We start from the raw sequence: 55,975 nt of genomic DNA on the forward strand, positions 1-55,975 counted from the left end.
GGCCCTGGAACAGGGCGGTCAGGACCGCGCGCGGCGCACGCCGACCCATTTACTGTGCCCCCGGCGCACGGCGAAGCCGCGCTGAGTTGCTGTCGGGGATCTTGGAGCTTCCCGGTGCGGCAGCATGGTCAACGGGCATGCTCGGGTAATTCCGCCGACCGACGCAGTTGTCGAGGTGCCCGTTGTCCCTTCGCTCCCGTTCCGGTGAGCAAGTCCCGCCTCTGACTGCGCACGTTGAACTACCTCGACCAGCGCGAGTTACCCCGGCTGAAGTCCTGGCGAACCCTGGGCAGCTGACCTCAGCATTTCCAAGATCCCCGACAGAGTCGCTCATTAGTTCGAGTTGACGCGCAAGGTCCTCGACGCCACCGGCATCGAGCCGGACGACGCCCCGGCCGCCTGCCGGTGGGCCGCCCTGCGCAACCAAGCCCACGGACTCGACATCGTCGCCACCGTCATCCACCGGGACGGCTGCTGGGCCCAGCTGCACAACGACGCGTACTTCGCGCGCTCCACCTGCGCTGACTCCGCCTACGACCGGGGCCTCGAGGAGCCGCAGTGACCAGGCGTCTACCACCCATCTACGGCCGGGCCAAATCGCGGATTCCGCGGATCCTCTCTCCCCGACGGCCCGACCACCCGGCTCCCGTTCACCACTCCCCTTCGAGGTAGACGCCGTGATCGCCCACCTGCAGCGTGCCAGCCATACCGCCGGCCTCCTTGAGTACCTGTACGGGCCAGGCGAGCGCGGCAACCACACCAACCCCCGCCTGATCGCGGGGGATGGCCACGGTGCCCCGATCGAGATGCTCGCCCAGACCGACGCGCCGACGTACCTGGCCCACGCCCTCGACGCACCCGTCGAGCGCCTCGGGACCCGAGCTCCCGAGCGGCCGGTGTGGGTCTGCTCGGTCCGCTCCGATCCCCGGCGCCCCGACCCGACCGACGCGCAGTGGGCCGAGGTGGCCCGCCGGATCGTGGCGGCCACCTGCATCGCGCCGGAGGGCGATCCGGACGCCTGCCGGTGGATCGCCGTGCGCAACCAAGCACGGCAAGTGCACGTCGTGGCCACCCTCGCCCGCGAGGACGGCAGCCTCCACAACACCTACCGCGACGCCTTCCGTCTCCAGACCGAGTGCTACCGCATCGCCAGCGAACTCGGCCACCTGCCCCCGGCCCCGCACCCGACACCCCGCGCCCAGGAGAACCACGTGCCTGCCCCCTACATCACCATCAGCGCAGAGCCCAGCGGCAGCGTCTCGGCGAAGGGCGCCAGCGACGACCTGTCCGCCACCCTCCTCAAGCACGCCGGTTTCCAGCAGATCGAGGACTGGTACGGCCGCCGCCACCGCCTGGCGACCACCACCCCGCAGGCTGAGCGCGTCGCCATCGCCTCCCACGCAGCCGAGATGCTCCGCGCCGCCCGGTACAGCGTCGATCTGGACCCCGACCTCGACACGAGTCGGTTGACCAGCCCGGCCAACCCTCTCGGGCTCTACACCGCCGGAGCCGAAGTCCTGCGGCTGACCGACCAGATCAGGGCTGCCGAGAACGGTGCCGACCTTGCCCAGGCGGTCGGTCACCTCCTTCATCCCGAGCACGGAGTCCTGGAACGCCTCCGGGAAGCTCTGGAGACGGCAGGCGAACAGATCACCGACCTCGACGACGAGGCGTACGCGCTCGCCGACCGGTTCGGCTTCGCTGCGGAGTTCGTCAGCGCGGCGCAATCTGAACTCGTCGGAGCGGGACGCGAACTGCACCGTGTCAGCGGCTCGCGGCAGGACCACGCCGGGGCGCGGACACGGTCCCCAGCCCCGCCCGACGCACGAAGCGCGGCTCTCGCCACGTCGCCCGCGGCGGACAGGGCCAAGGCGTCTTCGGCGCTTGGAACTCCGTCGCCGGAGGTCGGTACAGCCGTAGGTGCGCCGCAGGTCACAAGCCCTCGGACCCGTTAGACCGGCCAAGGTCCGAGGGGTCTGTCCAACCCACCCGGCACCGACCCACGCACCGCGCCCAAGGAGGAACAGTGCCCGAGTTCTATCCGAGCATCGGCGACGCCGTAGGCGTCGCGATGCAGCACAACATCCGGCTTGCCTACGGCCACAAGGCGTCCGGCCCCGACGCGTCCCTGCAGGCGCGACGCCTGCCCCACCCGTCGGCCGATCCGTACCCCGTCCCTGGGATGACAGCCCGGCTCACGGAGACAGCGACTCCCCATGAGGTCGCCCGAATCATCGAGGAGGTCAACGGAGCGCTCGGGGCCCTCCCCCAGCTGACCGAACTCGTGGCCGCAGCGGCCGACTGGACCCGAGCCCGGCTGACCTTCGAGAACCCGCACGACAATCCGACCTTCGAGACGTGGACCCGGCTGGTCGCCGCCACCCGCATGCTGCGGGACGTCCGGGAGGAGCTGGAGGTCGCCGGGGACAAGATCGCCGCGTGCCCTGTGCAACTCAGCGACCCCAAGTACCGCGACGAGGTGGCCGCACTGCGGACCAGGGAGCCGCTCAGCGATGTCCTCGGCAACGACGCGGTCGCGGACAACGAGCTGCCCGCCACCCAGAACCCGGAAGCGGACCGATGCCGAGCCGCCGGCGCCTCCTCCCCGCACGCCGGCACTCAGCGGACCGCGCCCTCCGTCGGCGCGACGTCCGAACCATCTGCCAGCGCCCCGCCACCCCGGTTGCCGCGATCCCGATGACCTCGGCCTGACTCGGCTGTCGCCCCCATCCCTGAACAGGAGCTGCCCGATGACCACCAGAAGAGCGCCGCGCGCCCCGCCTCGCCCTGTCCGCTCTCCCTCCTTGGACCCGCCATGTCCGCACCACGTACCAGCGCGCCCTCGACCACCACCGGCTCCGACGCGCTCATCTACCTCCTGTTCGGCGTCCTCGGCGTCGGCATCGCCTTCGGTTCCCTCGCCTGGCTGACCGGCAACCTCACCAACTCTCTCGTCGGCACCGGCCCCTGGGCGCCGTTCGAGGCCACCAACGCGCTGTTGCACCCCGCCGTGCTGTGGCCGCATCTGAGCCCCGCCGCTCTGCTGGTCGGCGCGCGGCTCGTCCCCGGGCTGCTCTCCGTCTGCCTCACCGTCACCGGTCTGCTGGTGTGGCTGCGGCTGCGCGGCGGTGCGAGGAACGGCCTCGCCCGCAGGCGGGATCTCGCCCCTCTGATGAACAAGGAGATCGCCGCCAAGGCGAAGAGCCTGCGGCCGAGCCTGTCCGGCCTCAAACCGAAGGACGTCGCTCCTGCGGACCGCGGGATCCTCCTCGGCACACACTCCCCGGGCCGGGCCGAGGTCCGCGCCTCCTGGGAGGACGTGATCGTCGCGATCATGGCCCCGCGCTCCGGCAAGACGTCCGGGCTGGCGATCCCCGCGATCCTCGCCGCTCCCGGCCCGGTACTGCTGACCTCGAACAAAGCGGCGAACGACGCCTTCACCGCGACAGTGGACGCCCGCGCCGAGGTCGGCACGATCTGGACGCTCGACCCGCAGCAGATCGCCCACCACCCGCGCGAGATGTGGTGGGACATCCTGGCCGACGCCCGCGACCTGGCCGGGGCGAAACGTTTGGCCCGGCACTTCGTCGCCGCCAGCGTCGACGAGTCCAGCGGTGCCGACTTCTGGTCCACCGCCGCGAGCAACACGCTGGGCGCGCTGTTCCTGGCCGCCGCGAGCCATCGGCGCCCGATCACCGACGTCCTGGCCTGGCTCGCCTCCCCCGCCGACCGCACGCCGGTGGACCTGCTCACCGACGCCGGCCACGAGGCGGTCGCCGCCCAGCTCCAGGGCACCGTCAGCGGGGCCACGGAAACGCGGGACGGCATCTACGAGACAGCGCGGCAGTACGCGAGCTGCCTGCTCGACCCGGACATCGCCGCCTGGGTCACCCCCGACAAGCGCCTTCCCGAGTTCAAGCCCTCCGCGTTCGCCACTTCCCGCGACACGTTGTACCTGCTCAGCAAGGACGGCGGCGGCTCGGCATCGGCGATCATCGCGGCGGCGGCCGACGCGGTGATGCGCGCGGCCGTGGTCGTCGCCGAGCGCTCCGGCGGGCGGCTCGACCCGCCTGCCCTGTGCGTCCTCGACGAGGCCGCTAACGTGTGCAAGATCTCCGATCTCCCCGACCTGTACAGCCACTTGGGCTCGCGGGGCGTGATCCCGATGACCATCCTGCAGTCCTACCGGCAGGGCCAGCGGTGCTGGGGCGAGGCCGGCATGGACGCACTGTGGAGCGCCGCCACGGTCAAGATCGTCGGCTCCGGCATCGACGACATCGACTTCGCCGACAAGTTGAGCCGCGCGATCGGGGAGCACGAGGTACGGACCGTCTCCGTCTCCCACTCCGACAGCGGCAAGTCGACGTCCGTGTCCATGCGCACCGAGCGGATCCTCGCCCCCGACGCGATCCGTGCGCTGCCCAAGGGCAAGGCACTCCTCCTGGCCACCGGCCTGCGCATCGCGCTGCTCGACCTCAAGCCCTGGTACAAGGAGCCGTCGGCGAAGACCATCGCGCCTGCCGCCGCCGCCGCCACGGCCACCATCACCGACCGCGCACTCGCGAAGGCGAACAACTCCGGCTTCGGGCGTGCGGCATGAGCGGGGTCTGGGACGTCCCCGCCGCCGAACGCGTCGCCGCCCTGCGGCGTGAAGCAGCCCACCACCCCGAGTCCGGAGCGCGGGAACTGTCGGATCTGGAACTCCTCAACCGGGCCTACGAGTCCGTCGTCCGCGACCGGATCGACACCCACGACGCCTACATGCGCCTGCTCACCGATCTACGCCACCACGACGACCAGGTCCGCGCCGGGGCCGTGGCCGGCTTCCGCCCCCAGATCGACCGCATCGCCCGCCACGTCGTCAACGAACACCTCAAGCCGTACTGGCAGTTGGTACACCGCGTCGAGCACCTGCCGGAACGGCTTTCCGCCGGGGACATCGAATCGCTGCGGTCCCAGGCGGCGTCGGTGCGGCACTGGCTACGCCAGGACGGGCCCGCCGAGGACCGGCTCGACCCCGGCGACGCCCGGGAACACCTCAGCGCCCTGCGCACCGTCCTCGCCGCGCTCAAGGGACGCCGGGACGTCTCCACGGACGACGCGCTGCGGCTCATGGACGCGGCTCTCAACGACGGACCGCTGCTCGACCTGTTCGAGGTCGGCACACCCGAACCGCTGCCCGAGCCCGCCCCACCCGCCTTCGCCGGACCCGGCTGGACAGTCCACGCCCACATGTGGACCTACCAGCCGGCACCCGACGACGGCTTCGTCACCGCCGTCCGGCTCGGCGACGAATGGCGCATCGACCTGTGGTCCCCCGCCGGCCCCCTCCTCGCAAGCGGCACCGCACCCGAGAACGACGTCGCCGCCCTCGCCGAAGCCCTCATCGCCCGAGCCCCGGCCTGGACCGCGGACCGCTCCGACTACGCCTGGCGCCGCTTCACCGACACCGCCGACGCCCTCCGGCACACCGACGACACCTCCCCACGAGTCCGGGCCGCAACCACACGCACCACGACACCCCACCGCCCCGCACCGCACACCCCACCGCCCACCGCGTCGTCCCTCCCGGCGTCCGCGCAGACGGCCCTCGACCGCGGCCGTCGCTGCTGACGGAGGGCACGCCGCTGCTCGGCCAGGCGTATCCGCATCGCAGTCGCCGGCCTCTGGACCGGGCACCGATCGACCGGGTCACCGCCCACGCGTGGTCTGAATGTCAGGGCGACATCTTCGACGCGCTCGCGGACGCCGAACCGGAGAACGGCCATCCGAACGGCTTCCCGCCTGGTCCTTCCGCTCCGGCACCCCCGTCCGGGCCGACGTCGACCTCACGGCCTGTCCCTCCCCTCTACCTGCTCAGGAGTCCCCTCGTGTCCTCGCGCACTCCGTCCCCTCATCCGACGCGTTCCGAACGCCTCGCCCAGTCACCGGTCGTCCGACGCGGTGGCCAGTGGTGGCTCGTCACCGGTTCCGAATCGATCCTCGCCACAGACCCGACGTTCACCAGCGAGCTGGACCGCTTCGCCGACGCGATGACCGTCGCCGACCAGGCCGTCGCCGATCTCCACTCGCAGCAGGACGACCCGCCGACTCCCCGCCCCGGGCGGCGGCGATGAACCCGCTGCTGAGCGCCGAGCAGGCGGTGCTCGGCGCGGTGCTGCTCGACCCCGGCCAGCTCGCGCACCTGGACTGGCTCGCGCCCGATCACTTCTACCGGCCCATCCACCAGGCGCTGTTCGCCGCCTTGCGCAAGCTCCGGACCGAGAACCATCCCGCCGTGGCGACCGGAGGACGCGTGCCGCTGTCCTGGGTGACGGGCGCCGTCGCGGAGGCCGGCAACCATGTCCGGGGGCTGACCGTGGTGTATCCCCACACCCTGATCTCGGCCTGCCCGCGGCCCGAGCACGCCCCGGTGTACGGCCGGATGGTGCTGGAGGGAGCTATCCACCGCAGCGTGACCGCGCACGCGATCCGCCTTCACCAGGCAGCCCGCGCCGACGCCCTCCAAGGTGAGGTGGAAGGAGCGCTGCACCATGCAGACGTCCTGGCCGGGGTGCTCGAAGACCTAGCGCGCCGCTGGGGGTCCGAACCGCGCCCGGCCGCCCCGGCGACACCGCCGCCCACAGCTCCCGTCGCGCCGCCGTCGGTACGAGCGGAACAGGTCGCCGAGGACGAGCAGATCCTGCTGGCGGTCCTGGCCGAGCGGCCGAAGGCGATGGACGAAGTCGTCGACTGGCTGCGACCCGGCGACTTCGCCGACCCCGCCCACGGCCAGCTCTACCGCTGCCTGGGAGCGCTGCACCACCGCGGCGAACCCATCGACCGGATCACCGTGCTGTGGGAAGCCCAGCGGCGCGGTCTGCTCGCCGACGGCACGCTGACCACCGAACAGCTCACCGCCATCTACGACGGCGTCGGCCCCGGCAGCGCCGAGTGGCTCGGCGAGCAGATCATGCGTTCCTCCGTCGCCCGTACGGCCGCCGCCTCCGCCCGCGCCATCCGCGCCCTGGCCGAGAACGAGACCCTGGCCCCTGGACGGCTCATCAGCCACGCCCTGCACGCGCTCGGGCCGCTCGACGAAGTGCGTGCCCGCTGGCAAGCCGCGAACGGCCACCCCGCTCCGGCGCCACCGACCGACGGGCCCCCGACCGCGCAGGTCCACGCCGCTCTCGCCCGCAGTACAGCGCGACCGGCCGCACGGCCCTCGGAATGCCCAGGCCCTGCCTCCACATCATCAGCCGCACGACCGCCCTCGCGTACCCACGGCTGAGCCGTCCTCCGCCCCCACCCGCTCACCAACCAACCCAGCCCATCCGACCGTCCCCACCTTGGAACGCCCCGTGGACAACACCCCACTCTCCGACGCCCTGGCCCTGCGCGCCACGGCCTCCGCCTTCGACGCCCAGCGCTGCAAGCTGCCGGGAGACCCCCACCGCTCACCCGACGTCGTCGCCGTCGCACGTCAGATCTCCGAACTAGGAAAGCTGGTCACCGATCTGGGCGACGAGGTCCTCTTCCGCGCCGCCGACCAAAACCAGGCGCCCCACACCGCTCGCGTGATCACCAACTTCGCCGCCGCCGTAGAGCCCGCAGGCGAAGCGGCTTCCGCCCTGGGAGCGGTGGCCCACCAACTCGCCTTCCTGGACCAGACCGAGAGTCTGCGCGACCAGCCCGACGCCAGGGATGCCCAGGAGGCAGCAGTACGGGTGATGGACGAAGCACTCGCCACCGCCGGCGCGGCACTGCACGACGGGGCCAATTCCCTGTACGCCGCATCGGCAACGGTCTCTCCCCCGCCCGCGCGGCTCCAGGCTGCCCGCAGCCGGTCCGCGACCACCGCGCGTTCTCCGGGTTCGCCGCCGCCCAACTTCACCACGGCCCCGGCGGCCCCCTCGGACCGAGTCGCACGTGGCCGGTGACATGGAACCCACCACCGCGCGAATGCCGTTGATCGGCTCGCTCTGCTCGGGTTACGGCGGTCTGGACCTCGGGGTCCAGACCGCGCTCGGCGGCTCCGTGGCCTGGCATGCCGAGATCAACCCCGACGCCGCGCGCATCCTGGCCCGGCACTGGCCCGGCGTGCCCAATCTGCAGGACATCACCGCCGTCAACTGGGCCGATGTGCCTCGGGTGTGTGTCCTGACGGCTGGCTTCCCTTGTCAAAGACGTCTCCGTCGCCGGCCGCCGGGCCGGACTCAACCCCCACACCCGCTCGGGGCTGTGGCTGCACGTCGCCCGTGCGGTCGAGGCCCTCCGCCCCTGCTTGGTGGTGATCGAGAATGTCCGAGGTCTCCTCACCTCGCCCGCCGGTTCCCCTGGCGACGTGGAATTCTGCCCGTGGTGTCTGGGAGACGACCCAACCCAGCCTCCTGTGCGGGCACTTGGTGCCGTACTCGGCTCCCTGGCCGATATCCGGTACGACGCGAGGTGGCTCGTGCTTCGTGCCTCCGACGTCGGAGCCCCCCATCGTCGCGAGCGCACCTTCCTCGCCGCTTGGCCCGCCGAGCACCCTGCTCAAGACCCCGACGAGCAACATCGGCAAGAACGGCGGCTCCCAGCATCCCTCGAAGAGGAAGAGCGGCGGCCACGGCCCGAACCTGGCCGACGAGGTGGAGTGGCTGCTGCCCACGCCGAAGGCGTCGGACGGGACCAAGGGCTCGCCGAACCAGCGGCACGGCAACGGGGACATGACGCTGCCGAGCGCGGCAGCATCGCTGCTGCCCACCCCGAGGGCGAGCGACACCGGCACCCCGGGCCGCCGTCCGGGCAAGGGCTGGCGCCCGCCCCTACCGGCGGTGGTCCTGCCGCTGTGGGCGGAGGCGGCCCCGGAGGCGGAGGGACCGACGGGCGATGGGGAGCGTACGCCTCCGCCATCGCCCGATGGGAGAACCTCACCCGCCCCGCGCCACCGCCCACCGACGCCGCCGGACGCCTGCGCGCCGACTTCGTGGAGTGGATGCAGGGCCTGGCCCCCGGCTGGGTGACCGCCACCCTAGGACTCGGCCGACCAGCTCAGCTCACCGCACTCGGCAACGGCGTGGTCCCCCAACAGGCCACCCGAGCCGTGCAGTTGCTGGCACCTCCCTTCCCGGGCTGTCCCCACTGCACCGCCCCGTAGCGCCCCCTTACCCGGTTTCCCCGGCCGCGCCAAATCGCGGAATCTCCGCATCCTGCTACCCATGCCGACCTGCGAAGGGAGCACCACCGTGACCTCCAGAAGAGCGCGCCGCACCTCGCCCCCGCCCTGCTCGCTCACTCCCTTGGATCCGCCATGTCCGACCCCAGCAAGGCCACCCCCGAGCCCGAGCCGTTCCGCGTTCCCGACGGCGACCTCGACGATCTCGCCAGCACCCTCGCCAAGACCATGGCGGAGGTACGCCAACACGGCGTCATCCTGGACCGCCTCGGCTCCGAGCCCGTCTCCACCCCTCAGCCCACCGCGGACACCTCCGCGGCAGGCGCTGCCGGCGCCGACAAGGCCGACGCCCCGGCCTCGGTGTTCATCCTCGCCCTGGGCGGCGAGGCGTACGCCGTCGAGCTGGCCGCGCTCAGCGACTGGGTGAACTACCTGTTCCTGCCCGTCTACGGACGGGAGATCAGCACCACCCGGCCGTGGTGCGACCGGTGGCACGAGCACCCCGAGGCCGTTGCCCGGCTGCACGCGCTCTGGCTCGCGTGGCAGCAGCTCACCGACGCCGAGGCCGGCCTTTCCGGTCCCTCGACGTGGCACCGCGACCACCTCGACCAGGCCCTGGTTCATCTCCGTGCCCCTGACGGCCCCTTCGCCGCATGCAAGACGAGCCCGACCCGGCCCAACCACCGCGTGCTGGCCACCCCGGCGCCCGAGCTGAGGGGAGCCACCCGGTGATAGCCGAACCCGACTTCCGCCTCTCCGACTTCGAGCCTGCTGACGCCGCCTCCGAACTCGCCGAGAGCAGCGTCTGGGCCGGAGACCTGACCGTGCTGGCCGAGCACCACACCACGCCGGAGGGGACGCACAGCTACCTCGTCGCCCACGACAGGTCGATGACCTGGGGCGTCCCCGGTGATCCGGCGCTCGTTGCCATCAAGATCACGCGGGACCTACGCGAGCGCACGTTCACCTTCGAGGCCGCGAACCACGCCAGCCTGGCGTTCGCCCAGAACTGGCTGATCGAGCATGGCTGCCCGCCCGAGCGGATCGCCCAGGCCAAGGGGGACTTCCTGAAGCCCGCCGACGATCTCACCCTCTGGGTCGAACGGCAGATCCGGGAGTCAGGCTCTCGTTACAAGGTCCTCGACAGCTGGACCTCGGACTTCGCCCCGTCCGAGACGTGGACGTTGACCCGTGACTCCAGCGCCGCTCAGGCACCGATTCGTGTGTTCCTCGAAGAGGGGAACGCCGACGCCCACACGTACACGATGCGCGAGGGCGCCTTCGCCGACGAGGCCGCCGCCCGGCACTGGCTGGAAGACCGCAGCAGTCCGCTGCCTCAGCCGCCGGACTACCGCGGTGAGGCCGCCGCCCGGCTGACCCGCGCCGCCCTCACCCGGTCATCGGGTGCCTCCGCGGTCCCGAAAGCCGGCCTCGACACGGGCAACGCGCCGTCGGCCGGAACGGCCCAGCGCCCGAACCCTCGGAGGCCGATGTGAGCCGCGCCCGCTTCGCCTTCGCCGCCCACCCGGACGCCATCGCGGACCTGCGTCAACTCCCCGACGAAATCCGCGACCTGGCGCTGCTGGAACTGCAGAACCTGGTCCACGGCAGCGACGACTGCCTGCCGCTGACCGGCCGTCTCGCGGGCTTCCACAAGGTCTACGTCGACCCGGCCGTCTCCTACCGGATGGTCATCCAGTTCCGCCCGGCCCCGCCCGCCTCGACCCACAAGCGCGAGATCTACCTCGTCGCGGCCGGTGCCCGGGAGGACTACGCGGTCTACCGCACGGCCCAGCTCCGCACCAACCGCACCGGCCTCAACCGGCCCGCCGACACCGACGCGGCGGCCGAGGCACGAGTCCAGGCGGCCCGGTCCCGATCCCCCCACGCGATCGACCCGACCGCGTCCCTCCCGGCCACGGCACCGGCGGCAGCCAGCCCCGCAGCCCCGGCCGCCTCCCGAAAGGCCTCCATGCGATGACCGCCGACCGCGCGTCCCTCGACCGCACCGAACTGGCCGGGCTGCTCACCGACGCCGCGCGGAGCGTCTCGGAGGTCCTGACGACCGAGTACCCCACCTCCGCCGGCCGCTCCTACCTGCATCCCGTCCTCGGCGCGCTGTCCGCCGGTCCCCGGGTGGTCCGCGAACTGAACGACCGGCTCGAAGAGTTCGTCGTCGAGGAGCCGCTGCCTTCCACCCCAGCCGGTCTGTTCACCCTGGCGTCCTACGCTTCAGCGCTCGGCTGGCTCACCGAGTCCCTCGCCGAGCTGACCGCCTCCGTGGACCAGATCTGCACGCGCGTCGGCCTTCCTGCCGAGCCGCCGGACCCGGCCTTCGTCGCGCCCTCGCCGACGGACCAGGACGACGAGTTCGACTTCGCGTTCAGCGCGATGGAGTTGGCCGCCATCCGGACAGCCGCCGAGGCTGCCGACCTCAGCCCCGGCGACTACGTCGAGGTGCTCTCTCGTTCCCTGCTCGCCGCCTCCCGGATCACAGACGCCTGCATGGAGATCTCCAGCGGCCTGCTCGAAGACGCCGCGTACATGCTCGGCGAGGCAACCGATCACGTCTGGATCGGCGAGGGCCCCGACAGCCTGCCCACTCTGGTGCGCTCCCTGCTCGCCCGAACGGACGCTGCCGAATGAACCCCCATGACATTGCGAAGCGGCCCGGCGCGCACCTGGTCACCGAGGAGTTCTGCATCGAGGACCCCTGGGCGCTGAGCAACGACCAACCACCCCGCGACCCGTGTTCCCCCGCCGGCACGACCGCCAAGCCCTCCCGCTCCCGCAGAAATCCCCAGAAGGAAGACCCCCATGTCCACCGTGATCTACACCCGCCACCTGGTCGAGCACCGGTACGGCCGCCCGCTGGAGGACCTCCAGCGCCACAGCGCGCATGGCGGTTCGGGAGATCCCGTTCTGCCCATCGTGCTGCGGCGGCTCGACGGCCTGGCCACGACGAACGCCCATGCCCGTGCCGCCCGCCGCAATCTCGACGCGGCCTGGCAGCGCTGCCGCTCCGGCGAACACGCCCTCGACGACCTCGTGCTGCGGTACGCGGCCGAAGTCGTCAACCTCGAACGCCGGGAGCAGTCGGAAGCCGAGGCAGTCTGGGACCTGCTGGACGTCCGCCTCCTCCTGGACCAGCCCGCCGCCCGCCGGCCTTCGGCCGCCCGGCGAACCGGCCCCGCGCCGGGCGATGAGGACCTCATAGCCGTAGCCCGCCAGGTCGCCGCCCGTCTGCCCCGGCTCAACCGCGAAGCCCTGCGCCAAGGCCTGCGCGCCCGCGGCATCCACGTCAGCAACCGCCGCCTCGGCACGGTGCTCCACCGTCTCCGCGCCGAGCGCGACCTTCACTGATCCGCACCCGACCGTTCGATTCACGCTTCCTCATAACGGAGTTACCGCCATGTCCGCCCTCGCACAACCCGCAACCTCCCAGATCGGCTTCGTCGACGCCCAGCGCGTCGAGGACGCACTGTCCCTGATAGCGCCGAAGTGGACCACCTGGTCGGCACAGACCCTGGCCCAGCAGGGCGGCCCCATGCGTGTGCGTGATGTCGCCGCCCGCCTCCCCTTCGTCAGCGAGCAGCTCGTCGGCAAGCGGCTGGCCCAGATGCACGATGACGGGCTAGTGATCCGAGCCGGTGATCGCCACGGTGCCCCGTACCAGCTCAGTGGGTTCGGCAACGCATTGTCCGCAGTACACCGGGCACTGTCCGACTGGTCCCACGCGCACCTGCCGCTCGGCAAGGTGGCCGGTGCCGAGCGCGTCGAGGACGCCGTGCGCCGGCTGTACCTTCGCCACTCGACCGCCGTGATCCAGGTCCTCGACGCGGGTGGGGCCATGCGGTTCGTCCACATCGCCGAACAGGCAGGACTGGACAACGGCTTCACCCGGCAGCGCCTGAACCGGCTTCAGCTCGACGGCCTGGTCACCAGCACCGGCCCACGCCACGGCGATCCGTACGTCCTGACCGCAGCCGGACGGGCGCTCGGCCCGGTCTACGCCGCCGTCGAGCACTGGAGCAACCCGTCGCCGCACCACGTCCCGCCCCTGTCCGGGTCGCGGCGGCCACGCGCACCGACACGGGCATCCCGCCGCGGTCGGACGGCATCCATACCTCAGCGGCCCTGCGGCGGAGCACCGCCGCGCCCAGCTCCCTGTTCAGCCACGCCCCGCAGCCACAACCGCGGGCACCGGGGCCGTGGCCGCTCAGTCGGCCTCCTCCCGGGGCCGGTGATCCGGGTGGCGCTGAGAATCAGCCGCTTCACGCCGTTGCCACGGCGCCCCCGTGCGGTCCAGCCGTTCGTTCTTCCGCGCACGCGGGCGCGTTCCCCTTCTACACCTCGGAGTCTCGACCGTGAACACCCAGCCCTACGACCAGCATCCCTATCAAGAGGTACTGGTCAGCCCCATGTACCTGGCCGGCTCCAACGGGACCGGGGACGCTGGCTTCGCCCCTGTCAGTCACTGGCCGCACCACTATCTCGACGAGGGCCCCTGCCAGCTCCTCGTCACCTCGCCCGACCAGCGAATACGGATCGGCTGGTTCGGCGACGACTTCGAACTGTGGAAGATCACCGCCGCCGAGGACGCCGTCTCCGCACCCCGCTGGACGGCAACCTTCAACCACGTCACCCCGGCCGAGATCGTCGCCGGGCTCACCAGCGCTCTGGCCCGCGACTACGCCGAAGCCGAGGCCATCGAAGGCAACGGGCGCTTCTTGACGAGCCCGTCGTTGTACTGGGCCAATGCCGTCCGGCCGCTGACCGATGCCGGCTGGACCCGCGACGGGGCGGCCGAGCGCGGCACTGTCGAGATCATGGCCCCCGACGGACAAGCAGGCGTTCTGATCGACAACCGCTTCTCTGACTGGGACGACGAAACCGTCAGGCTGTGGGCTGGTCCTCCGGGTTGGGGCACGCGCGCGGAAGCGGTCTTCACAGCCCGCACCCCGACCCACCTGGTCGCGGCGACCGCAGCCGCCATGTCGGACTCAGCCCCGGCGATTCGTGAGCGGCACCAGATCAACCGCAAGGTGGAGCACCTGGTCACGCTGGCCCCGGTCGGCCAAGCCGCCGATCCTCAGATCTCTCGTGCTCCGACCCCACTCGACGTGCGCCGCACCGCTGTCGTCCAAGCCGTCCACCGCGCCGCACGCGCCCCGCAGACAGCAGCCGACCTCCGCGTGGTGGCCGCTCGCAGTCGCACCGCGACTTCGGCACAGAATCTGTCGGGCAACCTCGCACACGCGGCCGCGGCCAGGCCGCCGGCCAGCCCGTCGGCCCCACGGCACAGCCGCTGACTCCCGCCCCCAGCCCCTCCGAGACGTCGCCTCTGACCGAAGCAGCACCTCCGAATACCGGGAGTTCCGCCATGCCCGACGCCACCGCACTCGATCAGGCCACAGCCATGATCGAGAAAGCCTGGGCCGCCCCCATCGACGTGCTGGAGAACCTCGCGGTCCGCCGCCCCGTCGAGGACCCTCTCCTCCGCTCAGCAATGCATATCCGATCGAGCCTCGTCGTCTCGAACAACGCGGTCGCCGTCCACCAGGAGCGTCTGCACGCCCTCACCCGGCCCGGTCATGTGCCGGCCTTCCACGACCTGGAGCGGATCACCAGCTCGGTGGTGGACCTGCGCGTCGCGCAGGCCGAGAGCCGCATAGCCCTGCAGGCGATCAGCCACGTGATCGAGGCCCGCGAAGCCGTCGTGACCGCGGACCGGGCACCGTCGCTCAGCCTGGCCCAGGCCGCTGTCGCCCGCTCCGCGCACGCGCCGCGTGCCCTGGGCCAACCACCGGACCAGCCCGCCCCGTCGGCCGCTGTCCGCCCCACGGTGGCCACGACCGGGCCCGGACGGTAACCGGTCAGCGGGAGTCTTCGTCGCGATGGGCCGCGCCGAACCGGGAGTCCATCGCGCGGGCCAGCTCCACCAACGTCAGCTCGACGCGCCGCCCGTCCGCGCTCCGACGCTCCACCACGGCTTCCCCGTCACGCTGCCTCCGGGCCTGGGTGCCCACGGCCCACTGCCCGTCGGCCACCATCGCGATGTCGCCCACTGTCCACGGCCGTCCGGCGCCACGGATCTTGCGCTCCAGCCCGGCACCGTCCCAGTGTCTGCTCGACTCCGCCACGGCCTGCCCCTTCTGCTCTGTACGGCCCTGCGCCGCAACCCGGTTACGACAACCGGCCGCGCCGATCCATTCCCCGGCCCGCCGACTCCGCTCTCCTCGACGGCCAGTTCGCCCACGGCAGACCTCACCTTCCCGGAAACGACTACGTACTTCGGCACACCGCATGTCAACGTACGGACCTCGGGAAAACCCGCAGGTCAAAGAAGGGACGCCCACTCGTGAACGCCTCCAGCACCCTCCTGCCAGCCGTCGTCCGCCCCGCCGTGGAGGAACCCGCCTGGCTCTCCAGCGACCACTGCGCGAGCCCGGTACTCAAACTGCTCGGCGGGCTCGGCTGGGCGATAGTCGACACCCCGGAGGCCAACGTGCACTGCACCAGCCCGGACGGCCGCGTCTACGTCGGCTGGCTCCCCGAGGACACCACCGCCTGGAGGCGCGGCATCGTCTGGCAGGTCCGGGTCCTCCCCGCCGACGCCGAGCCCTGGATCCAGGAGTTCGGCCTCGACACCCCCTCCGAGGCCGTGGCCGGGTTCCTCACAGCGCTCATCGCCAGCCGCTGAATCACCCGGCAGCCCGTCTTGCACGACCAGCCCGGCCTCGAAGCCCGCTGACGCTCCATCACCACGCTGTCTCACCCGCCCACCTCGCTTCCGGAGGTTCCCCGTGCCCCACTGCCTGACCGTCGGCCACCTGCTCCGCCAACTTCAGAACATCGACCCCGACCTGCCGATCCGCCTGGCCGTCAACCCCGACTGGCCCTTCGCGCACTACCTCGACACCGACGTCGTCGTGGGCGACGGCATGGCGTTCATCGCCGAGGACGGCCAAGAGGGCTACCTCCCGGCATCGGTCCGCAACGCCCTCGCCTGGGCCTGACCCTCCGTACCGACCCGTCCAGGAGGCCCCCGATCTCACCGCGATCCCACCCTTCCACTACCCACCCGCTGCACGCCCTCGCCGTGCGGCCCATGCCGCCGGGAGTGCGCGGCGCACTGGTCCAGCGCGTCTCCGCCCTCCCGGAGGGACCGCTCGACATCTCCTGGCTCCCGGCAGGCACCCCCAGACTCCCGCTCGGCCGTATCCGCCTGCGCTGGGAGCCTGCCTCCCGAGCAGGCTGGGACGTCACCGCCCACCTCGGCCTGGCCACCACCGAGGTCCTCCTCGCCTCCTGGCCCGCCGCCCCCGACGACTGGCCGCGCCTGGTCCGCCCCACCCTCCACGAGGTGACCGGCCTGTGCGCCGCCCTCGCGGTCGCCACCTTCGCCCTGGACCTCTCCAACCGCCTCGCCGAGGTCTGACCGCAACCGCAGAAGGTCGGGGAGCCCGAGAGGATCTCGCCCTCGGGCTCCCCCGTCTTACGACTCTTGTCGTTCTGGTCACCTGACGGTCGGTTTCGCCCGGGCCCACATTCAGACTGCAAGTGAGCACAAAAATCCGGGAGTTGTCACTGTCGGGGGCGATGATGACTACTGACGTACTTCTTGTCCATGGGGGGCATGGTGCACCTGAGTCGTATCGCGGTGAGCGGGTTTCGGGCGAGCACGGAGGGCGAGATGGTCTGCCACTTGCCCGGCCGCTTCAGCGTGCTGATCGGAGCCAACGGCGCCGGAAAGACGACGCTCACGGATGCGCTCTACCTCGCTCATCCCAGTTCCCGCTTCCCGGTCCTACCGAGGTACGGATCTGCCACGCTCGCGCTCAAAGGCTCTAACCGCACCATCGATGTGGCGTACAAGCTGGCCGACAGTCTCGCCGAGGAAGGCCGCCTCGGACGTCAGCTGCACGGGGTCGGCCATCAACGGCTCGGTGAAGTCGCCCAGAAATGGGGTGTCACGCTGAGCCGCAGGCTCGGCAGTGTCGCCACGAAGATCGAGGCGGCGCACGGCAGGTCTCTGGACTTGGACCCGTACAAACTCATCTACCTGCCAGCCTGGCGCCATCCGCTGGACGAGCTGGCCCGCCGAGAGACACGGATCCTGGTGGAGCTGCTCCGTGCCGAACAGCAGCGCCAGAGCGGCACCCGGAACCTGGTGGGTCTCCGGGCGCGGGCCTCCCAACTGCTGGAGGAGCTGGCCAAGGAAAACATCATCGATGCTGTCGAGGCGCGGATTCGCGGCTACCTGACAGATCTGTCGGCTGGGGTGAATCCCCAGTGGCCGTACATACGAGGCCAGGTCATTGACGACACCTACCTCGCCCGCGTCTTGGAGCTCATGCTCGCCGTGATGGAAGGACGCGCCTTCGCCCGGCCTCTCGAAGTGTCTGGCCTGGGATACGTGAACCTGTTGCACATAGCTGTGACCCTGGCGGCGATACCTGACTCCACCGAGCTTCCGCAGGACGCTGCCCGGCCTCACTCGGATGTCGCCGATCGGCCGCCCCTCACGGTGGAGGACGAGATCCAGCAGGCGGTCCGGAACCTCGAACAGGCGCAGGCCGACGCCGAGTCGGAGGAGGATTCCTTCTTCGGTACGAAGCCCTTCCACGCAACGGTCGTCATCGAGGAGCCCGAGGCGCACCTCCATCCGCAGTTGCAGCACGCCCTTGTCCGGTACTTGCGCAGAACGGTCAAGCAACGGCCAGAACTGCAGGTCATCCTCTCCAGCCACGCGACGGACGTCATCACGTCCTGTGCCCCGGAAGAACTCGTCGTCGTGCGCCGGACGGCGCAAGGAAGGGTGTGCCGCACCGTCGCCGACGTCGTGCCGGCCGAGCACCGTGACATCACCCTGCGGAAGACCCGGCTCCATCTGGATGCGAGCCGGTCCGCCGCTCTCTTCGCGGATCGCCTCGTCCTCGTCGAGGGTGTCACCGACGCCGCTGTCCTCCGGGAGTTCGGCAGGACCTGGGCCGGTCGGGACACGCTCAAACACGCTTTCATCGACGCACTCAGCATCGTGCACATGGGATGGAAAGTCGGACAGTGGCCGGCGCATCTCCTGGCGACCCGAGGCAGCGAACTATGCACCAAGCTGGCGGTCCTCGTCGACAGCGACCTGCCCTTCGAGAGCGAGGAGCGCAAGAAACCCGGATGGCTCTCCGAACACGACCCCTCGGTCGTCGACGCCTTCGTCAGCCACCCGACCCTGGAACCGTCCATCACCAAGGGCAACGAGCGCTTGATCGCCGCAGCTCTGCGCGAGGTCGGCCTGGACGAGGAAAACGTGACGGCCCGCACCATGTACGAGCTGTTTCGCAGCGCGAAGAAGGGCACGAAGGAGGAGCCCGCGAACAAGGCCGGCCGAGGCTCCAGCAAGAAGGGCGAGTTCGCGCTGGCCTTCGCCTCTCTGCTTGCGGAGGCCAACGAGGCGGACTCTGAGGAAGTGCCCGACCCACCAACAGTCCCCGAGCACATGCAGCAGCTCTTCGACTTCCTGTACCCGTCCGATCCGGCAGCAGATGGCGCCGCGGCGGACGGCAGCGACCTTCTTGAAGCTCTCGACGAACCGGACTGGTTCATGAGGGCCAGCGAACGGGACACAGACGACGTCCCGACTGCCGACGTCGAGGGCCTTTTCTGGCCGGACGAGTTGGAGAGCCTGGAGTGGGCCGACGAGACGAGGTACGAACCCGATCCCGACGGACCAGAGGCAGAGGATCTGCCCTGGGAAAGTCTCCAACTTCAGCGTCGCAAACCAGGCGCCTGGCCCACGGCCGCCGTACAGCAGACGACGGGCGACCATGAGTAACTATGGGCCCGGCACCCGCATTCTCACACCCGAACAGGTCCTTGCCGCAGCGAGCCCGCACCGCCTTCTCTACGTAGAGGCTTTTCCTGGTTCGGGGAAGACGACCGTGTCGAACCAGCGTTTCGGCCTGCACCGCTACGCACGTACAACCGATCACCGGGCGGTCGTGGCGGTCAGTTTCACCCGCTCGGCCACCGAGGAGATACGCAGCCGCGTGTCCCGGCAGTGGGGCCCATCGGCACTGGCATGGCCTCACCGCATCGTCACGCTCGACACGATCCTGAACGATCTCCTCGCCCACCTCCTGCGCTCCGGGATCCTCCAGTGGCCCGGCGGCCACCAGGAACTCGAGGTGCTGGACACATGGCGGTCCCATCTGCCCACCACTTACACCCTTGACAAGCCAGTCCTCACGCTGAACGGCACGCGTATCGTCACCGACTCCGTACGGCAAGCGAGACGGGAAAGCTTCGTGAAACCGGCCTGCTTCGCCTCGGCCGTTGGTGCAGGGCGGTGTACGCACGACAACGTACGCGAAGTACTGCAGGTTGCTCTTCGCATCGAGGGCATCCGCGCCTGCGTGATGGCCTACTTCGCCACGACGATCCGATCCCTGCTCGTCGACGAGGTCTATGACGCAAACGACTTGGACCTAGGGGTCATCCACCTTGCGGCAGACGCGGGCCTCGTCATCACCCTGGTAGGAGACCCGTGGCAGGCTCTCTACGGCTTTCGCGGTGCACGCCCAGAGAACGTCCCCCGCCTCCTGAGCCGACTGGGCTTCCAGCGCAGTGAACTCCAGACCTCGTTCCGCTGGCGTGGCAGCGCAGCTCAGACATTGTTGGCACGCCAGCTGCGCGGCAAGGAGAGGGTAGTCCTTCCCGAAGGGGAGGCACGCGACGTCGATGTCGTCCTCGCACGGCAGTGGAGACTTTTGTGGGATGCCGACCCTCATATCCTTCCTCTGGCCGTCAGGACCAAGACAGGCCAGTTCCAGGAAGCCGTCTGCACCCTGCTCCTGAACGAACTCGCCCAGAGCACCTTCGGCCGGCCGGGCATCGACCTCGTCGATGCCCGGACCAGCCTGGGCATCATGGAGAGCGACACTCTCGCACAGCTGCGTCCGCATCTGCGTAATGCCCTTGAGCGCCTGGCAGGTCAGGGCAATCTCAGCGGAATCTGGACCGACTTGGCATCCACAATGGTCGCTATGACGCCCCTCGTGCCGTCGGAAGGCCAGAAACGGACACCCCGGGCCGCCCTCGCCAAGCTGCGCACGAGGCTCGAGGTCGCCCGTGAGGGGCTGGTCCCCGGCATGACCTGCCACCAGGCGAAGGGGCGGGAGTGGAACCGGGTCGGGGTGAGGCTGGAGGAGACCGACGAGGCCTCGCTCCTGAGAGGTCTCAACCCCACCAACGAAGCCCACCGCGCGCTCTACGTCGCGCTCACCAGGGCACGGCACCTCAGTCTCGCGGTGTAAGAGGTCTTGACAAGGACGTTGGACGTGTTCGTGGGTAATGAGGCAGGTCGCGAGATCGGTGGAGGCTTCACGGACGTCGTCGAGTCGTTCTTCTCTGTCTCTCGGCCTGAAGTTGGGCACGGGCACCGACGTGTGCCAGCTGGGCCTCGTACTTGTGGGCCCAGCCGCCGCGATACTCCATCCGCAGTCGGTCGGCCGTGGTCGCATCCCTGAGAGCACGGCCGATGCTCGACTGCCGGTGTCGCCCGATCAGGGCCGACGGCCGCCAGCAGGGTGGCCGGGCCAGCAGCGAGCACCAGTTACTCCAGGTACGTGCCGGCGAAGGCGCCGTCGAAGCCGAGTGCGATCAGGCCCTGCTCGACACTCGGGTACGTCGTCCCATCCGGGATGGCGATCATGGCGTCGAAGTCGGCGCGGCCGATCTCGGGCTCGAGCCACTGGTTGCCGCAGCGGCAGCGGACCCAGACGTTGCGGCCGTGGTTGATGAGCAGCCAGTCGCGCCGGGCCCGGCAGGCCGAGCACATCACGGGGATCCCGCGCAGGGACAGCTCCGGCGGGTGGCTGAGGCAGCGGGTTGCGCCGGGTCCGCTGGGCGACTGTGTCTCGTACTGGAGTTGCGGCAGCGGATCGTTTCCGGCGGGGGCGGCGGGCAGGACGGGGGTCGGCTCTACGTGGTGGTCGGTCGTTCTGAGCACGAGCGTCATCTCCCGGTCGAGGGCCTTCTCTTCATCCGTAACAGCCGGTGGAGCGCGTTGTCCAGGTGTTTCGCGCAGTCCGGCAGGACGGTGGCGGGACTCCCGGACTGCTGGTCAGCGGCGCGGCGGGCGGCTGCGCGGGTCCGGTGCGGCGGGCCTCGGCGAGGCCGGGGGCGCGGTCCGGACGCTGGCCGGGTTGGCGGGAGGCGTGGCGCGACCGGTGCCGACCTGCGGGCGTCGAGTGGCTTCGCCCGGGTGGGCGGGGAGCTGGGCGAGGCGGCGCAGTCGCCAGACCAGGACGTCGTTCACGTCCTCGGCCGTGTCGAGTTCGCGCATGGCGATGGCCTCCTGCAGGAGGGCCTTCGGGTCGTGGCCTGCCTGCTCGGCCTGAGCCAGGGTGGCGGCCAAGGCGTCGTTCTTCGTGCTCGTGCCGGGTCGGGTGCGGTTCTCGTGCAGGACGGTGCGGATGGTGGTCTCGTAGGCGCGGCGCTGGGCTTCGGGCAAGGCTCGGCCCTGGTCGCGCAGGGCCTGCATGGGTGCGGCAGCGGCCTGGCGGTAGGCGGCGCGAAGGTGCTCGGCGGCCTGCCGGGAGGCTTCGGCCTGCTGGGCGTGACCGCGCGCGGAGTGCCAGCGTGCTGCGGCCAGCGCCACCAGGACGAGGGTGGAGACGAGCATGGCGGTGGTGCCGCCGTCTTCTCCTCGGCCGAGCGCGCTGCCGGCCTGGATGATGCCCCGGGCCGCCGAGCGGATCGCCCGGGTATCGGCGCGTTCGGCCCGGACGTGGCTGCGGGTGGCGCGTTCGAAGGAGCGAGCGGCGGCGCCAAGTTCGGCGCGGGTGGCGGCCGGGGAGGTCTGGGCGACGGCGTCCAGGAGTTCGCCGACTCCGACGAGTTGGGCTGCGGCATCGTCGTCATCGCTGTCCAAGAGGATCGCGGCGCGCTCGGCGACCCCGGTCGCGGTGCGTCGCCCCCGTGCGGGCGGCGACCAGTCCGACCGGCCGCTGGCGGCTTCCGGCAGCGGGGCCTCATCGGGGGTTCCGTCGGCGAGGCGGCGCTGGATCTTGGGATAGGAGAGGTCGGGGGCCAGGGTCGAGCCCGCGAACCAGACCGGCTCGCGGTCGCGGTTGCGGTCTCCGGGCAGCGCGACCGTGTAGCCGAGGACGTCGCCGGAGGGGGCGTGCCGGAGCTTGACGCGCAGGCCGGCCTCGCGAAGGCGGGTGAAGAACTCGGCTTCGCTGGCGGCTCCGGCGACGGCTTGGCGGACGGCTTCGCGCAGCGTCTCGCGCGGTGTCTCGGGTCGGCCGACCCGCTCCGCTTTGAAGCGCTCGGCACTGGTGGGCGTCTTGGCTCCGGTGCCGTCGCCGGGCTTGAGCCGACGCAGGCCCATCTCCTGTTCGATGCGACGGCATTCGGCCTGGGCCTTCTTGAAGTCGTAGTTCATCCTCGGGCGGCGCAGGTCGCCTCGGACCATGGTGGCGAGGATGTGGATGTGGTCGTCGGCGTGGCGTACCGCGACCCAGCGGCAGCCGTCGGGATCGCCCTCGGGGGCGAGGTTGACGGCGTGAACCAGGCGGCGGGCGACGGTGTTCCACTCGTCGTCGATCAGGGTCCGGTCGCCGGGGTCGGTACGGACCGAGCAGTGCCAGACGTGCTGGGCCGGCGCCTTGTCGCCGGCCTGATTGACCCGCAGGTCCAGGGCGGCGGCGAGCCGGGCCAGGGTGACCTTGGGGTCGGGGTCGGGGCTCGTGTCGCGACCGGGGTCGGGGGCGAAGCCGTCCCAACTGCCGACGAGGTGGGGGTCGGTGTGCTCGTCGCGCTTGCCGGGGCCGTACAGGTAGACGAGCAGGCCGTGGGTGCGCGAGCCGCGTCGGATCTTGGGGACCATCAAAGGCGCTTCTTCACCAGCGTGTCGGCCGCGTCGTCTACACGGGCCAAGACGCGGGTCAAGGTCGTCAGGGCGTGGTCGAGTTCGCCCGGGCGGGGCTGCCCTCCGGCGTTGTAGACGAAGGCGATCTGGTTGATGTTGTTGCCGACACGGGAGACGGCGGTGCGCAGGGCGGCCAGTTCGTCGATGGCGGCGTCGAGTTGTTCATTGGTGTGCACGGTGGTCGAACCGCGGGCGACGGCGAGGCCGGCGACGGCGAGGAAACGGGCGACGGTGACGGCGCGCTGCTTGGCGGCGACGGTGATCTCGGCCTTCTCGGTGTCGGACAGGCGGGTGGTCGTCTTGTGGGCGCGCTGGCTCGGGTTGCGGGTCCGTCGGCGCGGCTTGCGGTCGGGGAACGCAGGTTGGCTCGGGCTCAGCTGCTTACGCGGGGCGCGGTCGTCTGCTTCTCCTCCCACGACCGGCGCCCCCTGGTGCCGCAAGTCCGGCTGGTCCCCGAGCGCCCTCGCTCGGGGACCAGCCGGACTTCCCCCGCCCTCCGGGGCGGGGGCAAGTGCGTACGTCGGGCCGTAGGACCGTCGTATGCGACAACTTGCTCCGCCAGGAGCCGTCGTGGGGTCACGGTGCTGTCCGGACGTGGTGGCTGCCAGGTCGTTGGCGGTCACTGGTTCGTCTCCGTGTCGTGCTGGTGGATGTCGCGGACGACTTCCTCGATCCAGTCCATGGCGAGGACCGGGTGGTGGAGGGTCCAGGGGCGGCTGTGTGGGCGTCGTTGCACGGTCCAGGTGCTGTTGGGGCCGGCTTCGGCGCGGTGCAGGTGACCGCGCCGGTGCAGGACCGTCAGCCAGGACTCGACCTCGGCCGGTGTGGCGGGGTTCATGCGCACAGGGTGTTCTCCGGTTCGCTTCGGAAAGGTGGGGCGCGTGTCCGAGGGGCGAGTGACCGGCCGGAGTGCCCGGCTCGGTCACCCGCCCCGTGGTGTCCGCTCAGTTCCGAGGGGAAGTGACCGGCTCTCCGTGCTGCTTGCGGAGCTGGACCATCAGGGTGGTCAGCGTGTCGCTGGACAGCGGGATCTGTTGACCGCGGATCGCCTGGGCGACCACCTTGCGGGTGAGCTTGTCCTCGGCCCTGACCGCTGACCGGGCTATCTCCAGTAGTTCCTCGGTGTCCGGGTCAGACCGCCGGTCACGGGTTGCCCGGGTGTCCCGATCACTGGCCGACGGCAGGGTGACCGGCCGGTCAGTGGTCGGCGGCTGGCTGTCCCGGTGGCCGGTGACCGGCTCGGTGCCAGCCAGCCGGTCAGTGACCTGGGGCGCGGTGTCCGGCTGTCCGGCCAGGTCAGCGACCTTGTGTGTCTGGTCGCGGTGACCGGTGTCCAGGCTGGTGCTGTCCGCCGGAGCGTTGTCCCCAGTCAGTGACCGGGGGCCCGGGGTCTGCTTGTCCAGGGACAGTCCTGGCCGGTCGGTCAGGGCAGTGACCGGCTGTCCGGCGGTGGCCTGACCGGTCTGCGGCTGTTGCTGACCGGGCCGGTCGGTCCGAGTGACCGGACTGCGTTCGGAGCGGTCGGCCTGACCGAGGTGACCAGGCTGACCGAGGTCGTCGCGGTCATCTCGGTCACTGTCCTTGACCGGTCCTCGGGCGATGATGATGTAGAGGTGGACCGCTCCGGCCAGTGCGAGCGGGGCGACGGTGGACAGCACCGCGACCACTGTGTCCCCGAGTCTCAGACCCGTGGCCGAGGTGGGTTCCTCGTTGAGCCTGACCGCGTGCAGCGCGTTGGCCCAGATGCTGGCGGCGGTGGCCGTGCCGAAGAGCATCCAGACGTAGAGCCGTGCGCGCAGGGGCGCGTCGCGCAGGACCAGCAGGGCCCGGATGCCGTAGGCGATGAACCCGTCGATCACCAGCGGGAAGAGGTAAGTCAGGAAACCGCGGACATGGATGGCGACCGCCATCTGCTGGAGAGCGTCGTAGCTCAGGGCACATCCCGCGCCACCGAGGGCGATGACCACCGCGCGGTCCCAGCCGGTGATGGGCGCCGTCCTGGACGCGCTCGCGGTGGTCACGCAGCCGTCCCGAAGTCGTCGCGGCCCAGGCGCTCGCCGTCGGTCTCGGGGAGCACCGTGGCTTTCCTGGCCTCCTCCAAGTCTCGGTTGCGAAGCGCTCGGCGGGTCTCGCGATACAGCTTCTGGGCGTGCTCCTCGGTGACCTTCAGGAGCCAGGCCAGGCGCTGCTCGGTGAGGCCGTTCCGGTAGGCGGCGTGGACGACCGCGCGGCGCTCGGACTTGGTGAGATGGACATCGCGCCCGGCGACGGTGGCGTAGACGCGGCTGTAGTCAAGGCGGCTGGCGAGCTTCTCGTGCAGCGGCGCCCGCTCCTCCTCCGTCATGCCTCCCCGGATGCCGTGGGTGTCGCCGCCTTCGAGAGCGGCGTCCAGGCAGGTGCGGCGAACCGGGCACTGGCCGCACAGCGATTTCGCGGCGGTGATCTTGGCGGTCTCGTCGGGCTCGGGGAAGAAGATCTCGGGGTCCACCAGGTTGCACTCGGTGCTTTGGCAGACAGCCTGGTCCTGCCAGGTGTGGTCGCCGAGCGACCGGTGGCGGGCAGGACTGATCGTCGTGGTGGTCATGTGGGTCGCTCCGATCGCTCTCCGCGCGCAGTGGCGTCGGCGGAGGGGTGCGCTGGGTCGGGAGGTTCATGGGGCGGCGCTGGAGGCACGGCCCGGCGTGATGGCCTGCGGCAGGCAGGTCAGGCTGTGGTGCGGTGCCGTCTGTGGTCGACCGGCTCGAACTCGACCCGGGTGGTCATCTGTGCGAGTCGGGACGTCACGCGGTCACCGAGGTAGGCCCGGAGGTCCTTGATCGCCAGGTTGGTGGTGATCAGCGTCGGGAGCATGTGGTTGTACCGGCGGTTGATCAGCCGGTACGTCACTTCCTCGACCCACTCGGACGCCTTGGCCGCGCCGAGGTCGTCGATGATCAGCAACGGGCATCGGCTGACGGCCGCCAGCTCCCGCTCGCTGTCGACGCCCGTCCTGGGGCGCAGGTCGGCGTACAGGTCGGCGGCGGTGGTCGCGCGCCAGCGCACGCCGATGCCGGTCTCCACCAGCCGTCGGACCGCGCCGTACGCCTGGTGTGTCTTGCCCGCACCGACGACGCCGGCCATCAGCAGGCTGGGCCCGGTGGTGACCTGTCGCCGGGCTCCCAGGTTGGGGGCAACGGCCGCCCTGACGACCTCCCGGGCCCAGGCCAGGACCTGTGGGTGGTCGGCGACCGCGCCCTGGTAGCGCGGGGGCATCCCGGCCGACAGGGCGTCCAGCGGGGAGAATGGCTCGGGCTCGTCGGCCGTCGCGGCGACGGTGGCCGGGTCGATGTTGCGGGCGGCCAGGATCCGGGCCATCCGGTCCAGGGCGCCCTCGCCGAGGGGCTGCGGGTCGCGGGTACGGGTACGCATCACAGCTCCTCGGCGTAGGCGGTGGCAGCGTTGACCGGGTTGGTCCACGCCTGGTGAGCGGGCACATTAGGCCGGGCTCCCGGCCGCGCCAAACCGGCGGAGCGTGAGTTCATGGCCTCGTTGACCATGCTGGTCAGCACGCTCGGGTGCTTGGGGTTGGCAGCGAAGTTACGCAGCCCGGCCCGGATGTGGTAGGGGGCGATCCCCTCGCCCAGGAGCTTCTTGGCGATCCGTCCCAGGTGTCCGATCACGTCGTTGGGCGGGCGCTCGTCGCAGGCAGCGATGTACTCGCCGACGAGCTGGTTGGCCGAGACGGTGGCTGCGGGCGCTGTGCGCCCCGTAGGGGAGGAAGATCCAGGATCCAAGATCCTAGATCCAGGCGCCGAGCCCTCTTCGAGGTTTCGGGGAGAGTTCGAGGAGTCCTCGACGAATACATCCTGACCTGCGGTTTCCTTGTCCGCGTGGCTAGGGATGTCGACCATGCCGTCGAGGGTGTCCTGTCGGGCGCTCGGAGCCCCGTTTCCGGGGGCGGGAGGCTTCGGAGCGGGCTGCGCGGGCAGATCGATGGCGCGGGGAGCGTTCGGCGAAGTCTCGGCGAGCGCTCGGGTAGGGGTGGGCGACTCCTCTGTCCGCCTGGTGCAGGCGCCCTTGCAGGGAGCGCACCGATCGGCCGCGTGATGCTGCGGGCACGAGGGCAGGCGGGACTGGCTCGGCTTGTCGATCTTCTGATGCTCGAACCAGGTCACGATGTGGAGGTAGCGGCGGCCGTCGCAGCCGGTGTACCGGCAGATCAGTCCCGCGTTCGCCAGCTGCTGGATGTCGTCCTCGACGTGTACCGAGGCGTGCTCGGCGCGCAGTGGCCAGAGCAGCCCGGCGATGATCGCGGCGTTGTCGCGGTGGCGGCCGTGGTCATCGGCCTGGGTCAGCAGGCCGAAGAAGGTCCGCTCGGCCTCGACGCTCACTTCGGCGAGCGACTCGGAGACGAACGCCTCCGGCTTGATGGTTCGGATCCGCGCCATGTCAGCGGCCCCGGTCGTCAGAGGAGAGGTCGCTGCGGATGAGGGTCGCGCTGGCGAGGTCGAAGGCGTGCGGCCGGGTCCAGTCAGCGTCCGGCCACACCCGCAGAATCCAGCGGGCTGCGATCTTTGCGGTCGTGCGGTTCAGGTCGATCGTCTTCCCGATCGGGTCCTTGGCAACGGCGTGCGGGTGGGGCCACGCGTGCTGGGGGTCGGTGAGGCTGACGTGGATGGTGACTGCGCCGGGGATCAGCTCGGCAAGCTGGGCCGCGAGGCGGTGCTGGCGGTCGGTATCCGGGCATGCCAGAGTTCCGCTCGACATGGCGAGCATGCGATACTCCGTTGTTCGTAGGAGCGCGGTGCGGCGGTCTCGTGCAAAAGGCCCGCTGCCCGCGAGAGATGTGAATCGGTGCCCTTCGGGGCGCCGGCCCGGCGTCCAGGAGTTGGTAGCTCCCGGGCGCCGGTCTCCTTCACCCCGTGTGGTGTCATGGCGCACGCAGGCGCATCACCCCTCCCTTCCTGGCCTGCCTGGCGGCTGGTGATCCGCTTACGCGGGGACCATCACCATATGGCGACCCATGACACAAGTCCATCCTGTTCACACCCGCTCCCACCAGCAGCGGAACACTGCACTTGATGAATCCCAAGGTCAACGTACACCGCAATCGCGATCGCAAGCCAACTACACTTGCCGAACAGACGCCCCTGTGGCGCGTGCGCCACACTGCAGTGGATAGAATCCCGGTTCGAGACGTAGGAGGTGAGGCTGTGACCGAACAGCGCGACGATTTCGCGGCGAGGCTGGACTGGCTCTTCAAGAGAGTCCACCCGGCTGGTCGCGGTCCGTACACCTACAAGGAGGTCGAGGAGGCGATCCGGGAAGCGGTGGGCCCCGGCGGCAAAGGGCTGACGGCCAGCGCCATCCAGCAACTACGCACGGGCGGCAACGCCAACCCGAAGCTCAGCACAGTCCAGCTGCTCGCGGACTTCTTCGGTGTCGCACCGGCCTACTTCTTCGACGACAAGGAAGCCGAGGCCACCCAGGCCCAGGTCGACGTGGTGGCCGCCTTGCGCGACGCCGACGTCAAATCGATCGCGCTACGCGCGTCCGGCCTGTCCAGCGAAGGACTGCGTCAGATCCGGGGCATCATCGAGCACGTCCGCCACCTTGAGGGCCTTCCGGACGACAACGCATCCCGCTGACCAGGTCACAGCCACCCGCTCCTGCCCGTGCAGCGGTTACGTTCCATCGACCGGTATGAGCACGATGAAGCGCAGAGCAAGGCTACGCATGGGAACAAACGCCATGATACGGACAGCGATCTCCTGGTTTTGATGGTAGGGCAGCCGCAGACCGCGAACGTCGCCATCCGGATGCTCGTACACGTCACCAGCGTCCCAGATCTCCCTGGCCTCGGCGTTGCCGGCAAGGATGTCGCGCAGTAACTGCTGCAGGGGCTCGTAATCCCGATGCCGCGCAACTGCGACCCGTAGTTGCCCCAGCAATGGGCGCGCCCAGCCGTCTCGCCAATTCACAAGCTGCTCCCTGGCCTCCGGATAGAGGAAGCACCACCGCATCAGGTTTGGTTCGCAGCAGACCCAGGGGAACCATTCGCTCTGCGCGCGATTGAGGCGAACAATGTTCCACGCTATGTCAGATACGTATGCCGGGTTCGACTGTTGGGCATCCAGCAGCTCCTGAAAGGCGTCATCGGCGGCCACGAACGCTTCCGGGGGCGGGCCGGGATTCGGGCCGGGAGGCGCGCCGGTAGCGTGCAGGAAAAGGGCGAGCCGCTCAGCCGAACTGAGGAGGAGAAGAGCGGATAGGCGATCCAGGATCTCGGCAGAAAAATTTGCCTGGCGGCCCCGTTCCAGCTCTCCGTACCACCGCTCGCTGACACCTATCAGACGCGCAACCTCCGCCTGTGACACGCCTCGTTGGCGCGTGCGTCCGGGGATGACCAAGCCGGGTATGCGCGCAGGGTCGAGGCGCTGCCGCCAGGTGCGGAGTAGCGCCGAGAGTGATTCCTGACCTGGGTTCTCGACCATGGCGGTTGTCCTCCCGCCTCTGCACAGCCCTTCCGTAGGCGCACTGCCATTGTCGGCGCAGTCAACTGCGGACGCATCTCATGGCTCAGGGCGGGTCCAGCGCCAGCAGAGGAAGAAACAGGAGACCAGGCCACTAAGGATGCTAGTAGTGTGTCGATGAACACAGACGGAACCCTTTGGCGAGACGTAGCAGGAAGTGCCACTTCCGGAAGTGCAACTTCCTTCTCCGATCTGGCATAGTGCGTCCGGAAATTCAACTGGCTCAAAATCCAGTGGTGTTCCCTCGCGGGAAGTTGGGCGCTGCCGCGCGACTCACCTACTACACGCTGCCGCCCCTATGCCCCTGGACAAGATGAAGAGCCCTGTTGCCCGCCCCATAGCGGGCAGGAGCACGAGTACGGCGGTGGTGATCGATGGGTTCCATGTGGTGGCGCGCAGTTCGCCCTATGAAGGTACAACTGCCGGAGATCCCGGATCCTTTCGACGTTCGCAAGATGTTCCAACGCATCAGCGAGCAGCGCGGTCGGCCCATTCATCTGCTTCCCAGGGAACTTCCTGCCGGTAGCCCGTGCGGCTTGTGGATTTCGACCAACTCAGCCGACTACGTGCTCTATGAGGAGGCAACGAGCCCTGCACACCAGGACCACATCCTGCTGCACGAGATGGGCCACCTGCTCTTCGACCACGGAGTCAGCCAGTCCCTGAGTACGGACGTGGTCCGCACTCTGGTACCCGGTCTGAATCCCAAGCTGGTACGCACCGTGCTGGGACGGACCCGCTATTCGGACGCGGAGGAGAAGCAAGTCGAAACGTTCGCCTCCCTGGTCCTCACCAAAGTCAGCCTCCGCGGCTCGGAGCGGGAACGCGCCGTCCCCCCGGAGGCGGCCGACGTCGTCCACCGACTCGAAAACACCCTTCAGGGGCCTACCCGCCGAAGGCCAATGCCATCATGAACCCCGAACAACTCTCCTACCCCGTCGGCGCCACCATCGGCGCCTCAGCCCTGGGCTACAAACTCCTGCACCTGCGCAAAGACCCGCACAACCCGGTCCTGCGCTCGCTGTGCGTCACCTTGGGCTTCGCATCATTCGCCTTTCTCGCGGCCATGCCTGCCATCTACGTGCCCGTCAGCAACGCTCTCGGGCTCGACAACCTGGGCAAGCTGATCGTCCACGGGTCGCTGATTGCCTTCAGCATCTGTGTCCAACGCATGCTGCTTGCTTGGCTCTACCCACCGGACGTCGCCAAGCCGAAAGCCCGACTCCGCGTCGTCATCGGCGCGGCGGTCTTGCTCGTCATGGTCGTGCTCCTGACTCTGGCACCCATCGACGGGAACGGCACGTCAGAGAATTTCGCCAAGGACTACGCCACTACTCCATACGTGGCCGAGTACCTGCTGGTGTATGTGACCGCCGTCGGAGCCGGCGTCGCTGAAATCGCCCGTCTCTGCTGGCGGTTCGCCAAGGTCGCGGGCCGTCCCTGGCTCGTGCGCGGCCTGCGCCTGACAGCCCTCGGCGCGGTAGTCAACCTGGGCTACAGCATCACCCGGGCCATGTACGTCATCGGCCGGAACACTGGCGTCCACTTGGATATCGCTTACGACCTGGCACCTGTCTTCGCAACGCTGGGCAGCGTCCTGGTCTTCATCGGACTCGCGCTTCCTGCCATGGGACCTCGGTTGTCCGCGGCCCACCGCTGGTTCACCCGTCTCCTCGCCTACCACAAGCTCTTCCCCCTGTGGCTCGCACTCTACGAAGCCGTCCCAGACGTTGCCCTGGATCCGCCGGCCCGCCCACGCCTGGCGCGTTGGCGTCCTGGAGGCCTGCACTACCGCGTCTACCGACTGGTCATCGAAATCCGCGATGCGCGTCAAGAACTGATCCAGCAACTCAACCCGGCTTTGATCACCGCGACGGCGACTTCTTCCGCATCCAGCCGTAAGCAGCTGGCGGCTGCCGAGGCCTCGGTGCTCCGTACAGCACTGAAAGCCCGGTCGTCCGGTCACGTTCGGCCAGCGCAGTCGGCTACAGCCGCCCCTGCCCCCGTGGGCGGCAGCGACCTGGACGAGGAACTGCTCTGGTTCATGGATGTCGCACAAGCCTTCGCCCAGTCGCGATCTCTGTCAGCGCCGTGATCAGCAACGCACGACTCGGGCTGGTGAGCCAGGTCGCGGCTCAGAGATCGAGCGGCATCCTGGTCCTCTCCTGAACACCGCGATCCTTCTTGGCCACTCGCCCGACTGCCCCGCTATTCATCCTCATGGAGAAGCCCGGATGACTCGAACCGCTCGCACCGTCACGGACGTTCTGCAGCCCCGCAACGTACTCCTGGCCGGCCTGGTCGGTCTGGGCTTCGCGGCTACGCACAGCCTGTCCGGTGCAACGTGGGGGCTGTTCGCTGCATTGTGCGCCGGAATCGTCCCGGCCTCCTACATCCAATGGGAACGCAGGCGGGGCACCTGGGGTGATCGGCACGTCGTCGACCGCCGCCAGCGGCCCCGGATCTTCGCGGTGATCCTGGCCTCCATCGGCCTCGGTTCCGCTGCGATGGTCCTCATGGATGCCCCAACCAGCATCCTGGCCGCGATGATCGCGTTGTGGCTGATGACGACAGTGCTGCTCGCCGTCAACACCGTATGGAAGATCAGTGTCGACTCCGCAGTGGCAGCAGCAGTCTCCTCGATGTTCGTAGTGCACTCGCCCGGATGGCTGCTGTCCTACACGCTGGTTGCCGCCGTGTGCTGGTCCCGCGTCGCCCTGAGCTACCACACGATCGCTCAGACGGTAGCCGGCGCGTCCCTAGGGGTAGCTACGGCGGGGGCGTTCGCGCTGCTGTAGCTACCCAGCGGACGAGCCCCGTCATGCCTCTTGACAGGATCCGCTCGATCTTCAGAAGAAGGCGGGCTGGTCCGGCGAGGCCTTCTCGTCGGAGTCGGCCGGTGCGGGGACGCGCCCAGTGCGCTCGTTCTGCAGATCCCACAGTTCGCGGAACAGGCCATCCTTCTGGGCCAGCAGTTCCTCGGGGGTGCCGAGCTGAATAACGCGGCCTTTGTCTCAGGACGACCCACCTTTGGTTAAGCACGGGTCGTAGGTATCAGAATCAGGAGTGAAGCACCGCAGAGAGTGACATGGAGGGGCAATGACGGCCACCATTACCTAGATCGCCACCGAGGTAGCGACCCGGACCGCGCGCGAGTACCTGCGCGTCAGCAAGGGCAAGGGCCGCACCGCGCGGTCCATCACCGACCAGCACACCGCCAACCTCGCCGCCGAGCTGGAGCACGGCCCCTGGACGTGGGGCGAGCCGTACAAGGACACCGGCAGCGCCAGCAAGTACGCGACCAAGGCCCGGGACGACTTCGAGCGGCTGCTGGCCGACCTCACCTCCGGCGCCTTCGGCGAACCGGGTGACGTGCTGGTGCTGTGGGTGATCTCCCGGCTCGCCCGCGAGACCGGCCGGGGCGTGGCCCTCATCGACGCATGCGAGGCGCGCGGCTACCTGGTCCACGTGACCTCCGAAGGCGAGTCCGGCCGCACCTACGACGCCCGCAACTACGCCGACCGGTACTCCCTCGTGACCGGCATCGCCGAGGCGGAGTAGGAGGCCCGGCGGCTGTCCGCCCGTACGCTGCGTGGCGTGAACTCCGCTGCCAGGGAGGGCCACCCCCACGGCCGGATTCCGTTCGGGTACGCCCGGGACTATGGGGTGATCGACGGCCGTCCCCGCTGAGTCCGGCAGTACCCGGACCCGGAGAACGGCCCCCTGATCAAGGAGCTGTTCGAGCGGGCCGCCAGGGACGACGAGACGCTGCCCGAGCCCGTCTACGCCATCGCTCAGGACTGGAAAGCGCGAGGCATCCGCACCCCAGCGGGCAAGCCGTTCCACGACGGCAACCTGCGGGAGATGCTGACCCGGCCCGCCTACGCGGGCCTGCGGAAGCACAACGAGCACCTCGCCCCCGAGCAGTGGGAGGGGTACGAACCGATCGTGTCCCGGGACCTGTTCGACCGCGTGCAGCGCCTCTTCGCCGACCCGTCCCGCCGTAGGTACCTCAACACCGGCGTGCAGCACATGCTCACGTCCACCCTGCGCTGCGACTCCTGCGGCGGCCCAATCACCGTCCGCTGCCGCAAGACGGGCGTGCCCGGCTACGAGTGCCTGAAGCAAGGGTGCTGCCGGGTGGACAAGGCGGAAGTCGACCGGATCATCATCGGTGACCTGGAGACCGGCGACCTGGGCGTCATCCTGGCGTACCTCTCAGCACCCCACCGGCACGCCCGGCTGAGCCGACCGGCCGCCGACGGCACCGGGAAGGAGGCCGCTGTCCGGGTTGAACTGGCGAACCTCAAAGGCGAGCTGGAGGAGCTGGAGGCCGCTCCCCGCCCCAAGACCGCCCGGGCCCGACTCGCCCGCACCACCGATATGGAGGAGCTGGAGACGGACATCGCCCGGCTGGAGGCCGAGCTGGACAAGCTCACCGCGCACGACCCGCTGACGGAGATCCTGCCCTCCGCCCCCGAGACCGACCTGATCGCCTGGTGGAAGGCGGCCGACGTCCAGCGCCAGCGCGCCGTGGCGGCGCTGCTGCTGACGCCCGGTCTCCTCGGCCAGGTGCGTATCAAGCCGTCCGAGGGATGGCGGGCCCCGGTGACCGAGCGGATCCGTTGGGCTCACGCCGACGGGGCGGACGTGTGAGCGCCAAGAGAGCCCTGGCATGGCAGGCCCCCCCACCAGAAGGTGAGGGGCCCGTGGTTCGTCTCGATCAGAGGCGGGAGTGCAGCCAGAGCAGGAACAGGCTGGCGGCCGTCGTGCTCGCGCCGTACGCGGCCCCGTAGAGGGCACGAAGGACGAATGCGCGGCGGTAGCGCTTCATCCACCCGGCCGCGCGACGAGCGAGGCTCTGCCTGGGCAGGCCACGGCCGGACTGGTTATGGTGCATGGGTCTCCTTCCACTTACGCACTGGTGGGGACACGCGCAGGGGAGCCCGCTTCCCGTCCTCGGTTTCCTAGGCCAACTGGGCGGTGGCCGGGCTCCCTTTGCGTGTGGATGGAGTCTAGGCGAGCGTGATCTGAGCGCGATTCGGCCGACTGCAAAAGGGGTGCACGGCAGACGGGGGTGGTGGTTTGGCTTGAGGTGTGATGGTGCTGACGGGCATCAGCGGATGATTCGGTATCATTCGCCGCTCCGGAAAAATCTTCCTGTGATGCGCACCACAGCACCCCTCGGAAGCGCGCCGACAACAACAGCACGAAGCCCGGCCGGGCAGTAAAACCGGCCGGGCTCCGTGCTGTTGGGGCTACACCTCCGTGTGCGCCGCCCAGATCCGCAGCATGATCCGCAGCAGGTCGGGGTCGATCAGCTCCACGGCGTCGGCGTGCTCCCGGTGGGCCCACACCGTCCAGCCGGGCCCGCTGTTGCCGAGTTCATGGATGACCGCCACCCCGTCGTCGGGGTCGGTGATCGGCTCGTCGCAGGCACGGCACACAGGGACGCTCATCGTTGATCACCCCCGAGGTTCTCTACGTGGTCGCACAGGGCGTTCACCGACCGCGCGAGCCGCTGCGCGTGGGCGATCCCGGCCGGTAGCCCACTCCTCGGCTTCAGGCCGAGCCGCATGCGTGCCTCACCCACGCACGCCCGTGCGCACGTGGCCGGGATGTCGTCCCTGGGGAACTTCCGGGCCGCGTCCTCCACGGCCGGGATCAGCAGCATCATGTGCCCCCGCAGGGTGAGCGTCAGGGTTTCCAGCTCCTCAGCTGACGGTGGTTCGGCCTCCTCCGCCAGCAGCCGCCGCGCGCTGGCCCTCATCGTGTCCAGGTCCAGAGGCAGTGCCCCTGCCCCGGTCGGCGGGTGGGTCGTACGCTCAGCCATGTCGTCGCTCCCTCAAAGCGTCGGCCGCGCCCCGGGACGGTGTCCGCCGTCGCCGGGGTCCTTGCGTGTCAACCCTTGTGCGCTGCCCCATCCGTCACAATTGGGCCGCCCTATAGCCCGGCCCTATATCGTTTAGGGCATGGGGGAATTGGCACCTGACCTCTGGTCCCACCCGCAGTTGATCGCCGCCGTCGCCGCCGAGGACTGGGGCGCGGTCTTCCGCACGTACCGCAAGCTGACCGGCCTCAGCCAGACCAAGCTGGGCGAGCGCGTCGGCCTGGTCCAGCCGGACGTGTCCGCCATCGAACGCGGTCACCGCCGGGTCACCTCCGTGGAGGTGCAGCAGCGCATCAGGACCGGCCTGGACATCCCGGCGGACCTCGCCCGTGCGGGCTCCAGGGCCCCGGCTCAGGCGGTCGCTGGTCTCGTCCTACCCGGCCCCGGGCCCGATGACGACCTGCTGACCCGGGTGACGTCCGTGGTCGACTCCACGCACCGGGTCGACGCCCCCACACTCGACTGGCTCGACCGGCTGCTCGCCGAACACCGCCGGGCCGAGGACGAGATCGGCTCGCGCCCCCTCGTGGACGTGATGCGCCAGCAACTCCGCACCGTGGTCGACCTGTACGCCTCCGCCCGGGGACTGCTGGCCAACCGCGTCGTCCGGCTCGCCTCCGAGCACGCGCAGTTCCTCGCGTGGATGGCACAGGACCAGGGGCAGACGGCCGCCGCGCTCGCCTGGTACGACCGCAGCCACGAATGGGCGCTGGAGGCCGGTGACCCCAACATGGCCGCCACCACGCTGAGCATGAAGGCACACATGGCGTGGTCCGGCGGCCGGGGTGACCGGGCAGTCCGCCTCGCCGAGGCGGCCCGCTGGTCCGCCCCGGGCACGTCCCTCGGGGTACAGGGGATGGCCGCGCAGATGGCCGCCCGGGGCCACGCCCTCAACGGTGACGGAGACACCGCCGCCCGGCTCCTGGACGAGGCACAGAACCTCATCACCACCGCCGCCGAGCACCCTGAGGACGAGCCGGTCTGGATGTACTTCTACGGGGAGACCTGGTTCACGCTCCAACGGGGCATGGCCGCCCTGCACCTCAAGGACTGGCGTACCGCCGTCGACCACCTCACGGTCGGGCTGGCCGCCCTGCCGGACGAGTACCGGCGCGACAAGACCTGGTACCGCACCTGCCTGGCCCACGCCTTCGCCGGGGCCGGAGATGCCCCGCAGGCCCTCTCCGTGGCCCTGGCAGCGGTGCCCGACGCCTCCGCCGTCGGGCGCCCGCACTCCTGGAACGAGCTGCACACGACGGCCGCCGTGCTGCTGCGCCGGGGTGCCCCCGAGGGGCATCAGCTCGTCGCCGCTCTCCGCGAGTTCGACTGACGGGGTTTCTCCGAGGGCGGCACCGTCATGTGCCTCAGGGCTCGGAACAGTTGAGGCCGGCTGGCAGACCCCCAGCTCGGATCGGGTCGGGTAAGCCCCGGTAACCCCTGGAAAGCAGCGGTAACCCGCCGTACTCTGGGACCAGCAAGACGACCACGACCACAGACCAGCAGCACGCGGTCTGTGGTCTTTTTGCTGCGTGGGGTTGGTCCGGGTCCTGACCCGACCGGAGGCGCCCCGTGGGCGAACCCGCAACCCTCGACGAGGTCCGCCGCTGGCCCGCGCTCGTGTCCCTGGCACAGGCCGCACGAGCCCTCGGCTTCAGCATCACCACGTCCTACCGCCTGGACCGCCGGGGCGAGTTCCCCGTGCCCGTGCTGCGGGTGGCGGGCCCCCGCCGTGTACGTACGGCCGACCTGCTCGCCTTCCTGGAGGCGGGGGGTGCGTCCGCGTGACGGTCTACCCGTTCCTCGCCGCAGCCGCCGGAGGCTGGCTGTACGTCCGGGCCCGGCACCGCCAGTGGAAGGCGACCCGTGCCGCGCGCATGCAGCGCCGGGGGCACGAGCGGGCCTCGTCGCCCGCCCTGTCCGCGCGCCTGCTCCAGGCGTGGCGCTGGACGGCACCCCGGGCCTTCCCGTGGGCGTTCCGGTGGCGTCCGGCCCGGCGCCCCGGCCGGGGTGTCCCGCTGGCCCGGCCGGGCGTGCTCGCGTCCTGGGTCCAGGTGCGCCTGAGTCAGCACCTGCTCATCACCGGCGTCACCGGCTCCGGCAAGTCGTGCGTCCTCATCGTCGACGGGGTGTACGGCCAGCTGTACTCGGCCGGCCGGCACTTCGCAGTCCCCGGCGAGAAGAAGATCCTTTTCGCTGGGGACGAGCGGATGCCGTGGCTGCTCGGCGGCCAGCTGGCGGCGACGCTGCCGGACGTCACCGTCGTCGACCTACCCGAACCGAGGGGATCCGCTCTGGCACCCCGAAGGAAGGTACGCCGATGACCACAGCCGAAGCGCCGGCGCGACCGGCGCGCATCGACGCCGACCGAATTCGCCGCACGTACACAGCAGTTCTGGGAAAGCCCTGGACCGGCCTGCCACCCCTGGGAGGAGCGGAGCGGCGCGCGCACCTGGCGGGCGTCGAAGGCCACGAGGTGCCCGGCCACGGGGAGGGCGACCTTGTGATGGGCACGCGGCCCTCGGCAGTCGAGACGCTTGTCGAGCGCACCAGCCCGCTACACCGACATCGTGTCGTTGCCCGACGGCATCAAGGCCGAGCAGGTCACACCGCACCCCACCCGCAGCCTCCTCGGGATCCCGCCCAAGCTGCGGCGGACGCTCACCTGGGACCGGGGCAGCGAGATGGCCGTGCACCAAGCCTTCACCGCCGAGACGGGGGTGCCGATATATCTCTGCAAGCCTCGGAGCCCATGGCAGCGCGGCACCAACGAGAACACGAACGGGCTGTGCGGCAGTACATCCCGACTTGTATGGGGCAGACCTCCGCTCGTCCAGCCAGGCCGACCTGGACGCCATCGCACACCAGCTCGTCCACCGGCCTCGCAAAACCCACAGCTACCGCCTCCGGCAGTGGTCTGCGCTGACCTCCTGAACAGCGGTGCTGCGCTGACCGCTTGAGCTCGCCGCCGTCAGATCGATCGAACCTGTTGTCACGCCTTCTGACCTGGGCTAACGTCACAACTCACGACACCCATTTCCTCACAACTTCGCCGGGGCAAGGTTGGCGGTCGTGCCGCCGGGCGCCAGGGTCGACACCCAGGCGATCGGCCGGGGGACGACGACGGCGGTGAGCAGCCGGTAGAAGGCGGCCGCACCCAGGGACTCCGGATCGTGGTCGACGCGCATGTCAGCCAGTTCTACCCGACGACGGCGGCGAGGGCGGCGCCGGGGCGGCGGGATCGAGCGCCCGCCGACGGGTTCACCTGTCCGGTCCGTCCGTCCGCCCGGGCTCCGAGCGGACCTTGGCCACCGCCGCGGCCACCTGCTCCTGCACGGCATCGGCCGGCGGGGCGCCGTGGACCGCGGACACCAACTCCTGGGCGAGGTGATGCAGTTTGGTGTTGGTGTGCTGCGAGGCCTCGACCAGAACCCGCCAGGCGTCCTCGGCGCTCAGCGCGAAGGACGCCATGAGGATGCCGCGGGCCAGGTCGATCACCGGGCGGGTCTGCATGGCGCGCCGCAGCTGGACGACCTCGACGCGAAGGTCCTGCAGGGCGTCGGGGTCGTCGCCGTCGCGCGCGGACTCCGACTCGACGCCCCCGGGCCCGGGCCCGGGCTCGGACTCGGTCTCGGCGAAGAGCGGGCGGGTGCCGGTGAGGGTGAGGAGTCGTTCGACAGCGGGGCCGAGGGTGCGCAGGCCGATCGTCTTGCCCTGCTTCAGCCCCTGCCGGCGCAGACCGAGCAGCACGTTCAGGCCCGAGCAGTCGCAGAAACCGACACCGTCGAGCTCCAGGTCGACGCCACCGACGGCCGCACCCAGGGCGGCGCGCAGGGCGTGTTCCAGGTGTGCCGCGGACTCGAGGTCGAGTTCGCCGCGTACGACCACCACCACACGGTCGCCGTCCGGCCGGACTCCGATCTCGGGGACATACGCCGACCGGGCCTGCGGCACACCGCTCGCCTCAGCGTGCACCTGGGCGTCTCCCACTCCGAGGTCTCCGTCGTACACAGGCTCCGGCATGACCGCCTCCCCGGTCACTTTCCATACGACAACAATACTCACCCCGCGCCGGTCACCCGTCAACCGATACATGAAACGGAGTTCCGGTATTTGTATACATGAATGCCCAGCCGTAGTATTGCCCCATGGAAGGAGTTCCCGAGCCGCACAACGGATGGACGTTTCTGACCAACCACGCCCGCGTACTGGCGGTCATCGCGGACAACCACAGCGCCCGGATCCGTGACATCGCCGCACACTGCCGACTCACGGAACGCGCCGTCCAGAAGATCATCGCCGACCTGGAGCAGGACGGCTATCTGTCCCACATCAAGGAAGGGCGGGGAAACGTCTACCGGATCGAACCCGGCAAGGTGCTGAGGCACCCGGCCGAGGCAGGGTTGCAGGTGGCGGCCCTGCTCTCACTGCTCGCCCAGGACGAGGCCGCCCGGACCGGACACCCCGACTCGTAGGCGTTCCACGCGCGTCGACCGCCCGGCGGCCACGCCCTGACCACGGGGAACGGCGCCGAACCGGTCATTGCGGGCACCTTGACGGGGCGAGAGACGAAGGTCACGAATACGTATCGGACATTTAACGCTTCAATCTTCACGTCAGCCTCACATGTTGGTTAGGTTGACGCGCAGACCGCACGATCCCCCCGGTGCACCCCGCCGGGCCGCGCGGCCCAATCGCCTGACAGGGCACAGAGCTTGGGGCATCCTCGATTCGGGGCGGCCCGGATCCGCGGGCCGGTACGGCCGGCGGAGCACGGAAGGAGTACGTCTTCCATGGCGACGGAGGTCGGCGAGCCGAGCCGGTCGGAGGTCCAGCAGGCGGTCAACGCGCTGTACGACCGGGCCGAGAACGACACCGGGAACTTCAACGCGACGCGTGCCATGTCGGGCGCCGGCGGCCGGTCCGGTGTCTCCCTCGCCCGGGGCGGGCGCGGTTCGGATCCCTCGACCGACGCCATGACCCGCAAGTGGTTCGACGTGGCGCGCGGCAGCATCGGTCCGACCGTGCCCGCGGTGCTGCCGACCGACCGTATGCCCGCCCCTGCCGCCGCCCCTCGGGCCCCTCGGGTGCCGAAGGAGCTGGAGGAGGCTCTCGAGAGGAACAACGGTCCGCGTGCGCTGGAGCCCGGACGGCGGCTCGAGCTGGAGGCGCCCACGCGGCGTACCCCGGAGCTGACCACCCGCGCCGTCGCCGCGCTGCCCGCGGCGCCCGAGCGGGGGCCCGCGGCACTTGAGCCGCGCCGGGAGGAGCCGAAGGCCCTGCTGCCCGCGGCCGCCACGGCCTCGGCCGCCTCGCCGACGAACCGTCAGGCCTCGCTGAAGAACAGCAAGGAGCAGAACGGCCGCAAGCTCGCCGCGGCCCGGGAGCTGCTCGCCCGCACCCTGTCCCGGCCGACCGCCGCACAGCCCGCCGCCCCACAGCTCATGGCGGCGGCCCCGATGACGGCACAGACCATGGCCGCCCAGACCATGGCCGCCCAGACCATGGCACCGCAGGTCATGGCCACACAGTCCATGCCGGTCCAGACCATGCCGGTCCAGACCATGGCACCCCAGCCCATGGCCACGCAGACCATGCCCGTCCAAACCATGCCCGTCCAGACCATGGCACCCCAGCCCATGGCCACACAGTCCATGACGGCCCAGACCATGGCGGCCCCGCCCGCCGTGGTTTCGCAGCGCGCCGCGCAGCCGGGGGACACGGCGGAGCAGCGGGCGTACCGGGAGGAGGCCGCGGCCGCGTGGTCGGGACGGCCGACGTCCGCCGGTGCCGAGGCGCCCCCGCCGCCCGCCCGAGACGACAGCGGCCAGCTGCCCAAGGCCACCCTGATGGCGCCCCCGGCGCCGGGCTCGGGCTACGGCACGTCGGCGGCCGCCTTTCCGACGTCCGAATTCGGTGCCGCCAAGGCGCCGTTCGCCTTCCCCATGCCCGACGCCGCCGCGATGGCCACCCCCGCCGGCGGCACCCCGGTGCCCGACGCCGGTATGACGAAGCCGCCGTTCAGCTTCCCGATGCCGGACATCGCCGCGGGCACACCCGCGGGCGGCACCCCCGTACCCGCAGCCGGCCCGGCCAAGGCGCCGTTCGCCTTCCCCATGCCGGACGCCGCCGCGATGACCACCCCCGCCGGCGGTATCCCGGTGCCCGAAGCGGCCCGGACCCAGGCGCCGTTCGGCTTCCCGATGCCCGGCGCCGGTCCGGCCACGCCCGCCGGGGGCACGCCGATGACGAACACCGGCATCGCGACGCCGCCGTTCAGCTTCCCCATGCCGGACATCGCCGCGGGCACACCCGCGGGCGGCACCCCCGTACCCGAGGCGTCCGCGAGAGCCTCCTCGCCGTTCCCGACGTCCGAATTCGGCGTCGCGCAGCCGCCGTTCAGCTTCCCCATGCCGGACGCCGCCATGGGTACCCCGCCGGCCGGCACCCCGGTCCCCGCGGCCGCGCCGCCCGCTCAGACTGCCGCCTACCCGGCCCCCGAACTCGTGGGCGCCGTCGCCCCCATGCCCGGCTACCCGACGTCCGGAGCCGGCTTCACGGCACCGGCCGCTGCGGAGACGGCCGCGCCCGCCGCCGTCGTCACCGCACCGGTTCCCCCGGCTCAGGCCGCCGCCCCGATGGGTGCCACTTTCACGACGACCGGCACCGCCTATCTGGGGAAGGCGGACAAGGCGCTCGCCTTCGCGCGGGCACAGATCGGGCGGCCCTGTGTGTCGGGGGCGACGGGACCGGAGTCGTACGACTGCTCCAGCCTCACGCAGGCCGCCTGGCGGTCCGCCGGGGTCACCCTGCCACGGTCCGCGATCGACCAGGCCAAGGCCTTCACCCGGGTCGGGCTCGACCAACTCCGCGCCGGGGACCTCGTGTTCTTCCACGACGACCTCAGCCATGTCGGACTGTGCACGGACGGCGGCAACATGATCCACGCCCCGGGGCCGGGCGCCCACATCCGCGAGGAGTCCATCCTGTCCGTCGGAGAGGGCACGGTGCGCGGCGCGGTACGCCCCGCGTGAGGTGACCTGGCCGCGGCCCCGTACGCGCCCGTACGTCGAAGGCCGCCACGCAGCTGCGTGGCGGCCTGATCCGGCGTTCCGTTTCCCCCATGGCATCGGTCGGCCGGGTCCGGCCGATGCGGCGTCAGCGCGTCACGGAACCTGAGCGCGACTGGGTTCTGCGGACGTTGTTGTAGGCGCGCAGAAGCAGCTTCGACACCGCGCAGGGCGACATGTCGACCTGGCACTGGCGGCACGTCCGTGTGTGCCCCTCATATGCGGTACGGGCCTGCTGCAGGGCGTCCTCGGGCGACGTCATGGGGGTCCTCCGAACGAAACGACGGTCACCGGGGGCCATGGCTACTTGCCAGTAGCCCCCACCTCGAGCGCCAGTGGATCATGTTACTCACGGTAGCGGAAAATGGGATTCCGGCCGTTCCGGCAACGATCTCCGTTCACTTGGCGTGAACTCACCTGTGTCGGCGGGCGAAGCTGCGAGGATGCGCGGGACCCGCTCGCGACGACGTGCGGGACCCGCTCACCACGACGCAGGGGGCAGGCTTGGCAGACAAGGACGACGGGCGGCGCGCGGCGGCGGTGTTCGACGCGCTGGGGTCCGGGTACGAGAAGGCGTTCGCGCACTCCGAGGCGCACCGCAGGTCCCTGGAGTGGCTGCTCGGCCGGCTCGCGCCGGGCAGCCGGGTGCTGGACGTGGGCAGCGGCACCGGCCGGCCGACGGCCGAGACCCTCGTCCGGGCGGGCCACGACGTGCGGGGTGTCGACGTCTCCCCCGTGATGGTCGGCCTCGCCGCACGCCAGGTGCCGGGAGCAGCCTTCACCTGCGCGGACGTACGGCGACTCGCGCTGGAGGAAGGCTCGTTGCACGCGGTCTGCGTGTACTTCTCGCTGCTCCAGATGGACCGCGGGGAGCAGACGGAGCTGATCGGCCGGCTCGCGCGGGCGCTGGTGCCGGGCGGCAGTCTCGTCCTCGCGACGGTGCCGCTGGACGTGGAGGGCGTGGACACGGTGTTCATGGGACAGCCGGTCCGGGTCACCAGTTTCGCCGGGGAGGCGCTCGCGGAGGTGGTACGGGACGCGGGTCTGACCGTGCTGGCCGAGGAGAACGTGCTGTTCACCCCGGACCATCCCGAGGCCGGACCCGAGCCCCACCTCTTCCTGTACTGCGGCAGGGAGTAGGCCGGTCGGGAACCGTTCCCAGGGCGTGTTCCGAAAGTCCCGCCCGCCTGGCGACGCTATTTTCGGAACACGCCCTGGGCTTCGAGGCGCGCCGTGAGGGACAGGACCAGGGCCGCCGAGCCCGTGCCGAGGAGCGCGCCCGCGATGACGTCACCCGGGTAGTGGACGCCGGTGTGGACGCGCGAGTAGCCGACCGCGCAGGCCAGCAGGCCCAGCGGGACGGCGGCGGCCGGGAGGGCCGGGCCGACGGCGGCCGCGAAGGCCACGGCGGAGGCGGTGTGCCCGGAGGGGAAGGACGCGGAGTCCGGCATCGGCACATGCCGTCCCGGGAACGGCGAGTCCGCGTCCCGGTGCGGTCGCGGACGTCGCACGAGCCGCTTGCCGAGGAGGTTGGCGGTCGTCGAGGCCACGCCTATGGCGGCGACGCCCAGGGCTGCGGCGCGGCGCGAGCGGCGGCCGCCGGACACGGCGATGCCCACGGCGACCGCGAAGGAGATCTTCGAGTGGTCGGCGGCCGCGGACAGCCTGCGCAGCGCGCTGTCCAGGGTGGGGGTCCGGGTCACGGTGACCGCCTCGTACAGCGCCTGGTCGAGGGTGGCGAGGTCGCGGACCAGATGCGGGGTGGTCGGCTTCGGCAGTCGGTCAGACATCGTAGGCTTCCTTGATCGTGCGGGGGTCGGGGCGGCCGAGCGCAAGGCGGACCACGCGTCTCCAGTCGACCGTAGGGGGCGCGTAGGGGGCGCCGGGGCGGTGCTTGGGCACACGGACCCGCAGCACCCTGGGCCGTACGGTGCACACGACCGGGGTGGGCAGTTCGAGAGCCTCGCCGTCGACGGCGACCGGGATGCGGTCCCGGTCGGCCTCGACGACGACGCGGTGGGAGGTGAGCGAGGTGATGCCGCTGGCCCGTTCGCCGAGCAGGGCCAGTTCGGCGGCCTGGGCGGGGCCGTCCACCCGGACGCCGATCGCGCCGAGCAGCCCGGTGTCCAGCCGGGGGCGGCGGCCGCCGCCGATCGGGTCGGCGCGGGCGTAGGGGTTGTTGCTGACCAGGAGGGCCTGCGGCGCGTGGAGCCCGGTGTCGTCGGCGCGGACGTCGAGGACCGGTCCGGCCTGGCCCTGCAACAGCTCGGGCAGGTGCTCCAGCGCGGTGGCGGCCTTCGCGTCGCGGTACGCGGGGTTCTGCACTATCTCGGCGTACGCCCCGAAGGAGACGGTGTTGACGAACGGCCGTCCGTCGACGTCGCCGAGATCGACGCGGAGTTCGACGCCCTGTGTGAGGGCATCGAGGCTGCGCACGGGATCGGTGCGGTCCAGGCCGAGGTCCATCGCGAAATGGTTGCGGGTACCGGCGACGACGACCAGGAACGGCAGGTCGTGCTCGGCGGCCACGGCCGCGACCAGCGCCTGGGTGCCGTCGCCGCCCGCCACGCCGAGCAGGTCCGCGCCCTCGGCCACGGCCTTGCGGGCCTCCGCGACCGGATCGTCCCAGCCGTCGCCGGTGCCGAGCAGGACCACCCGGGCGCCCAGGGCCTCGGCGCGCTCGGCGAGGCCGTGCTTGACGACCTTCCCGCCGCCCGAACGCACGTTCATGATCAGGACGGGTCGGCGGGGCGGCGGGGTGCGCCGGCCGTGCGTGCCCTTGGGGCGGCGCAGGCCGCGCAGCGAGGCGCGGGCCGAGGCCAGGGCGGCGGCCCACAGCGCGAGGGCGCCGACCGCGACCACCCACAGCCCGGACGTGGCGTACAGCACGAGTACGCAGACGGGGGTGGCGACGGCGACCACTCCGCCGAGGAACCGGGCCCCGCCCCGGTGGGCCAGCATCCACCACACGCCGGCGCCGGCCAGCGCGAGGCCGGCCAGGCCGGTGAGCAGGACCAGCCAGCCGCCGGACCCGGCGCCGCCCGCCACCACCAGCACACAGCCCACGACCAGCGCCAGGGCGAGCCGGGCCCACCAGCGTGCGCGGGTGAGAGCGTCCTTGATCGTCGGGCCCGAGGTTCTCGTCGTCCGTGTCTCGTTCACGATGCGCCCGCCATGCTTGTGGGGTCCCCCTGTCGTGGGTCGACAGCGCCGTCGATCAATTGTCCATGCCGCAGCGGCCGAACGGGACAGCGGTGTCCCCGGGAGCCTCCAGACGGCAGAAGCAGGACGCCCGCACGGGTACGTCGGCCAGCGCGGCCGCGAACTTCAGCTGGTGGGCGACGAGCAGCGCCTCCGCGTCCTTGCCCTGGCGGACCAGGCACTCGTGGAGGCCGTGCAGGGACCAGACGTTGCCGGGGTGCTGGGACGGGCGTGGCAGGGTGTCGTCGAGTCCCAGGTCGGCGCGGTACACCGCCTCCGCCTCGGCGATCCGGCCCTGCTCGAGCAGCAGGGCGCCGTAGGCATGCCGGGTGGGCTGCATCCAGCCCCACGGCTCGTCGTAGGGAAGGGCGTCGTCGAGGGCGATGGACCGCTCCAGGGCCGCGAAGGCCAGGTCGTAGTGACCCTTGCGGTACTCGAGTTCGCCGTCCAGCATCGCGGAGGCGATCGCGAGGATGTCCTCGCAGGTGTTGTTGAACAGCATGCGGGTCGACTGGACCCGGTCGGCCGCGGCGCGGAACGACTCGCGTTCGGCCTCCGCCTCGGGCACCCGGCCGGTGGCGGAGAGGGCGACACCGCGGGCGTAGTGCTGAAGCGCGGTGGTGAAGGTGTGGAGCTCCTGGTCGGCGGGGAACGGCAGGCCGAGGATGTCCTGCCAGCGGCCGAAGCGGATCAGCACGTGGAACCGCATGCCGCAGAAGGCCTCCAGCCAGTCGGCCATGGGCGGGCTCTGCACCCGCAGCAGTTCCTCCGGGATCGCCGCCTCCAGGCGTTCCGCGCTCTCCAGGGCGGTCCCGCACTGGCCGAGGAACATCGCGCCGTAGATCTTGAAGTGGTGGTTGTGGCAGCGGTACAGCGTGTAGAAGTTCATCGCGCCGGAACGGGCGACGGCCTTCTCGTCGGCGGCGATCGCGGCCGTGTTGTCGGTGACGACCCGCCGGTAGTCGCCGCAGAGCACGTCCAGGTGCGAGGGCATGTGCTGGAGGTGTCCGGCGTCGGGCACCAGGCCGCGCAGCCGGTCGGCGACCTGGAGGGCGGCCTCGGGAGTCGGGGACATCTCCATGAGGTGGACGTAGAAGTGCAGCACGCCGGGGTGCCGGGCCGCCGCCCCGTCGGCGAGGGCACGTTCGAGCACCTCCTTCGCCGCCGTGGTGCGGGCGCCCTCGGCGGGCCGGCCGGTGCGCAGGTCCCACAGCTGCCAGGGGGTGAGGTTCATCAGGGCGTCGGCGTACAGGGCGGCGACGTCCAGGTCGTCGGGGGCGAGTTCGTGGACCGCGCGCATGGCGTCGGCGTACGGCTCGTTCCACACCGCGCAGTCCCGCGCGGGCCGGGTCTGCGGGTAGCGGGCGCGCAGCGCGCCGATCAGGGCCCGCTCGACGGGTGTGACACCGGCGGCCTTCTCGTGGGCGAGTTCGACGGCGGCGTGCGTGCGGGCGACCGTCCGCGCGAGGTCGTCCTCGTCGAAGAACTCCCAGGGCTTGTTGTAGTTGGGGCCGAGGGCGTAGGCGATGCCCCAGTGCGCCATCGCGCAGTCGGGATCGGCACGGACCGCGGCCTCGAAGCAGGCGACGGCCTCCTCGTGGTGGAAGGCGTACGACCACACGAGTCCGCGGTCGAACCACGACTGCGCCTCCGGCGAGGAGGTCGTCACCGGCCGGTGGTGGGTGCCGAGATCGTAGTGGTAGTCCCCGTGGTCCACATGGTCCATGGATTCCATGGTGCTCCCGTCGTCGCACTTCGCGTTTCGAGCGACGTATACCGTGCGGACCGGCGCCGGGCGGCGTCTCGGGGGCGGGTGCACCCGTACGGGGTGAGGGGCCCGTCGCCGGTGCGACGGGCCCCTCGAGATGGTCGGACGTGCTCAGGCCTTCCGGCGGACGTCGCGGTAGAGGACGACGAAGCCTGCGATCACCAGGAGCCCTCCGGCGGCCGCGGGCCACAGGCTGGTCCCGGTCTCGGCGAGGCTGCCCTCGACGGCCTGGGGCTGGGTACCGCTGCCGATGCCGCTGCCCGTGCCGGGGTCGGCCGGGATGGCGGAGGCCGTGGCGGCCGGGGACGGCGTCGTCTGTTCCGGAGCCGTCGCGGCGGTGCCTATCTCCTCGCCCGCGGGGGTTTCGGGCCGGGAAGTGGCGGCCTTGGGCGCGTCGGCCGTGGGCTCGGTGTAGGCGCGGGTGTCCGTGTCGGGCGAGGCGCCCACGGGGTCGGTCCCGGCGGACGCGGTGCCTGCCGGTTCGGTCACCGGGGACTGGGGCTCCTGGGAGTTGTCGACGTCAGAGCCGTTGTCGTCACCGGAGCCGTTGCCGTTGTCGCCGGCGTTGTCGTCACCGTTCCCGTTGTCACCGCCGTTGTTCCCGTTGTCACCGCCGTTGTTCCCGTTGTCACCGCCGTTGTTGTCGCCGCCACCGCCGTTGCCGTTGTCGCCGCCGTTGCCGGAGCCGTCGTCTCCTGTGCCCGCGCCGCAGGTCCGGCCCTCGTTGATGCAGTCGACCATCGTGTTCATCAGGTCCTCGTCGAAGACGTTGATGAAGTCGCCGTGGTCGGTCACCGGCTTGTGCAGCTGCTCCGGGAAGGAGTCCACGGCGAACAGCGGCGTCGTACGGCCGCCGTCGGCGAGGCTCGGCGCGTCGACGTCGTACACGATGCGCTGGACCAGTTGCGGGATCGCCTCGAAACCGGTCGGGCAGCTGCCGTCGGGGGCCGCGAAGGCCACGTGGGTGCGGTGGTTGGCGCTGTCGATGTTGCTGCCGTCCCAGCAGCTCTGGAAGCGGAAGGTGCGCACCACGTCGCTGCCGGCCGGGCAGAGCGGGTACTTGTCCTTCAGCTGGCGGTCCTCGAGGCCGGTGCAGCTCCAGGAGGCGTTGGCGTTGGCCGGCCCGTTGACGAAGGCCTTGGCGTCGCCGGTGATGATGCGCAGCAGCCGCGGCATCGCGGTGACCTTGGAGCGCGGGTTTCCGACGAAGGTGAGGGTCACTTCCTTGGGGGTGACGATCTCACCGGCGTTGCCCTCGATGCCGCCGCCGGGGCTGTTCGCGTCCTGCTCCTGGGTGCCGTTCTGCAGCCGCAGGACGGGCCAGTAGTACGTGGACTTGTCGCCCTGGTCCGCGCAGCTCGTCTCCGCGTTCGCCAGGTCCTCGTCGGAGGCGAAGGCGGTGTTGGACTGGTTGCCGACGTAGTCGTGGAAGTGGTGGGCGCCGTTGCTGACGCCGGGGGCCACGATGACGTTGTCGGAGTTGAACAGCCCGTTCTCGTTCACTCCGCAGCTGGTGACGAAGGTGCCGCGGGAGGGGCCGGAGCCCGGGTCGGAGGTCTGCTGGGCGGGCTGGACCGAGGTGATGTCCGCGTAGTCGCCGGCGACCGGACCGTTGCCGGCCTGACCGCCGTTGCCCTGCTGGCCGTTCTGACCGGACCCCTGAGCCGGGCCCTGTCCCTGACCGTCGTTCTGCCCCTGACCCTGACCCTGGTCTTCGCCCTGCCCTTGGCTCTGTCCCTGCTGCTCCTGGGTGATGCGCAGGGTGCAGGCGGCCATCGAGTCCAGGCCCTCCGGGCGTTCGCCTGCCCGGTCGATCGCTTCCGCGATGCGGTCGATCGTGGCGCCGCGCTTCTCCTTCAGCGGGTTCATGACCGCGTTGTCGGCGAAGCCGGAATCCTGCCGTACCGCCTGTGCCTGGTCCTGGAGTTGGCGGTAGGCGGCGGCGATCTGCTCGTCGAGGAGGGCGAGTTCGCGGTCGACCTCGGGCGAGGCCTGCTCGGGGACGGAGGTCAGGCTGTTGCCGACGTCAGGGCAGTCGATGGTGACCGAACCCCCGCCGGTCAGTTCCGCGGTCTCGCCGTTGGAGGTGGCCGAGGCATAGACGTTCACCGCCATCAGCCCACCGCCGCCGAGGATCAGTGCGACCGCCGCGAAGGTCGCACGTCGTCCGCCCGTCGGGCGTCTGCGCCTGTTGTGTACCAAGGAGTGCTCCTACACGTCGTCATCGGCGGACAGGCATGAAAATCCCCCGGTCCCATACGCGGCCCGACGCAGGAGTGTTCAACGATTTCGCGAATTCATATCAAGATCTCAGGTGGGGCGTCCTTCCTGCGTCTTCGCCGACGCGCCCGAGAGGGCCAGGGGTACACGGAGGGACCGCGGCAGACGGCCGCGTTCGTGGACCAGGCCCAGGACGACGGCGGCACCGACGGCTATCAGATGCTCGCGGCCGGCCAGGTTGGGCTTGGCGATCGACTCGACGACCATCGAGCCGCCGGTGAGGGCGAAGACGACGGGGGCGCGGCGCACGACCGAGAGGTACGTGAACAGTCCGACGACCGCCGCGGACGGGCCCGTGTCGAGGACCCGCCCCGCCTCGGGCGACAGCCCGAGCCCCCACCAGCCGGGGCCCATCGCGATCATCACCCGCACGGTGAGGGTGCCCGCCAGCGTGGCGGCGTAGGCGACGAACAGGGTCCGGCGCCGGCCGAGGGAGAGTTCGGCGAGGGCGAAGGCGAGGAAGAGCTGCGTGATGCCGGCCCACACCGGCAGGTCGAGGGCGGGGACGTACAGGGAGATCGGGGTGCGCAGCAGGGCCAGCCACAGCGGGAGGTCGCCCTGGACGCCGCCGAGGATCCGGACGGCCGTCGCCCCGGCCGGGCGTTGCGCAAGGGCGTGGAAGAAGATCACGCCCGCGCAGGCGACGAACGCCAGCAGCAGGGCGGAGGGGCCACGCCTGCGGAGCTGCCGTACCGGGTCGACGACGATGCCGTACCACTCGTCCCGCAGGGTCCGCCCGAGAAGCGCGGCCGCGCGCCACGGGACGCCTCCGCGCCGCTCTTCGGCGGGGCGGTCGTCGTCACGCCTCTCGGCGCCGCGGTCGTACCGCCGCTCCACTTCCGGCCGCAGGATCACCATGCTTCCCCCCGGGAAACTCTCGTCGCACACCGTTCGCATCCGTGCGACTCCGCCTTGGTCCCCGTGCCGGTGTCGCTCCTCTGAAGACGCCGAGAGGGCCCGCGAGGATCATTCCGACGGGGAAATGAGGGGTTTGTTCGGTTCGGACGCGTTCAGCTCCACAGCTCCGCGCTGTCGCAGACCCGGGCTCCCATGTTCCGTTCCATCATCCGCAGGGCCGCGTCGGCGAGATCGGCGTGGATGTGGGCCACGGCGTCCCCTGGCACGGTCGTGCGCAGATGACGGAGGTGGGCGTCGAGGGCCGAGTACAGGACGCACTCTTCGGTGACCTGCCCGCACAGGACGAGGTGGTCGATGCCCTCCTGGTCGAGCAGATACGACAGCGGGGTCTGGAAGAAGATCGAGTGCCGCGCCTTGACCACGAAGAGGGAGTCCTCGTCGGGCCGCAGGGGCTCGACGAGGTCGGCGTGCGGCCCGGAGAGTGCCTCGGCAAGGAGTTCGCCGTGGTGGGAGCGCCACTGGCCGAAGTTGTCGTTGACGTAGATGACGGGGACTCCGCCGCGCCGGGCCCGCGTCAGGAGCGCGGCGGCCACCGGGACCATGGCGCGCGCCGACGGCAGCAGGAGGCCGGCGTCCTGATGGCCGTAGGTGTTGATCATGTCGATGACGATCAGCGCGGTCTTGCCCATGCGGCCATGGGTGCCCCGCCCGGGCGCCCGGTACGACGGCACGTCACCCGCCCTCACCCGAAGGCCTGAACCACCGCGTCCGGGAGGCACCGGAGCGTGACGGTCCGCTGATCGCCCCGCCGTCGAAGGGTTGCGCACCGATCGCCCCCGCCTGCCGCGCGGGGCGGTACCCGGCGTGCCCCGCGCCGGTCTCAACGCCCCCGCGCGCCTACGGCCGTCACGCGCGCCGCGAGCAGTTGCAGCGCGGCGGCCGTCAGCAGGGCTCCCGGCAGGGACCGGGCGGCGAGCAGCCCGGCGGCCGCGGCACCGAGCGCGAATCCGGTGATCTTCACACTGGCCCCGGTGGTGAAGATCTGCGCGCGCAGCGACTCCGGCGCCTCCCGGTGCCGTACCGCGAACAGCGCGGCCAGTTGCGGCCCTTCACCCGTTCCGGCCAGTACGGCGGCCAGGACGACCGGGGCCGGGCGGCCCGTCGCCGCGAGTGCCGCCGCTCCGGCCTGGATCAGTGCCCCGCCCCGGAGTACGGCGCCGGGGTCCGGGCCGGGCGCCCGGCGGGCGAGGGCCGCGTTGGCGAGGAGCGCGGCGGCGGCCGAGCAGGAGAGCAGCAGCGCACCGTCGGCGGCCGCGCCGAGCGCCCGCGCGCCGAGGAGCGGGAGGCAGGCGGTGACCATGCCCTGGGCGGCGCACGAGACGGTGGAGCCGAGGGTGGCGGCGGCGAGGTGCCGGTTCCCGGCCACGTACCGGATTCCGGCGCCGATCCGCCCCCGCGCCGGGTCCGCGGCCGGCCCCGTCACAGCCGGTGTGCCGCGGCCCGGATCCCCGCGCAACCGGACCGCCACGCCCGCCGCCCCGCAGATCAGCCATGCAGCCCCGGCCACCGCCGTCCGGGCGCCCAGGGTGTGGGCGGTCACGGCCGCGAGGGCGGGTCCGGCCAGGGCGGCCGCGTCGAAGGTCATCGCGTCGAGTGCGGCGGCCCGGGCGGGGCCGGACCGCGTGGGCGGCATCGGCAGCTGTGCCGTCCAGCCTCCCCCCGGCGCGGGCCCGGGCAGCCCGGTGAGCACCGCGAGCAGGACCGTGATCGGGAAGGGGAGCCTGCCGAGTCCGAGGAGGACGGCCGTCAGGCCCAGCGCGTGCAGGCACAGTGCCGCCGCCAGGAGCCGGCCGGGGCGGCGCGCCCGGTCCAGGAGAGCGCCGAGCAGGGGGCCGCCGGCCGCTGCCGCCACGGTCGCCGCGGCGAGCAGCACCGAGGCGGCGGCCGAGGAGCCGGTGACAGCGAACGCGGCGAGCAGCAGTGCGGGGCCGGACATCTCGTCACCGGTGCGGGCGGTCACGGCGCCGACCAGGTACCAGCGCAACGCGTAACGCTTCTTCATCCGCGTGACGTTACGCAGGTAACTCAAAACTCATCAACATGCGTTACATTGCCCGCGTGCTGCCTCCCGCCGACGACTGGTCCACCCGGCACTCCGTCCTGGCCACCGCGCGCCGTACCGCGGCCCTTCTCAACGCCCTCGCGGGCGACCGGCCGCCCGCGCCGGAGGCCGTCGCCGAGGTGCTGCGCGCCCATGGAGAGCCGGAACCCCTCCGCCTCACGGCCGAGGACGTCGACCGGATGCGGGCGGCCGGTGAGCCGTTGCGGGAGGTCTTCGCCGCCGAGGACGCGGACCGTGCGGCAGAGCTCCTCAACCGGCTGCTGAGTGAGCACACCGGCCCGCTGCGCCTCACCGCGCACGCGGGCCGCACGCCCTGGCATCCGCATCTCGACCGGTCGGACGACGGCCCCTGGGACGAGTGGCTGCTCGCCTCCTCCTGCATGGCGCTGGCGGTCCTCGTCTGGGACCGGCAGCGGCCGCCCGGCCGGGTCTGTGCGTCGTCCTCCTGCGGCAACGTGTTCGTCGCGCAGGGCAGCGGCCCCGAGCGCCGCTACTGCTCCCGCCGCTGCGCCACCCGTGAACGCGTCGCCGCACACCGCCGGTCCCGGGGCGCGCGGGACGTCTGAGCGCTCGCGTTACAGTGCACCGCCGACATCGAGAGGAGACAGCGCGGTGCGCTTCGGGGTGGGGAACGCGGGGCGGCAGAGGGTGGCGCCGGCCGTCCTGCTGGCCGTACTGGTGACGGGCTGTTCGGGCGCGGACGGGGAAACGGCCGGGGAGGCGGCAGGCAGGTCGGCGACGGCCACGGCGACCGCCGAGCCGGCCCGACGGGGGGCGACGGTCGGTGCCGCCGGCTCGGCCTGCGAGCTGCCGGTCACCTTCGACACCGCGAGGTCCTGGAAGGCCGAGGCCGTCGACGCCGGGCAGGCGGGCGAATCGGGCGGCGATCTCGCCGAACTGGCCGACGCGGTCCTGCACCAGGGCCCGGTCACCATGGTCTGCGAGATCGACGCCAAGCCCGCCGGGCACATCGGGTTCCTGCGTGTCTGGACCGGCAGGCCCGGCGACGCCGGCCCGCGCGAGGTCCTGGCCGCCTTCGTGGCCGCGGGCGAGGACGCCTCCGAGGAGAAGTACCGCACCTTCACGTCCGGTGACGTCACCGGCACCGAGGTCGAGTACCTCACGACCAGCGAGGCCCTGGACGAGCCGAAGAAGGAACGCGCCCTGGCCGTCGTCACGGCCGACGGTCCCGTGGTCCTGCACCTGGGCGGTCTCGACAGCCAGGAGCACGAGGAGATGCTCCCCGCGTACGAACTCGCCAGGGACACCCTGCGCACCACGGCCTGACCCCCGGGCCTCGCCACGGCCCGGCCGGGCCGCACACTCCGGCCGGCGGCCTCCCCCGGTGGTGCGCGGATGCGCGTCGGGGCAGGTGTGGCGCATTCTTGCTGTGTCGCCCACGTGACGGCGCACGGACGAGGTAGGGCCGATGACTGGGAGCGCCGGGGACGAGCGGAGGCCGTCCGGCCCGCCGCCCGCGCTGCTGACCGCGGCCGCGGCGGCGGCGCTGCGGGCGGCGGAAGGCCGCGCCGGAGGCGTGTACCTGTGCTCACGCACGCCCGGAACACTGCGGCTCGCCGTCCTCGCGGGGCTGCCCGGGCCGTTGTTCCAGCCGTGGTGGCGGGTGCACGTGGACCGGCCGTTCCCGGTGGCGGACGTCCATCGGACGGGCGTACCGGTGGTGCTGGCGAACGCCACGGAGGCGATGCGCCGGTATCCGCAGCTCGCGGCGGGGCTGCCCTTCCAGTTCGGCACCCTGAACGTGCCCGTCGCGGCCGAGGGGCGGGCGTTCGGGGTCATGGCGGTGCTGCGCGCGGCGGTGGCCGACCCCACGGAGATGCTGGCGGCGCGCGAGCGGCTGGCGCCCGTGGCGGACGACCTGGCCGCTCGGCTGCTGCGGCTGGAGCGCGACGGCCACCCCGTGACCTGGGACGACGAGCCCTTGTGTGTACGGCCGCCGGCGGCGGGACCGGCGCCGGGGCGGGTGGGGCGCTTCTCGTGGGACCCGGCGACCGACACCGTCGAGGCCGACGAGCGGGCACGGGCCCTGTTCGGTCTGCCGCCGGGAGAACTGCCCGGCACGCTGGAGGCCCTGGCCCGGGCCGTCGACCCGACCGACGCCCACCGCCTGCCCGACCTGCTGCACGAGACCGCTCGCGGCAGCGCCCCGCCGCTGCCGATCCAGGTGCGCACCATGGAGGGCGGTCTGCGGGTGCTCGAGCTGTGGGCGGCGTCCGAGGCCGGGTCCGCGCCCGTCACCGGCGTGCTCCTCGACCCCGGCGCCGGAGCGCTCGCCGACGGCGCCGCCGATCTCCTCCCCGAGGGCGTCTTCTGCATCGACCGGCTGGGGCTGATCGTCTACGCCAATCAGCGGGCCGCGCACTTCCTCGGCGTGGACCTGGCCGAGCTGGCCGGGCGCCCGCTGCTGGACGCCGTACCGTGGCTGAGCCAGCCCACCTGCGAGGAGCATCTGCGCGGTGCCCTGCTGTCGCCCGAGCCGGTTCATTTCCACGTGCGGCGGCCCGCCGACGGTCCGCGGGTGTTCGAGGGCGACTGGCTCAGCATGTCCGTCCATCCCGGCCCTGACCTGCTCACCTGCACCGCGGTCCCGGCGAACCGCGTCCCGTCCACCGAGGCAGTCACCCCGGACGGCTCCGAGATCCCCCTGGTCGCCGACGCCGCCGGCCCGGCACACCCCGCGGCCCACGCGGACGCCTCGACCGGCCCGCTCTACCGGCCCATCGTGCTGGCGATCGCGCTGACCGAGGCGGTGACCGCCCGCCAGGTGTCGGCGGTGGTCATGCAGGAGCTGCTGCCCGCGTTCGGCGGCCGCCGGCTCGCGATCTACCTGCTGCAGGAGCGCCACCTGTATCTGGCCTGGGAGAGCGGCTTCCCGGAAGGCTTCCTGGCGCCGTTCGAGGGGGTGGGGCTGGACGCCCGGGTGCCCGGGGTCGAGACGCTCACCACGGGCCGCCCGCTGTTCTTCGACTCCATGGCGCAGCTCGCGGCCGCCTACCCGGGCATCGCGCTGGACGCGGCGGAGGGCGCCCGCGCCTTCCTGCCGCTCATCGCGTCGGGCCGCCCGGTCGGTTCGTGCATCCTCGGCTTCGACGGGCCGCGCAGTTTCAGCCAGGAGGAGCGCACGGTGCTCACCGCGCTCGCCGGGCTGATCGCCCACGCGATGGAGAAGGCCCAGCGCTACGACACG

General features: G+C 71.1%; 58 protein-coding genes and 4 pseudogenes (1 of these 62 cut by a window edge). 38 read left to right on the forward strand and 24 right to left on the reverse strand.

Annotated features, from left to right (window positions below):
- Positions 1-343 precede the first annotated feature (343 nt).
- From ABT057_RS43850 to ABT057_RS43930, 16 genes and pseudogenes are all read left to right on the forward strand, one after another.
- On the forward strand, positions 344-562 hold the full coding sequence (locus tag ABT057_RS43850) for a hypothetical protein (protein WP_352350009.1): 219 nt from the start codon (positions 344-346) through the stop codon (positions 560-562).
- Positions 563-677: 115 nt separating this feature from the next.
- Positions 678-1,955 carry a hypothetical protein gene (locus tag ABT057_RS43855; protein WP_352350011.1) on the forward strand — a complete coding sequence of 426 codons (1,278 nt, stop codon included), beginning with the start codon at positions 678-680 and terminating at the stop codon, positions 1,953-1,955.
- A 71-nt stretch (positions 1,956-2,026) separates the two neighbouring features.
- The gene (locus ABT057_RS43860; protein ID WP_352350013.1) at positions 2,027-2,701 is read left to right on the forward strand and encodes a hypothetical protein; all 675 of its coding nucleotides are present in this window, start codon (positions 2,027-2,029) and stop codon (positions 2,699-2,701) included.
- A 114-nt stretch (positions 2,702-2,815) separates the two neighbouring features.
- A complete protein-coding gene (locus ABT057_RS43865) occupies positions 2,816-4,600 on the forward strand; it encodes a type IV secretory system conjugative DNA transfer family protein (RefSeq protein WP_352350015.1) in 1,785 nt (594 codons plus the stop codon).
- Entirely contained in the window at positions 4,597-5,613 is a 1,017-nt protein-coding gene (locus ABT057_RS43870) for a hypothetical protein (protein ID WP_352350017.1), read from the forward strand. The genes ABT057_RS43865 and ABT057_RS43870 overlap by 4 nt, the downstream gene beginning before the upstream one ends.
- Positions 5,614-5,870: 257 nt before the next feature.
- Positions 5,871-6,116 carry a hypothetical protein gene (locus ABT057_RS43875; protein WP_352350019.1) on the forward strand — a complete coding sequence of 82 codons (246 nt, stop codon included), beginning with the start codon at positions 5,871-5,873 and terminating at the stop codon, positions 6,114-6,116.
- The gene (locus tag ABT057_RS43880; protein WP_352350021.1) at positions 6,113-7,270 is read left to right on the forward strand and encodes a DnaB-like helicase N-terminal domain-containing protein; all 1,158 of its coding nucleotides are present in this window, start codon (positions 6,113-6,115) and stop codon (positions 7,268-7,270) included. Before ABT057_RS43875 ends, ABT057_RS43880 begins: the two co-directional genes overlap by 4 nt.
- Before the next feature lie 70 nt (positions 7,271-7,340).
- Positions 7,341-7,919 carry a hypothetical protein gene (locus ABT057_RS43885; protein ID WP_352350023.1) on the forward strand — a complete coding sequence of 193 codons (579 nt, stop codon included), beginning with the start codon at positions 7,341-7,343 and terminating at the stop codon, positions 7,917-7,919.
- Positions 7,920-7,941: 22 nt separating this feature from the next.
- Positions 7,942-8,103, forward strand: a pseudogene (locus ABT057_RS43890) (DNA cytosine methyltransferase); the annotation flags it as partial.
- A 121-nt stretch (positions 8,104-8,224) separates the two neighbouring features.
- Complete coding sequence (locus tag ABT057_RS49320) at positions 8,225-9,118, forward strand: DNA cytosine methyltransferase (RefSeq protein WP_502974066.1); 894 nt, start codon at positions 8,225-8,227, stop codon at positions 9,116-9,118.
- Positions 9,119-9,271: 153 nt separating this feature from the next.
- Complete coding sequence (locus ABT057_RS43905) at positions 9,272-9,868, forward strand: DUF4913 domain-containing protein (RefSeq protein ID WP_352350027.1); 597 nt, start codon at positions 9,272-9,274, stop codon at positions 9,866-9,868.
- Positions 9,865-10,632: a glycosyl hydrolase gene (locus tag ABT057_RS43910; protein ID WP_352350029.1), complete on the forward strand. Its 768-nt coding sequence runs from the start codon at positions 9,865-9,867 to the stop codon at positions 10,630-10,632. The genes ABT057_RS43905 and ABT057_RS43910 overlap by 4 nt, the downstream gene beginning before the upstream one ends.
- Complete coding sequence (locus ABT057_RS43915) at positions 10,629-11,117, forward strand: hypothetical protein (RefSeq protein WP_352350031.1); 489 nt, start codon at positions 10,629-10,631, stop codon at positions 11,115-11,117. Before ABT057_RS43910 ends, ABT057_RS43915 begins: the two co-directional genes overlap by 4 nt.
- Positions 11,114-11,782 (forward strand): hypothetical protein, encoded by a 669-nt coding sequence (locus ABT057_RS43920; RefSeq protein ID WP_352350033.1) that lies wholly within the window; start codon positions 11,114-11,116, stop codon positions 11,780-11,782. The genes ABT057_RS43915 and ABT057_RS43920 overlap by 4 nt, the downstream gene beginning before the upstream one ends.
- A 171-nt stretch (positions 11,783-11,953) precedes the next feature.
- The gene (locus ABT057_RS43925; RefSeq protein ID WP_352350035.1) at positions 11,954-12,499 is read left to right on the forward strand and encodes a hypothetical protein; all 546 of its coding nucleotides are present in this window, start codon (positions 11,954-11,956) and stop codon (positions 12,497-12,499) included.
- A 184-nt stretch (positions 12,500-12,683) separates the two neighbouring features.
- A pseudogene (locus tag ABT057_RS43930) lies at positions 12,684-12,821 on the forward strand (winged helix-turn-helix transcriptional regulator); the annotation flags it as partial.
- Here ABT057_RS43930 and ABT057_RS43935 read toward each other — a convergent pair.
- Positions 12,771-13,163 carry a hypothetical protein gene (locus ABT057_RS43935; RefSeq protein WP_352350037.1) on the reverse strand — a complete coding sequence of 131 codons (393 nt, stop codon included), beginning with the start codon at positions 13,161-13,163 and terminating at the stop codon, positions 12,771-12,773. The pseudogene ABT057_RS43930 and the gene ABT057_RS43935 overlap by 51 nt on opposite strands.
- A gap of 394 nt (positions 13,164-13,557) precedes the next feature.
- Between ABT057_RS43935 and ABT057_RS43940 the strand changes: the two genes are divergently transcribed.
- Complete coding sequence (locus ABT057_RS43940; RefSeq protein WP_502974067.1) at positions 13,558-14,448, forward strand: SPDY domain-containing protein; 891 nt, start codon at positions 13,558-13,560, stop codon at positions 14,446-14,448.
- A 71-nt stretch (positions 14,449-14,519) separates the two neighbouring features.
- Positions 14,520-15,008, forward strand: a complete 489-nt coding sequence (locus ABT057_RS43945) for a hypothetical protein (protein WP_352350041.1) — start codon at positions 14,520-14,522, stop codon at positions 15,006-15,008.
- Positions 15,009-15,012: 4 nt separating this feature from the next.
- On the opposite strand, the gene ABT057_RS43950 is transcribed toward ABT057_RS43945, so the two are convergent.
- Positions 15,013-15,279 (reverse strand): hypothetical protein, encoded by a 267-nt coding sequence (locus tag ABT057_RS43950; protein WP_352350043.1) that lies wholly within the window; start codon positions 15,277-15,279, stop codon positions 15,013-15,015.
- Positions 15,280-15,497: 218 nt separating this feature from the next.
- Between ABT057_RS43950 and ABT057_RS43955 the strand changes: the two genes are divergently transcribed.
- From ABT057_RS43955 to ABT057_RS43975, 5 genes are all read left to right on the forward strand, one after another.
- On the forward strand, positions 15,498-15,839 hold the full coding sequence (locus tag ABT057_RS43955) for an SPDY domain-containing protein (protein WP_352350045.1): 342 nt from the start codon (positions 15,498-15,500) through the stop codon (positions 15,837-15,839).
- 103 nt (positions 15,840-15,942) lie between these two features.
- On the forward strand, positions 15,943-16,155 hold the full coding sequence (locus tag ABT057_RS43960; protein WP_352350047.1) for a hypothetical protein: 213 nt from the start codon (positions 15,943-15,945) through the stop codon (positions 16,153-16,155).
- Between the two features lie 92 nt (positions 16,156-16,247).
- Complete coding sequence (locus ABT057_RS43965) at positions 16,248-16,577, forward strand: esterase (RefSeq protein WP_352350049.1); 330 nt, start codon at positions 16,248-16,250, stop codon at positions 16,575-16,577.
- Positions 16,578-16,775: 198 nt separating this feature from the next.
- Positions 16,776-18,968, forward strand: coding sequence for an ATP-dependent nuclease (locus ABT057_RS43970; RefSeq protein ID WP_352350051.1), 2,193 nt, complete (start codon positions 16,776-16,778; stop codon positions 18,966-18,968).
- Entirely contained in the window at positions 18,961-20,448 is a 1,488-nt protein-coding gene (locus ABT057_RS43975) for a UvrD-helicase domain-containing protein (RefSeq protein WP_352350053.1), read from the forward strand. Before ABT057_RS43970 ends, ABT057_RS43975 begins: the two co-directional genes overlap by 8 nt.
- Before the next feature lie 299 nt (positions 20,449-20,747).
- Here ABT057_RS43975 and ABT057_RS43980 read toward each other — a convergent pair whose 3' ends face one another.
- From ABT057_RS43980 to ABT057_RS44020, 9 genes are all read right to left on the reverse strand, one after another.
- On the reverse strand, positions 20,748-21,152 hold the full coding sequence (locus ABT057_RS43980) for a hypothetical protein (protein WP_352350055.1): 405 nt from the start codon (positions 21,150-21,152) through the stop codon (positions 20,748-20,750).
- A gap of 105 nt (positions 21,153-21,257) precedes the next feature.
- A complete protein-coding gene (locus ABT057_RS43985; protein ID WP_352350057.1) occupies positions 21,258-23,027 on the reverse strand; it encodes a relaxase/mobilization nuclease domain-containing protein in 1,770 nt (589 codons plus the stop codon).
- Positions 23,027-23,485: a MobC domain-containing protein gene (locus ABT057_RS43990; protein ID WP_352350059.1), complete on the reverse strand. Its 459-nt coding sequence runs from the start codon at positions 23,483-23,485 to the stop codon at positions 23,027-23,029. The genes ABT057_RS43985 and ABT057_RS43990 overlap by 1 nt, the downstream gene beginning before the upstream one ends.
- A gap of 203 nt (positions 23,486-23,688) precedes the next feature.
- Entirely contained in the window at positions 23,689-23,913 is a 225-nt protein-coding gene (locus tag ABT057_RS43995) for a hypothetical protein (protein ID WP_352350061.1), read from the reverse strand.
- 100 nt (positions 23,914-24,013) lie between these two features.
- The gene (locus ABT057_RS44000) at positions 24,014-25,090 is read right to left on the reverse strand and encodes a DUF2637 domain-containing protein (RefSeq protein ID WP_352350063.1); all 1,077 of its coding nucleotides are present in this window, start codon (positions 25,088-25,090) and stop codon (positions 24,014-24,016) included.
- On the reverse strand, positions 25,087-25,653 hold the full coding sequence (locus ABT057_RS44005; RefSeq protein ID WP_352350065.1) for a WhiB family transcriptional regulator: 567 nt from the start codon (positions 25,651-25,653) through the stop codon (positions 25,087-25,089). Before ABT057_RS44005 ends, ABT057_RS44000 begins: the two co-directional genes overlap by 4 nt.
- 119 nt (positions 25,654-25,772) lie before the next feature.
- A complete protein-coding gene (locus ABT057_RS44010; RefSeq protein WP_352350067.1) occupies positions 25,773-26,477 on the reverse strand; it encodes an ATP-binding protein in 705 nt (234 codons plus the stop codon).
- Positions 26,477-27,496 carry a hypothetical protein gene (locus tag ABT057_RS44015; RefSeq protein WP_352350069.1) on the reverse strand — a complete coding sequence of 340 codons (1,020 nt, stop codon included), beginning with the start codon at positions 27,494-27,496 and terminating at the stop codon, positions 26,477-26,479. The genes ABT057_RS44010 and ABT057_RS44015 overlap by 1 nt, the downstream gene beginning before the upstream one ends.
- A 1-nt stretch (position 27,497) precedes the next feature.
- A complete protein-coding gene (locus ABT057_RS44020) occupies positions 27,498-27,824 on the reverse strand; it encodes a transcriptional regulator (protein WP_352350071.1) in 327 nt (108 codons plus the stop codon).
- A 437-nt stretch (positions 27,825-28,261) separates the two neighbouring features.
- Between ABT057_RS44020 and ABT057_RS44025 the strand changes: the two genes are divergently transcribed.
- Positions 28,262-28,696 carry a helix-turn-helix domain-containing protein gene (locus ABT057_RS44025; protein ID WP_352350073.1) on the forward strand — a complete coding sequence of 145 codons (435 nt, stop codon included), beginning with the start codon at positions 28,262-28,264 and terminating at the stop codon, positions 28,694-28,696.
- A gap of 36 nt (positions 28,697-28,732) precedes the next feature.
- Here ABT057_RS44025 and ABT057_RS44030 read toward each other — a convergent pair whose 3' ends face one another.
- A complete protein-coding gene (locus tag ABT057_RS44030; RefSeq protein WP_352350075.1) occupies positions 28,733-29,542 on the reverse strand; it encodes a helix-turn-helix transcriptional regulator in 810 nt (269 codons plus the stop codon).
- A gap of 446 nt (positions 29,543-29,988) precedes the next feature.
- On the opposite strand from ABT057_RS44030, the gene ABT057_RS44035 reads away from it, so the two are divergent.
- From ABT057_RS44035 to ABT057_RS44055, 5 genes and pseudogenes are all read left to right on the forward strand, one after another.
- Positions 29,989-30,495, forward strand: coding sequence for a ParH-like protein (locus ABT057_RS44035; protein WP_352350077.1), 507 nt, complete (start codon positions 29,989-29,991; stop codon positions 30,493-30,495).
- Complete coding sequence (locus ABT057_RS44040; protein WP_352350079.1) at positions 30,492-31,676, forward strand: MAB_1171c family putative transporter; 1,185 nt, start codon at positions 30,492-30,494, stop codon at positions 31,674-31,676. Before ABT057_RS44035 ends, ABT057_RS44040 begins: the two co-directional genes overlap by 4 nt.
- Before the next feature lie 139 nt (positions 31,677-31,815).
- On the forward strand, positions 31,816-32,379 hold the full coding sequence (locus tag ABT057_RS44045) for a phosphatase PAP2 family protein (protein WP_352350081.1): 564 nt from the start codon (positions 31,816-31,818) through the stop codon (positions 32,377-32,379).
- Positions 32,380-32,740: 361 nt separating this feature from the next.
- The gene (locus ABT057_RS44050; protein ID WP_352350129.1) at positions 32,741-33,142 is read left to right on the forward strand and encodes a recombinase family protein; all 402 of its coding nucleotides are present in this window, start codon (positions 32,741-32,743) and stop codon (positions 33,140-33,142) included.
- A 159-nt stretch (positions 33,143-33,301) separates the two neighbouring features.
- Positions 33,302-34,237, forward strand: a pseudogene (locus tag ABT057_RS44055) (recombinase family protein); the annotation flags it as partial.
- A 67-nt stretch (positions 34,238-34,304) separates the two neighbouring features.
- Here ABT057_RS44055 and ABT057_RS44060 read toward each other — a convergent pair.
- The 3 genes from ABT057_RS44060 to ABT057_RS44070 all read right to left on the reverse strand — a co-directional run bounded on the left by ABT057_RS44060 (position 34,305) and on the right by ABT057_RS44070 (position 35,414).
- Positions 34,305-34,481, reverse strand: coding sequence for a hypothetical protein (locus ABT057_RS44060; RefSeq protein ID WP_352350083.1), 177 nt, complete (start codon positions 34,479-34,481; stop codon positions 34,305-34,307).
- Between the two features lie 358 nt (positions 34,482-34,839).
- Positions 34,840-35,040, reverse strand: a complete 201-nt coding sequence (locus tag ABT057_RS44065; protein WP_352350085.1) for a hypothetical protein — start codon at positions 35,038-35,040, stop codon at positions 34,840-34,842.
- Positions 35,037-35,414 carry a DUF6415 family natural product biosynthesis protein gene (locus ABT057_RS44070; protein WP_352350087.1) on the reverse strand — a complete coding sequence of 126 codons (378 nt, stop codon included), beginning with the start codon at positions 35,412-35,414 and terminating at the stop codon, positions 35,037-35,039. The genes ABT057_RS44065 and ABT057_RS44070 overlap by 4 nt, the downstream gene beginning before the upstream one ends.
- Before the next feature lie 139 nt (positions 35,415-35,553).
- Between ABT057_RS44070 and ABT057_RS44075 the strand changes: the two genes are divergently transcribed.
- The 3 genes from ABT057_RS44075 (at position 35,554) to ABT057_RS44085 (ending at position 37,792) form a co-directional block, all read left to right on the forward strand.
- Complete coding sequence (locus tag ABT057_RS44075; RefSeq protein WP_352350089.1) at positions 35,554-36,801, forward strand: NsdA family TPR-like regulatory protein; 1,248 nt, start codon at positions 35,554-35,556, stop codon at positions 36,799-36,801.
- Between the two features lie 239 nt (positions 36,802-37,040).
- Positions 37,041-37,256 (forward strand): helix-turn-helix transcriptional regulator, encoded by a 216-nt coding sequence (locus ABT057_RS44080; RefSeq protein WP_352350091.1) that lies wholly within the window; start codon positions 37,041-37,043, stop codon positions 37,254-37,256.
- The gene (locus tag ABT057_RS44085) at positions 37,253-37,792 is read left to right on the forward strand and encodes a hypothetical protein (RefSeq protein WP_352350093.1); all 540 of its coding nucleotides are present in this window, start codon (positions 37,253-37,255) and stop codon (positions 37,790-37,792) included. The genes ABT057_RS44080 and ABT057_RS44085 overlap by 4 nt, the downstream gene beginning before the upstream one ends.
- A 729-nt stretch (positions 37,793-38,521) precedes the next feature.
- Here the strand turns inward: ABT057_RS44085 and ABT057_RS44090 are convergent.
- A pseudogene (locus ABT057_RS44090) lies at positions 38,522-38,656 on the reverse strand (flavin reductase family protein); the annotation flags it as partial.
- 73 nt (positions 38,657-38,729) lie between these two features.
- Positions 38,730-39,491, reverse strand: coding sequence for an ANTAR domain-containing protein (locus tag ABT057_RS44095; RefSeq protein ID WP_352350094.1), 762 nt, complete (start codon positions 39,489-39,491; stop codon positions 38,730-38,732).
- Positions 39,492-39,616: 125 nt separating this feature from the next.
- Here ABT057_RS44095 and ABT057_RS44100 point away from each other — a divergent pair, with 125 nt between their 5' ends.
- The 3 genes from ABT057_RS44100 (at position 39,617) to ABT057_RS44110 (ending at position 43,678) form a co-directional block, all read left to right on the forward strand.
- On the forward strand, positions 39,617-39,943 hold the full coding sequence (locus ABT057_RS44100) for a helix-turn-helix transcriptional regulator (RefSeq protein WP_352350095.1): 327 nt from the start codon (positions 39,617-39,619) through the stop codon (positions 39,941-39,943).
- 318 nt (positions 39,944-40,261) lie between these two features.
- Positions 40,262-42,502: a C40 family peptidase gene (locus ABT057_RS44105; RefSeq protein WP_352350097.1), complete on the forward strand. Its 2,241-nt coding sequence runs from the start codon at positions 40,262-40,264 to the stop codon at positions 42,500-42,502.
- A gap of 540 nt (positions 42,503-43,042) precedes the next feature.
- Entirely contained in the window at positions 43,043-43,678 is a 636-nt protein-coding gene (locus tag ABT057_RS44110; protein WP_352350099.1) for a class I SAM-dependent methyltransferase, read from the forward strand.
- A 56-nt stretch (positions 43,679-43,734) separates the two neighbouring features.
- Here ABT057_RS44110 and ABT057_RS44115 read toward each other — a convergent pair whose 3' ends face one another.
- The 7 genes from ABT057_RS44115 to ABT057_RS44145 form a co-directional block, all read right to left on the reverse strand.
- On the reverse strand, positions 43,735-44,328 hold the full coding sequence (locus tag ABT057_RS44115; protein ID WP_352350101.1) for a phosphatase PAP2 family protein: 594 nt from the start codon (positions 44,326-44,328) through the stop codon (positions 43,735-43,737).
- Positions 44,321-45,700, reverse strand: a complete 1,380-nt coding sequence (locus tag ABT057_RS44120; RefSeq protein WP_352350103.1) for a diacylglycerol/lipid kinase family protein — start codon at positions 45,698-45,700, stop codon at positions 44,321-44,323. The genes ABT057_RS44115 and ABT057_RS44120 overlap by 8 nt, the downstream gene beginning before the upstream one ends.
- 55 nt (positions 45,701-45,755) lie before the next feature.
- The gene (locus ABT057_RS44125) at positions 45,756-47,465 is read right to left on the reverse strand and encodes a tetratricopeptide repeat protein (protein ID WP_352350105.1); all 1,710 of its coding nucleotides are present in this window, start codon (positions 47,463-47,465) and stop codon (positions 45,756-45,758) included.
- 153 nt (positions 47,466-47,618) lie between these two features.
- Positions 47,619-49,622, reverse strand: a complete 2,004-nt coding sequence (locus ABT057_RS44130; RefSeq protein ID WP_352350131.1) for a DUF1996 domain-containing protein — start codon at positions 49,620-49,622, stop codon at positions 47,619-47,621.
- Positions 49,623-49,817: 195 nt separating this feature from the next.
- Complete coding sequence (locus tag ABT057_RS44135; protein ID WP_352350107.1) at positions 49,818-50,645, reverse strand: hypothetical protein; 828 nt, start codon at positions 50,643-50,645, stop codon at positions 49,818-49,820.
- Between the two features lie 152 nt (positions 50,646-50,797).
- Entirely contained in the window at positions 50,798-51,334 is a 537-nt protein-coding gene (locus ABT057_RS44140) for a cysteine hydrolase family protein (RefSeq protein ID WP_352350109.1), read from the reverse strand.
- Positions 51,335-51,525: 191 nt separating this feature from the next.
- Positions 51,526-52,707, reverse strand: a complete 1,182-nt coding sequence (locus tag ABT057_RS44145) for an MFS transporter (protein WP_352350111.1) — start codon at positions 52,705-52,707, stop codon at positions 51,526-51,528.
- A gap of 38 nt (positions 52,708-52,745) precedes the next feature.
- On the opposite strand from ABT057_RS44145, the gene ABT057_RS44150 reads away from it, so the two are divergent.
- From ABT057_RS44150 to ABT057_RS44160, 3 genes are all read left to right on the forward strand, one after another.
- Positions 52,746-53,333: a CGNR zinc finger domain-containing protein gene (locus ABT057_RS44150; protein WP_352350113.1), complete on the forward strand. Its 588-nt coding sequence runs from the start codon at positions 52,746-52,748 to the stop codon at positions 53,331-53,333.
- 46 nt (positions 53,334-53,379) lie between these two features.
- Positions 53,380-54,054 (forward strand): lipoprotein, encoded by a 675-nt coding sequence (locus ABT057_RS44155; RefSeq protein ID WP_352350115.1) that lies wholly within the window; start codon positions 53,380-53,382, stop codon positions 54,052-54,054.
- Between the two features lie 142 nt (positions 54,055-54,196).
- Positions 54,197-55,975: the 5' portion of a SpoIIE family protein phosphatase gene (locus ABT057_RS44160; protein ID WP_352350117.1), read on the forward strand. The gene runs 759 nt beyond the window's last position; only the first 1,779 of its 2,538 coding nucleotides appear in the window; it begins with the start codon at positions 54,197-54,199; its stop codon lies off the right edge, out of view.

This window comes from Streptomyces sp. NPDC002588 (assembly GCF_040295925.1).
Lineage (GTDB): Bacteria > Actinomycetota > Actinomycetes > Streptomycetales > Streptomycetaceae > Streptomyces.

Bases quoted from the DNA above. Each gene is read 5' to 3' on its own strand.
- ABT057_RS43865 (WP_352350015.1), top strand. From the start codon at position 2,816: ATGTCCGCACCACGTACCAGCGCGCCCTCGACCACCACCGGCTCCGAC.
- ABT057_RS43870 (WP_352350017.1), top strand. From the start codon at position 4,597: ATGAGCGGGGTCTGGGACGTCCCCGCCGCCGAACGCGTCGCCGCCCTG.
- ABT057_RS43880 (WP_352350021.1), top strand. From the start codon at position 6,113: ATGAACCCGCTGCTGAGCGCCGAGCAGGCGGTGCTCGGCGCGGTGCTG.
- ABT057_RS43905 (WP_352350027.1), top strand. From the start codon at position 9,272: ATGTCCGACCCCAGCAAGGCCACCCCCGAGCCCGAGCCGTTCCGCGTT.
- ABT057_RS43920 (WP_352350033.1), top strand. From the start codon at position 11,114: ATGACCGCCGACCGCGCGTCCCTCGACCGCACCGAACTGGCCGGGCTG.
- ABT057_RS43925 (WP_352350035.1), top strand. From the start codon at position 11,954: ATGTCCACCGTGATCTACACCCGCCACCTGGTCGAGCACCGGTACGGC.
- ABT057_RS43940 (WP_502974067.1), top strand. From the start codon at position 13,558: ATGTACCTGGCCGGCTCCAACGGGACCGGGGACGCTGGCTTCGCCCCT.
- ABT057_RS43945 (WP_352350041.1), top strand. From the start codon at position 14,520: ATGCCCGACGCCACCGCACTCGATCAGGCCACAGCCATGATCGAGAAA.
- ABT057_RS43965 (WP_352350049.1), top strand. From the start codon at position 16,248: ATGCCGCCGGGAGTGCGCGGCGCACTGGTCCAGCGCGTCTCCGCCCTC.
- ABT057_RS43970 (WP_352350051.1), top strand. From the start codon at position 16,776: ATGGTGCACCTGAGTCGTATCGCGGTGAGCGGGTTTCGGGCGAGCACG.
- ABT057_RS43975 (WP_352350053.1), top strand. From the start codon at position 18,961: ATGAGTAACTATGGGCCCGGCACCCGCATTCTCACACCCGAACAGGTC.
- ABT057_RS43980 (WP_352350055.1), bottom strand. From the start codon at position 21,152: ATGACGCTCGTGCTCAGAACGACCGACCACCACGTAGAGCCGACCCCC.
- ABT057_RS43985 (WP_352350057.1), bottom strand. From the start codon at position 23,027: ATGGTCCCCAAGATCCGACGCGGCTCGCGCACCCACGGCCTGCTCGTC.
- ABT057_RS44005 (WP_352350065.1), bottom strand. From the start codon at position 25,653: ATGACCACCACGACGATCAGTCCTGCCCGCCACCGGTCGCTCGGCGAC.
- ABT057_RS44010 (WP_352350067.1), bottom strand. From the start codon at position 26,477: ATGCGTACCCGTACCCGCGACCCGCAGCCCCTCGGCGAGGGCGCCCTG.
- ABT057_RS44015 (WP_352350069.1), bottom strand. From the start codon at position 27,496: ATGGCGCGGATCCGAACCATCAAGCCGGAGGCGTTCGTCTCCGAGTCG.
- ABT057_RS44020 (WP_352350071.1), bottom strand. From the start codon at position 27,824: ATGCTCGCCATGTCGAGCGGAACTCTGGCATGCCCGGATACCGACCGC.
- ABT057_RS44030 (WP_352350075.1), bottom strand. From the start codon at position 29,542: ATGGTCGAGAACCCAGGTCAGGAATCACTCTCGGCGCTACTCCGCACC.
- ABT057_RS44035 (WP_352350077.1), top strand. From the start codon at position 29,989: ATGAAGGTACAACTGCCGGAGATCCCGGATCCTTTCGACGTTCGCAAG.
- ABT057_RS44040 (WP_352350079.1), top strand. From the start codon at position 30,492: ATGAACCCCGAACAACTCTCCTACCCCGTCGGCGCCACCATCGGCGCC.
- ABT057_RS44045 (WP_352350081.1), top strand. From the start codon at position 31,816: ATGACTCGAACCGCTCGCACCGTCACGGACGTTCTGCAGCCCCGCAAC.
- ABT057_RS44060 (WP_352350083.1), bottom strand. From the start codon at position 34,481: ATGCACCATAACCAGTCCGGCCGTGGCCTGCCCAGGCAGAGCCTCGCT.
- ABT057_RS44065 (WP_352350085.1), bottom strand. From the start codon at position 35,040: ATGAGCGTCCCTGTGTGCCGTGCCTGCGACGAGCCGATCACCGACCCC.
- ABT057_RS44070 (WP_352350087.1), bottom strand. From the start codon at position 35,414: ATGGCTGAGCGTACGACCCACCCGCCGACCGGGGCAGGGGCACTGCCT.
- ABT057_RS44075 (WP_352350089.1), top strand. From the start codon at position 35,554: ATGGGGGAATTGGCACCTGACCTCTGGTCCCACCCGCAGTTGATCGCC.
- ABT057_RS44095 (WP_352350094.1), bottom strand. From the start codon at position 39,491: ATGCCGGAGCCTGTGTACGACGGAGACCTCGGAGTGGGAGACGCCCAG.
- ABT057_RS44100 (WP_352350095.1), top strand. From the start codon at position 39,617: ATGGAAGGAGTTCCCGAGCCGCACAACGGATGGACGTTTCTGACCAAC.
- ABT057_RS44105 (WP_352350097.1), top strand. From the start codon at position 40,262: ATGGCGACGGAGGTCGGCGAGCCGAGCCGGTCGGAGGTCCAGCAGGCG.
- ABT057_RS44115 (WP_352350101.1), bottom strand. From the start codon at position 44,328: ATGTCTGACCGACTGCCGAAGCCGACCACCCCGCATCTGGTCCGCGAC.
- ABT057_RS44125 (WP_352350105.1), bottom strand. From the start codon at position 47,465: ATGGACCATGTGGACCACGGGGACTACCACTACGATCTCGGCACCCAC.
- ABT057_RS44130 (WP_352350131.1), bottom strand. From the start codon at position 49,622: ATGGCGGTGAACGTCTATGCCTCGGCCACCTCCAACGGCGAGACCGCG.
- ABT057_RS44135 (WP_352350107.1), bottom strand. From the start codon at position 50,645: ATGGTGATCCTGCGGCCGGAAGTGGAGCGGCGGTACGACCGCGGCGCC.
- ABT057_RS44140 (WP_352350109.1), bottom strand. From the start codon at position 51,334: ATGGGCAAGACCGCGCTGATCGTCATCGACATGATCAACACCTACGGC.
- ABT057_RS44145 (WP_352350111.1), bottom strand. From the start codon at position 52,707: ATGAAGAAGCGTTACGCGTTGCGCTGGTACCTGGTCGGCGCCGTGACC.
- ABT057_RS44150 (WP_352350113.1), top strand. From the start codon at position 52,746: ATGCGTTACATTGCCCGCGTGCTGCCTCCCGCCGACGACTGGTCCACC.